The sequence below is a fragment of the Pirellulales bacterium genome, from assembly GCA_036499395.1.
In the GTDB taxonomy this organism is placed as follows: Bacteria; Planctomycetota; Planctomycetia; order Pirellulales; family JACPPG01; genus JACPPG01.
On the sequence record DASYDW010000063.1, the window covers coordinates 403,701 to 461,371 of the forward strand.

Below are 57,671 nucleotides of genomic sequence, written 5' to 3' on the forward strand. Positions count from 1 at the left end.
TAACGCCCAGGATGAATTGATCGAATGGGTGCGCGGCTTCGGCATCACCACGGTTCACACCGGCCACGCGCCTGGCGAGCTGATGTCGGGTCAGACCTTGATCGTGAAGACCGTCGGGAACACGGTGGGCGATTCGCTGCTACGCGATGCTTACGCCGTGGCGGCGACGCTGGCCACAAACGCCGAAAAGCCAGAGGGCAAGTCTCCCGGCACGCGCGGCAAAATGATGGCCCTACTTCGCGGTGAGTTGATCAAGGCCCGAGAATATCGCGACAAGGTTCGCAAAGCCGCCAAGCTCGTACCTGCCGAACCGGCCAAGCCGGGCGAGCCCGCCAAAGAAGCCAAGCCGGCCGAGCCGCCGCCGCGCGATCTCCGTCTAGAAACATTAATGCAGGTGCTCGACGGCAAGTTGAAACTGCTCATCACGGCCGATCGATTGCAGGACATTCAAAGCGCCCTGCGGCTGGCGAAAGAATTCGACATCAAGATCATTCTCGACAGCGGGGCCGAAGCCTATCTGGCGATTGACGATCTGAAGGCCGCCGGCGTTCCCGTGATCGTGCATCCTTCGATGGCCCGGGCGACGGACGACAAAGAGAACCTCAGCTTCGAGACGGCAGCCAGGCTCGTAAACGCCGGCATCCCGGTCGCGCTGCAAAGCGGTTACGAAGCATACGTGCCGAAAACTCGCGTGGTCCTGTTCGAAGCCGCACTGACCGCCGCCAACGGCCTTTCGCGCGAGCAAGCGCTATCGACGATCACGATCGACGCGGCCAAGATCCTGGGCATTGCCGACCGCGTCGGCTCGCTTGAAGTCGGCAAAGACGGGGACCTGGCACTCTACGACGGCGATCCCTTCGAATACACCACGCACTGCATCGGCACAGTGATCGACGGCAAGGTCGTCAGCGACAAGCCGCGATAAGTGCATGCTGTAAGGATGCACTGTATGCACCATGCAACCAAGCTGGACGCGACGGTGCCCATAAGGCACCTTACGGGATCGCCAATCGCAGACGCAACACCGCAGCGTGGTGCTACGGCTGCAACCCGTCCGGCACGCCGTTCGGAAATTCCTTCTGGATCACGGTCTTGATGTACTGGATCCGGTTGGCCGGCTTCGGGTGCGTGCTGAGAATCTCTGGCGGACCGCCCTCGCCTGAAGCTTTGTCCAAAATCTGCATCACGCCGATCATGGCGCGTGGGTCGTAGCCTGCCTCGGCCGCCAGCTTCACACCCCATTGGTCGGCTTCGGTTTCAGCGCCGCGACCGTACTTCATGTTTACAAGCGCCCCGACCTGGGCCGCGATTTGCGCTGTGTTCTGATCCCCGCCCGCCATACCGGCTGCGCCGGCCAGCCCTTGGGTCAACTGCTGCTTGGCAAGCTGTTGGGCGCCGTGCCTCGACAGTACGTGGCCGATCTCGTGTCCCAGCACGCCGGCCAACTGCCCCTCGGTCTCGAGCAGCTTGTACAAACCGCTCGTGATAAACACCTGCCCGCCCGGCAGCGCAAAGGCATTAATCGTCTTCGGATCGTTCAGCAGATGAAACTTAAACGGGTAAGGATTCTTCCGCCCGTGCTTAGCAAGGTCGTCGTCGAACGATCGTAACAGTCGCTCACCGACTCGATCCACCGTTTGGCGTGCCTGTGGGCTGGCGCTCAAACCGCCGTGCTCGGCTTCCATCTGCGGCGCGGCCTGCAGTCCCATGGCGATTTCCTGGTCCTCGCTCATGCCGACGCGTTGATGTTCGCCCGTGATCGGGTTTTCGGTCGTCATGCCATAGAACGAGATAATCGAAACGAGCGCGATCAGCGCGGCCAGCATGAGCCGCACCTTCCAGCCCGAATTGCCACGCCCCGGCCCATAAGCCATTTGACTGGATTCGTAGTCGTCTCGTTGTCCGTATGACACGGCCGTGTACTCCGAAAGGTATTGACTGATCGCACGCCAGACCGGCGCGCTGGGGAACAGTGATGCTGTGGAATGGTCGCTGAGAGATGTATAACTGCCGCCAGCGTCCCCCTAATCCTAGCCGCGCCCCACGGCGAAGCCAGTCGCGGGGAGCGAACCTGCCCGACTCCCGGCATGTCCCCCAGCCAGCTTGTAACGATCGCTCCAGCCCTCTCAGCAAAAACCATGTACATTCCGAATTATTTTCAGGGGCCCGACCAACCGGCCGTCTTCGATTTTGTCGAGGCGCACAGTTTTGGCCTGGTCGTCTCGGCCTGCGACGGCGAACTTTGCGGGACCCACCTGCCGCTGCTTTTGCGGCGCGACGTCGGGCCGCATGGCCAACTAGTCGGACACATGTCCCGCGCGAATCCGCATTCACGGGACATGGCCGGCGCCGAGGTGCTCGCTATTTTCAACGGGCCGCACGCCTACATCTCGCCCACCTGGTACGAAGCCGACGACGTCGTGCCAACCTGGAACTATCTGGCGGTTCACGCGACCGGCCGGTGCGAAATGATCGACGACGAGGAAGTGGCGATGCAAGTCGTGGCGGACTACGTCGCTTTCTACGAACAATCGATGCCCCGGCCTTGGCGGCTCGACACCACGACGACCTACAACCGGCGGCTCGTCAAACAGATCGTCGCGTTTAAGATCGATATCATCCGGCTCGAGGCGAAATGGAAGCTCGGCCAAAACCATTCTGCCGATCGGCGCGAAAAAGTCAGTCGTCACCTGGCAGAGAGCACAAATGCGGAAGCACAAGAAATCGGCCGCCTGATGCGCGGCACGCAAGGAACCTAGCCTTTCGCCACTCGATGCCCTGTGCCGAACGTTTCCGGCAACTCCCCGTGCCATGCTTTTTCCGGCAAGGCTGGAATAAGCATGGCGAACATAGCCAGTGCATATCCTCGTAAAACATCGCCAGCCTTCCCTCTTCCCGCACGACATCGGCCGGACCAGAATAACGACGCCATCTCTATCGCAAATCTTCCGCCGAAATGTCGCCGCGCATGCATGCCCCGTCATCGCCGCAGGTCTTTCTCATCACCGGCTGCGCGAGCGGCATCGGCCGGCACCTCGCCGAGCGCGCCGTAGCGGCCGGACACAGCCTGCTGGCGACGGATCTCAATGCCGACGCACTTGCCCGCGAGGCGCAGCGCCTAACGTGGCGTTCGCCCCAGGTCGAAACAGCGACGCTCGACGTGCGCGACCCGGCCGCCTGGCGAACCACCGTCGACCGCACAATAAACACATTCGGGCGTCTCGACGTCCTGATCAACGTCGCTGGTATCATTCAGCCGGGCTACGTGTATGACATCTCGCCCGAGGAGATGCTGTTGCATATCGACGTCAATGCCCGTGGCGTGATGCTCGGCACGCAAACGGCCGCCCGGCAGATGGTCCGCCAAGGGCATGGGCATATCATCAATATCGCCTCGATGGCCGGCATCGCGCCGATCCCAGGCATCGCCTCGTACACGGCGTCGAAGTTCGCCGTCCGCGGCTTCACGCTGGCCGTGGCACACGAGCTGCGCGAGCATGGCGTCAGCGTTTCGTGCGTCTGTCCCGACGCGGTCGAGACCCCCATGCTCGATCTGCAAATGTCGCACGCGGCCGCAGCGCTGACGTTTAGCTCGAAGCGATTCTTGACCGTCGAAGACGTCGGAAGTGCGATTTTCGACCACGTGTTGCTGCGACGACCGCTCGAGGTAACGCTTCCCCGCAGCCGTGGTTGGCTGGCAAAGTTAACGTCACTATGGCCGGCAACCACGGGGTGGCTCTTGCCGTCGCTCACCAAAGACAGCCTGAAGCGGCAAGCCGAATATCGCCGCCAAAAAGAATCGTAGATTTCGTACGGTGAATTGATTGCACGATGCAATCACGTGCGACGCCGCGGTGCCCACAGGGCACTCTACCAGAACAGACGCTATCCGCGCCCCGGTTTGCGCCGCAGCCACAGCTCGACCAACGCTCGCGTGTTCGAACGAAAAGTGTCCGTCACGGCCTGCTCGAAGTCGCGTTCTTCGACCAGCGCCGCGATCAGCGATTGAAACGCCGGCAGCTTCTGAGTCAGGCTGCGGACAAAGGCGTAGCTGCGCGCGGACAGTTCCGCATCGAACACCGTGGCCGATAGGAAAGCGTCCGGCGTATCAGTCGCCGGCAGGTTTTGCACGTCGGCCTCCCATTGCTTCACTAACGGGTTGCGCGGCTCGACGCGTGCTGCGATCGCGCGGGCTGCTCCGGCCGCGAACCAGGGGGGCAGATTGTTGAAACTCAACAAAAACCCGCCAGCGATTTGCTCGGCAATCAGGGCCGGTAAGATCGCGTCGTTGTCCGTGCTGGCGGTGACGCACGCGTACAGGTCCGAACCTTTGACGTTCGCATGCCCTGCAGCGCCGCGCGGTGCTTCGCGCCCCTCGACCATGCGAACGAACTCGCTGTAGTCGAACTGCCGTTTCAGCACGAAAACGGCCAGGGTCCCCTTCACGAGTGGTGTCTCGGGGTCGAGCTTCAACAGCTTCACGATCTTGACGCGTTCGGCCTCGGCCAGTTCCGAGATCTCGTTCAATCGCGCCGACGAGACGTTGCCCATCAGAATAAAATTCGAGGTCTGTACCTCCTGCGCAGCTTCGTCCGGCGCTGCCAGAGCCCACAACTTGTGCGCCTGGGCCACTCGCTTGGTGGTTAATTCTTCATGCGTCATCCGACCGGCGAGCGATTCTTCGACCGCCACGCGCAGCGGCGCCGCCGCATCCGAGCCGTCGAACTTGGCTCCTTCTTTCAACCAGGTCTCGAACTGTGCGATCTCTTGATCCGAAAGCGGCGGCTTATCGAGCGGCATCCGGTCACCATCAATGCCGCGAATTCGCTTCAGCAGTAAACTCTCGGTCGGCTTGTCCGCTTCGATGGCCTTGCCCGTCGTGCCTCCTTGCAGCAGTCCGGCGAAGGTTTCGAGCCGCAACTGTCCGCCCGGGTTGTCGCCACCGTGGCAGCCGACGCAATGCTTCACGAGCACCGGAGCCAGATCGCGGGCGAACTGCACGCTCTCTTTGCCGGTCGCTTTGACGAGCCCGTCCATTTCCGTCTCGGACGGCTTCTGGCCCAATGGAGCTGTGCGATCGGTGCCGTCGAAAAGTGCTCCGGCATTGATCCAGCGCGAAATCAGGTCCAACTCCTCGGGCGTGACTTTGGTGCCGGTCTTGGGCATCGCACCCGAAAGCATCAGATTCGCCATCCGGCTGTCTTGAGCGCTACCGGGGGTGAGGATCGGACCGTTACGCGTCCCTTTCTCGAGTGCCGCGAACGTTGCCATGCTCAGCCCGCCGCGCGAGCCGCGCACATGGCAATTGCCACACTTGGCGATCAAGATCGGTGCGACATCGGATGTGAAACTTGGTCCTGTCGGCAAGGCCTTGGCGGTCTTACGCGGCTTAGCTGGCTTCTTGGCCTTGGCAGTTGCTGCTGCGGGGGTTGATCCGGCCGGCTTCTTTTTACTCTCGGTCGCCTTATCTGCCGGAGCACCGGTTTTTGACTCTGCGGGGGCAGTGGTCGCCGGTGCCTTGAGCTTCGTGAGCGCCCGATCCCCGGCGGCGATGCGCTCCTCGAGTGCATCGACCTTGGTGCGCATGGCAGGCGAGAGGTCGCCGTCGCTCACACTCTTAAGCGTTGTTTTGGCTTCGGCCAGCGCCGCAGCGGCCTTATCGAGCTGCTTTTCGCGGAATGCCTTGCCCGCCGTGGCCAGCGACTGATCGACAGACTTGATCGCGTCGTCCGTCTCGTCGGCGATGGCGGGGTCAGCCAACCCGATCGTCAGGGACCATCCAGCGACGGCCACGAGAAGAATTGCCGTGCGCATGCGCAAAGCCTGTGCCTCGTTCCCAGAAATCCCGTCAGTACGCCGTGACAAGAGATTTGTACGGCAGCCAGTTCCGTGGCATTCATTATAGAAGTGCGCAAGCGCCGCCGTCCAACGGTTTTCGGTCACTCGTGTCCATTCGCGGACGGCACAGCATAATGGCGGCAGCGCTCAGCGAATGCGCGCGATCAGTGCTGGCCATGATGCCGACGGCGGACCGGCTTCTTCAGGCTGCGGCTGCGCTCAGCGTTGGTGGGCTGATAACCGTGCCGCACAGCGAACCACTCGGCGAACCGCTCGCGGTCGATCGCGCGCGAGTTCCGATCGTCCAACAGGTGCCCAAGCTCGTGAATCAGGATGTTGTTGAGATAGAAGTCCTTGATCGCGGCCTCGGTCCAAACCAGCTTCCAGCCACCACCCGGATTGCGCAACCACCGGCCGCCATACATGTTGGCCTCGTTGCGCTGATTCGGCTTAGGGGGCTGGTCGTAGTATTCGACCAAGCCCAGTTCGATCGGGTACAGGTACAGTGTCGTTCCCCACTGCATGCCGTAGCAGGGGAAACTCTGCTTCTTGCGCGTGATGCGGCTGAATTGCACCACCTCGAGCGACTTCAGAAACGACGGGGGCAACTGGGCCAAGCGGTCGCGCACCTCTTGGGGGGTCACGACGTGCTGATATCCGACACCTGGATCCTGGATGACGAAACGGTAGTTCGCGCCGTCTTCGCGCGGTTCGTACCAGTTCTCGGGCGGGGCAAAGGGGAGCCGCTCGTTACGGTGCCCGAAACGAGCACGATTACTCAATGGGACCCCCTGCCGCGCAGGACGAGCCACCGGCGCCGTACTCCGTTCGTGGGGGATCGGACCTCGTTTATACGATTTTCTGACGGCACGCATCGCGGACCACACCAGGAAAAAAGACCAGGGATGAGGAAGCAGTAGCGGTTCAAAAACCAATCCCTGGCGGGTCTGCGTTTGAGGATCGCAAACCGGTCGGTCCATCATGGAAACTGGACGCTAAAGGCCCCACCCGGCCTCCCCAGTGGGGAAGCCCCGGACAGGGCCCTCAGTCTCATCCTAGCGGGCCGTTGGATCAGAAAGCAAGCGACCTACGTAAGTGGCATTACTTCAATGCCTTACGACTTCCATTTTACCGCCCTTGACATTCCAAAATGACCCCCGTAGTCCCTCCGCCCGAGAAGCTGCAGGAGACCCCAAAAACCTGAATGCGCGCCTCGAAATCGGCGCGCGAACTTTCGCGCACATGAGCGCGCTGAAAGCACCTCGCAGCACTCATCACGAAAGCGCGAACGTTGCGAAAACAAAAGTAGCGAAGTTGCCGATCCGAGATTCGTCTCTCGGCAACGCGCGATCACGTCCTAGAATGATGTCGAGCGACAGCTCGTCGCGCCTGAAAACGCTACCGACGAAGGACTCGATCCGCGTGAAGGTCGTTCTCTATACCCGCCAGGGCTGCCACCTGTGCGACGACGCACTAGCACTCCTGCGCCGGCACGGTCTGGAACCTGGCGAGGTCGACATCGACCAGTACCCTGACCTTCGCGATCGCTACAATTTGTGCGTGCCTGTGGTCGAAATCGATGGTCGCGAGCGCTTTCGCGGGCGCATCGACTTGCGGCTGCTGCGGCGCCTGATTGCAGGCCGTTCGGCCGATTAGCCGTGCAATCTCTTGCGGCTTCGCGACAGCGTGCCCCAAGGGGCGAGAGCGGTTGCATTGCGACCATGTCCTGGCCCTCGACGCCCCCTCGGCACGCTCTAGAATGGCCGCTGGGACGGGCAACATCGCCGTCCGACGATTGAAAAACGGAGCGGAACGTGGCGGAAGACTGCCTGATTCTCGGCGGGGGCGTAATCGGCCTCTCGCTAGCCTATGAGCTGGCGGGCGCAGGCGCGTCGGTCCACGTCGTCGAGCGCGGCACCACCGGACGCGAGGCATCCTGGGCTGGCGCCGGCATTTTGCCCCCCGGCAATATCACAGACCCGCAAACGGCCGACGAGCGTCTGATCCGCCTTTGCCACGACCTGCACCCACGCTGGTCGGCTCAGTTACGCGAAGAAACCGGCATCGATAACGAATATCGCCGCACCGGAGGGCTGTATCTCGCTCGGACGGCCGAGGAAGCAACGGCCGTCCGGCAGCAGGGACACAAATGGCGCGATCTCGGCATCTCGGTCGAGTTCCCCACGGCTTCGCAGCTACGAGATATCGAACCAGCACTTGCCTGGGCCAAGACCGATTCTGAGAACGCAGAATCAGAGAACGACGATGCCTTGTTCGCTCCCGACGAAGCTCAACTACGCAACCCCCGCCATCTACGCGCTTTACGAGCAGCTTGTGCCGCGCGAGGTGTCCGTCTGACCGAAGGGGAAAGCGTCGAAGATTTCGAAATCGCGGGCAAACGGGTCACCGGCGTGCGAACCGCTGCGAATCGCCACGTTGCCGGCGCGATTTGTGTCACCGGGGGTGCCTGGAGCAAGGCCGCACTGGCTCGCCTCGGCACGACGATCGCCTTGAAGCCGATTCGCGGACAGATCGCGCTCTTGCAGGCCCCAGCGAAATTACTGCGGCGCGTTATCAACGACGGAAAGCGTTACCTCGTACCCCGCGCCGATGGCCGTGTGCTGGTCGGTTCGACCGAGGAAGACGTTGGATTTCTGAAACGTACGACGGTCGAGGCCATCGGCGAGCTGCTACGATTCGCGGGCGAGCTGGTCCCGGGCCTGCAACAAGCTACGCTGGAAACATCATGGGCCGGATTGCGACCGATGACTCCCGACGAGCGCCCCTATCTGGGGCGCGTGCCGGACTTCGAGAACGCCTTTGTCGCCGCAGGACATTTTCGAGCCGGCCTGCAACTCTCGCCGGGCACGGCCGTCATCATGCGGCAAGCAATGCTCGGCCAGCCGATTGAACTGGAACTGGCCGCGTTTCGTGTCGACCGAGGATGAATGGAGTACGAAAGTTAAATGGCAGTTGATACCCCCGCCACGGTCGCCGTCATCGGCGCAGGCCCCATCGGTCTTGAAGCCGCGCTCTACGCGCGATTCCTGGGCTACGACGTGCGTATCTTCGAACGAAACGTCGCTGCCGGCAATCTGCTCACTACCGACGCCACGTGGCACTGCGCCTGGCGCGAAAGCATTTCGCCGCTGGGTATCGCGGCGTTAGCCGCTCAACAACCCAACTGGCAACCGCCACCGACTGAGACGATCCTGCGAGCGGCCGAGCTGGCCGAGCTGTATTTCGTCCCTCTCGCGCAATCAGACCTGCTAGTGGACAACCTGCTCGTCGGTCGCGAAGTGATCGGCATCGAGCGCGACCTGGCCCCCGGTGAACTTCCCGAAGAGGACGAAGTCACCGGCTTCCGGCTGCGAATCCGCTCGACCGAGGGAGAGGAAGTCGAAACAGCCGATATCGTGATCGACACATCGGGCATCGTCCCCACGGCTGACGCCGAGCGTTTAGTCTTTGGCGCGTTACGCTTCGCCGAGTCCGAAGGCGAGGCTTCGATCCCGAGCGACACATCGCCGCAGCGGCTGCTGACGGCCGAAGCGGACTATTACGTTCTGGGGATGAAAAGTGCGAAAGTCCCCAGCGAATTCCGGTATGTCGACGGGCTGCGGCAGATCCGAGACTTGTTCACGATCATCGCCGACCGTTCCTCGCTCGACCTGTACGCCAACGTCGCCGCGACGAACTGATCGTCACGGTTGGTCGTGCGATTCGTCCCGGATCGGCTCGCAAGTTCCGTCCCTGCGGAACGAACCGGTGTGCAGGTAACGACGTGTCAGTTCTTGGACCGATCGATTGGCCATCAGTGACGAGTGCAGCGCGTCGACCAGGACAAAATCGCTGGCCCCGACCAGGCGGGCCTCGGCCACGCGTACGGTGCCGTCGTCGTCGCCATCCAGCAACGGATTAAACCCGCTCTGATTACCTCGGCCGCCAGCGATGATCCCGAACTCGCAGGGTGGCGTCGACAGGTGTGGCTCCAACTCGCGCCAGCGATGCGCCAATTGCTGGGCGGATTCTCCCAGCGTCGTATCGAAGATCGCATTGCCCCCCAGAGTGTCCGCCACGCGCGAGCCATGGTTGGGCGGACCAAGCATGACAAACCGCCCCAGCCGCGGATCACTACGACCCTCGTGCGCGGCCGCATGGTCTGACAAGTAGTGACGAATCACGAGGTTGCCGAGGCTGTGAGCCACGAAATGGATCTCGCGCGCTCCCTGCAGATTGGCCATGATCGAACGCAGCGCCGCCGCATGGTCAGCTACTGACGCCCTCGTGCTGGGATAAGCGACGCTGATCACGGTCCAAGTGCTGTCCTCTTCCAACGCTTCGACCAAGGGGGCCATCTGTTGCCGGCTTCCCAACAGGCCGTGCAGCACCAACACCACGGTCCCATGTACAGGCTCGACGACGCCGCGCCGTTTCAGGTCGTTCAAATGTGTTTGGCACGAATCCTGGCTTCCCCAAGCTCGCCGCACATCGTCCGGATCGAGCAGGCGACAATGGCCTGTCATGACGTTGCGCTGGATGCGCCAACGTCCGCAGCAGACGACGTCCCCCCACAACTGCGTTCCGCCGCGCGTCGGCGCGACGACATTGGGAGGATCGGCCAGAAAATTCGCGCGAATCACGGGCCAGCGCGAAAGGCCCAACGGCTCGTCAGCCTGCGAAGCATGGCCGGCGAACAACAGAATCAGAATCGATCGCGCGAGTTGAACGCAGACCCAGCGCATCGGCATGGCCTCGTGCTGACGCCAAACGACACATCCCCCACTAAGCAAGGGGGCGGTACGCTAGCAGCCACGATCCACCGGGGCAAGATCAGTCGTACACCGAGAGCACGGCCAAGAGTGCCTCGCCCCCCCACAATGGTGGAAGCGACGCCAAACCCGTCGTCCTAGCAGGACGTGATGGTGACCAGATCCTGCCCCACCGCCTCGATGTGGGCCGGCCCGATCGTGCGATATTCTTCGGCAAAGCCGACCAGCAAAGCCAGGTCGCACAGCCGGTTGATCTGTCGCGGAATACCGTGCGACATTTCATGCACGGCCTCGATCGCGGCGGGCTCGAAGATTGTGCGGTCACTCCCCGCCACGGCCAGCCGATGTTGTACATACGACATGGTCTCTTCGATCGATAGCGACCGGATCAGGCATTTAACGGCCAGCCGCTCTTCTAGCTGAGGCATCCGCGAGAGCATCGGCGCCAGCCCGGTCTGACCGACCAGAAGCAAGGTCAGCGCAGGTCCACTTGCCGCTTCGAAGTTCAACAGCAACCGCAGCGCCTCGAAGGCCCGACCACCGTCGATCAGGTGCGCTTCGTCGATCGCGATGACGGCGTGCCCCCCTTGGGCGGCGATTTCGGCGAGACGGTGTTGAATCCGCCGCACGCTGGTGTCGGTCGACGGCGCCGCGGAATCACGTTCCGAAGTCGCTTGCAGTTCGACGGCCAGATACGCCAGCAGGTCAGCAACTGGCATCTGCGGAAAAACCAGATGCACGAAGGGGCGATAGCTCTCCGGCAGTTGCTCGGCCAACATCCGCACGAGCATCGTCTTGCCGCAGCCCGAGGGGCCAATCAACAAGGCCGCGCCACGCCGGTTCTCGATCGCGTAGCGCAGCTTCAGAAGCGCTCCTTGATGCGTTTCGGTGGGGTAGTAGGCCTTCGCTTCGCACTGTGTGGCGAACGGTTTCTGCTGCAACTGCCAGTAGGCTTCGTACATGATTCGAATCGCCCGATTGAATAGGTGGATCCGCGCTAAGCGACGGCGAAATTCTCGACAAAATTCCATTGCGCAATGCCGCAGCCGTGCAGTCGCCGCTCGATTTCGGCGGCTTCGTCATCACTGGTCGCGCGCAGATCGCGCACTACTAAGGCTCGGTCGACGCGGCAAGGGGCCGCCCAGGAAAGCAACCGCCGCCGATCCCCAGTGTCACCGAAGGGTCCGGCGTCGATCAGCACTACGTCGCAATGGCGGCGCAATTCGTCGAGCGAGCTTTTCAGCCGCGCGATGCTCAAACGCCAATCGGTCGCGGCCGGTTGCCGCAGCGGCAGCACCACGACCCGATCTTCCAAGGATTCGACCAGCGCTTCGATCAATGGTTTGTTTCCGGTCAACGTGTCTTCCAGTCCCACCTGCGCGGCCAGCCCCAGGCTGTCGGCCAGACCGGGCGCGTCGAAATGCGCATCGACCAGGATCACGCGCTGTTGCTGATCGGCCAATGCCTTGGCCAATGCAAGGGCCACGACCGTGCATCCTTCGCCACGGTGCGACGCCGTGACGGTCACCAGCTTGCGATGGCGCCGGCACGCTTCGGCCAGATCGCTGGCCGCAGCGCGGAACTGTGCAGCTGCCGCTTCGAGCAACACGTCCGTCAATTCGGGCCAGGAAAAGCTCGACACCTCGAACACCGGTCGCCATACGGGCGACGGTCCCGAGATCGGCAAGATCACGGGCCGGGGACTGACCGGCGGCGTGTCCAAGGGGGGCGTCGCAAGCGGCGCGCTCGTAGCGGCCGGCGATGCACTGATGGTAGCCGCCGTCGACGGACGCGGCGGATCGGCGAAGTTTGCGTGCGGCGGTCGTACCGTGGCGTGCGCCCGATCCACGACCGTAATCGGAATCGAATCCGCGGCCGGCTCAGGTGCCGGTGCCGCCGGCACTACCGATTTGGTTTTGAGTGGCTGTGGTGTTTCCACAGGCGCAACGACAACCGGCGTCTGCGCGATCGTACGCTCGACCATCGGCGTGACGGTTGGCGTGACGGTTGGCGTGGCAACTGGTACCGCAGCGGCAACATGCTCGGCCGGCGGATTCAGCGAGACCTTGGCTGCCGTTTTCGCAGGCCCAGTCGGTGCGGCGATGAAGTGGGGCCGTGGTCCGGCCGGCTTCGCCTCGACCGCGCTTTTGCGATACGCCTTGATAAACGCTTTGTTGAGACTGCTCATCGTGTATTGAAATTGGGAAGAGGAGCGCGGTCAATTCGTTGTTCGATGTGCGCGATCGGCGCCGACGTCCGGCGTGCTTGCGCATTAGGTCCGGTCGTTGCCTCGGCCGCGATAGGCGAACCTGGCTCGACGCGGGCTGCCTGGTTCGAGCGGCCTTGGTTTTCATCCCCCGGCTTATACGGAGGGGCTTCGTCATACACGCCGGCCGTATTGGCCTGTGGCGGATGATTGTCTGCGAGTGTGCGTTCCGCTTTCACCGGCGGGGCGCTGTTCGACTCCTCGCCCACCGCATGGTGCGTAGGCTTATGACGGTTGGCCGCGACCAGCGCGACAACCAATAACACCAGGCCTACCCCCAGCGTGGTCGCGAATAGAGCCCGGGGGCGCCGCCAACGGCCGTTAAACCCTTCGACAAGTGCGGCGACTTTGCCGAACCAGCCGGACCCGACCTTCGCCGACGTAGCGTCAGCGGCTTCTTTGGCCACCATCCGAGTTGTGCAGTCGGGCACTCGCAACAAAACGTATTGCTCTCTTGCGGCCACCGTGCCGAGTGCTGAAGTTCCATCCGTAATCGCGAGTGACGCCCCTGCCGAGCGCGAACGAAGCGGCTGTTCCATGAAGGGCACCGAAGCGGCTGAAGATTGAACGAGAAATGACCAAGACGACTGGGAAGACCGCGGGCAGTTCGAGAACTCGAACCTCGCGGCCTACTTCGGCCTGGGGGACGCTAGTATCCCGAAGTTTCTATCGGTCCGGGATATAGCGATCTTGAGCCCTGTCGCGATGCTGAGCATTGGGTAAGCTTCGCCAGCGTCGCCGTCACGGCGCCCTATGTAATGACAGCCCCCGTACCCCCAGCCCAGGCACACCGGACCTTTGAAACCCCACAAACCAAGGGCGCCAGAGAAGTAACGGCTTGCTCTGACGCGGCTTACATGGGAAATTTGATCCTGGGCACCGCAACGTTGCGCCCTGGATTTCTACTCGGGGGGGACGCCTCGTCTACGGCCGCCTGTCCCGAGGGAATTGCTGGCGCAAGTCGCATCGCCGAATCGACTATTGCCCTCCTCCCATAAGATTCCCCGAGTTGGCGTCGAAACGCTAACCGCTGCCGCTCGCGGGATCCGTTTGTTTATTTTCGCAGCCCAAATTAGACCGGGGTTTGACAGCATCTATGGCTATCGCCAATCAAGCGCACACCCGCGAACTTCTCGAGCAACTGCTGGACGATCGTATCCTCGTGCTGGACGGCGCGATGGGCACGATGATTCAGGGGTTGAAGTACGAAGAGCAGGACTTCCGCGGCGAGCATTTCGCGGATCATCCCTTCCCCTCGCTGAAAGGGTGCAACGACCTGCTGTCGATTACCCAGCCCGAGGCGATCGAGCAAATCCATCGGCTGTACCTCGAGGCGGGCTCGGACATTATCGAGACCAACACGTTCAACGCGAATTCGCTCTCGATGGCCGACTACGGCCTGGAGCGCTATGTCCGTGATATCAACCTCGCGGCCGTGGCCTGCGCCCGCCGTGCGGTCGAAGAGATGAACGCCCGCACGCCCGACAAGCCGCGCTTCGTGGCCGGCTCGATGGGCCCGACCAAGGCACAGCTTTCCGTGGCCGGCAACGTCGATGATCCGGCCTTTCGCCCCGCGACCTTCGCCCAGATGGTCGACATGTACTACGAGCAGGTCGCGGCGCTGGTCGAAGCGGGCGTCGACATCCTGCTGCCGGAAACCGCGTTCGATACGCTCGTGCTGAAGGCCTGCCTTTTCGCCATCGACAAATACTTCGTCGATCACGACGTGCGTTTGCCCGTGATGGCCTCGATCACGATTTTCCAGGGAGGCCGTACACTGTCGGCCCAAACCATCGAGGCGGCCTGGACGTCGATTTCGCATGCCAACCTGATGAGCGTCGGCATCAACTGCGCACTCGGCCCCGAGCAATTGCGTCCCTACCTGGAAGAACTGTCGCAGATCGCGCCGGTTTACGTCAGCTGCTATCCGAACGCCGGGCTGCCCAACGCCTTTGGCGGCTTCGATGAATCGCCCGACCAAATGGCCCGCACGCTGGCCGACTACGCGTCCAATGGCTGGCTGAACCTGGTGGGCGGTTGCTGCGGCTCGACACCGCCGCACATTCGCGCAATTGCCGAAGCAGTGCGCGGCAAGCCGTCGCGCAAGCGGCCGAAGCTGGTCGCGATGACCCGCTTCAGCGGATTAGAACCGTTCTCGCTGCGTCCCGACAGCAATTTCACCATGATCGGCGAACGTACCAACGTCACCGGCTCGAAGAAGTTTGCGCGCATGGTGCTGGCCGGCCAGTTGGAAGACGCGGTCGTCGTGGCGCGCGGCCAGGTCGAAGGGGGCGCGAACATTCTCGACGTCAACATGGACGAAGCCATGCTTGACGGCGAAGCGGCCATGACGCGCTTCCTGAACCTGATCGCCGCCGATCACGAGGTGTCGCGCATTCCGATCATGGTCGACAGCTCGAAATGGTCTGTCATCGAAGCCGGACTACGCTGCGTGCAGGGCAAAGGGATCGTCAACTCGATCAGCTTGAAAGAAGGCGAAGAGCAGTTCCTGCACCATGCCCGTTTGGCCCATCGCTATGGCGCCGCCGTAGTGGTCATGGCCTTCGACGAGAAAGGGCAGGCCACGACCAAGGAAGACAAAGTTCGCATCTGCCAGCGCGCTTACAAATTGCTGACGGAAAAAGTCGGCTTCTCGCCCACCGATATTATTTTCGATCCGAACATCCTTACCGTGGCAACGGGCATTGAGGAGCACAATCGCTACGCGATCAACTTCATCGAAGCCACGCGCGAAATCAAGCGGGTATGCCCCGGCGCCAAAGTCTCGGGCGGTGTCAGCAACATTTCGTTCTCGTTCCGCGGCAACGAGCCCGTGCGCGAGGCGATGCACGCAGCGTTCTTGTATCACGCGATCCGCGCAGGCATGGACATGGGCATCGTCAATGCCGGACAGTTGGCCGTGTACGAAGATATTCCGGCCGAGTTGCTCACGCGCGTCGAGGATGTCCTCTTCGACCGTCGGCCTGACGCAACCGAGCGTTTGATCGAGACGGCCGAATCGTTCAAGCAAGGGGGCACCAAACGCTCGACGGCCGATCTTTCATGGCGCGAGGCCGACGTGAACGAGCGCCTGTCGCACGCGTTGATCCGCGGTATCGCCGATTTCATCGAAGCCGATGCCGAAGAAGCACGGCAACTCTATCCGGCCTGTCTGGACATCATCGAAGGTCCGTTGATGGCCGGCATGCAGATCGTGGGTGACCTGTTCGGCCAGGGGAAAATGTTCCTGCCGCAGGTCGTCAAAAGTGCTCGCGTGATGAAGCGTGCCGTGGCGTACCTGATGCCCTACATGGAAGAGGAGAAGGCGCGCACCGGACGCACGGGCCAGTCCCGTGGCAAGATCCTGATGGCCACCGTCAAAGGGGACGTGCATGACATCGGCAAGAACATCGTCGGCGTCGTGCTGGGTTGCAATAATTACGAGGTCATCGACCTGGGTGTGATGGTTCCCTGCGAGCAGATTCTCGCAACCGCCGTCAAGGAAGGGGTCGACCTGATCGGCCTCAGCGGACTGATCACGCCCAGCCTGGATGAGATGGTCTATGTCGCGAAGGAGATGCAGCGGCAGAACTTTCAGACTCCCCTATTGATCGGCGGAGCCACGACCAGCGCCAAGCATACGGCCGTCAAGATCGCGCCGTCCTACGAGCGCCCCACGATCCATGTGCTGGACGCCTCGCGCAGCGTGGGTGTGGTCGAAAAACTGTTGAATCCGAAGTCGCGTGAGCAATTCGACCAGCGCAATCGTGCCGAGCAGGCACAACTGGTCGAGTCTTATCAGCAGCGACAGCAGGTCCACCTGGTCTCTTACGATGACGCGCGGCGACAGCCGTTCGCCACCGATTGGACAAAGGTCCGGATCGATGTGCCGTCGTTCCTGGGCGTGCGCATCTTGCAGGACGTGCCACTCGCCGATCTGACGCCATTTATCGATTGGTCTCCATTCTTTCAGGCCTGGGAATTGCGTGGCAAATACCCGAAGATCTTCGACGACGCGACCGTCGGCATGGCCGCGCGGGAGCTATTCGACGACGCGCAGCGGCTTTTGCATCGCATCGTCGACGAACATTTGCTGGTGGCCCGGGGCGTTTATGGTTTCTGGCCCGCCGCCTCGCAAGGGGACGATATCGTCGTGTACGCCAGCGAGCAGCGCGATCGCGAGATCGCCCGCTTTCACACGCTGCGCCAGCAATGGGAACGCAAAGGGCAAAAGACGTTCTACGCCTTGTCCGATTTCGTCGCGCCCCTGGAAAGCGGACGCAAGGATTACATCGGCGCCTTCGCCGTCACCACAGGGCTCGGAACGGATGAACTCGTGCAACGATTCGAGGCCGAGCATGACGATCATGGATCGATCCTGGTCAAGTCGCTGGCCGATCGTTTGGCCGAGGCCTTCGCCGAGATGCTGCATCAGCGAGCGCGGCGCGACTGGGGCTATGGCGGCGAAGAAAAACTCTCGAACGACGAGCTGATCGATGAGAAGTATCGCGGCATCCGCCCCGCCCCCGGTTACCCGGCCTGCCCCGACCACACCGAGAAGCGGATCCTGTTCGATCTGCTCTCGGCCGAGCGCAACGCGCAGGTCACGCTGACCGAGAACTTCGCGATGTACCCGGCGGCCAGTGTTAGCGGTCTGTACTTCGGCCACCCGGAGGCGCGCTATTTCGCCGTCGATCGTATCACGCGCGATCAGGCCGAAGATTATGCACGCCGCAAAGGCATGCCGCTCACCGAAGTCGAACGCTGGCTGGCACCAAACCTGGGATACGACCCGGGCTGAGTCGAAAACACTCTGTACCAGGATGCCAGCTCACACGCCGTATGAGCGTACGCTTGACGTCTCTGCCGATGGTCTCACCCGGCGACCGTGATCAACGTCGCCGGCCGGCCACAATGAGAATGCCGGCCAGTGCCATGCCGGAAAGCGCGAAACTCGAAGGCTCGGGCACCGGCGTGAGAAGAACGCTATCGATTTCGACGCCGAATCTTGCGTCGGCCAGGATTTGCCCACCGTTGTTTATGGCTCTGGCATCCTGCAGCACCCATCCGGACGACGGGTCGATCAGTGAGTTCAGGTCGATCATCGTTCCACCTGCATACAGGAACGCGTGCTGCGCACCATTCCCGGTAATGGCCGACATGCCCACCACTTGACCGTTGTCGTTGATGCTGGCAGCCGAGCTGGATGTTCCACCGAGCGTCCCTAGGTCGTGCATCATGCCGCCCGAATAAAGGAAGGCATGCTGCACACTGCTGGTCGTGAGTGAGTAGCCTACGACCTGGCCACTATTGTTGACGTCGTAGCCTTCGCTATTTGTGCCGCCAAGCGTTCCAAGATCATGCAGCGATCCGCCCGAGTAGAGGAACGCGTGATCGGCGGTATCACCGGTGATGTTCGACGATCCCGCGATCTGACCATTGTTGCTGATCGCATTACCGTGACCCTCGGTCCCTCCCAGCGTGCCTAAGTCATGCATCGCGCCGCCGGAGTACAGGAACACATGGCCATTCGAATCCCCCGTCACCTCGCCACTGTCGTTGACGTCATAGCCTTTGCTAAACATCGCCCCGTCGAGCGAGCCGAGGTCGTGCATTGTGCCACCGGAATAGAGAAAGGCGTGGCTGCCGGGGCCGCTGTCGACGGCCGAGTAGCCCGCCACATCACCGGCATTGTTAATGCCTTCGGCGAAACTGAATGACCCACCGAGCGTGCCGAGATCGGTCAAAGACCCGTTCGAATAAAATACGGCGTGATTGCTTCCAAAGCCCGCCATTTGGCCGGCATTGTTGAGGCTCGTGAAACTTGCGGCGCTACCCAGGTCCAGAATGCTGTAAGCGACTGTTGCCCTGGCGCAGTTCGGCGCCAGTATGCCGGCGACCGTAACGGCAACGATGATCAAGTTGCGAATCAAGCTCATTCAGAATTTTCCTCGATCGGAGTTTCAAGAGGATCGGCGATATCGGTACATCAAAAGCAAAAGACCGCCTAACAGTCCAAGAGCTACAGACGCTGACCCTGGGGTATGCCGAAGTGCAGCTGTGAGCCGCACGCGTCGCGGCCGAAGCCGTTCACATGATTCGGGAAGCAGGGCGCTGGAACGAAATGCAAACGGTAAGAGTTACGTTTGGCCAGCGTGCCCCTTGGATCGAGAGAGGTAGCAAAGGCGAGATTACATGCCAGCAATGGCCCGTGCAAGTGCTGGCAAGATATTCGCCTTGAGACGATATCGTGCAGTTTAAGTGCCCGAACTTACACGACTTCACTCGGCCAGTTCGAAGTATGTTATGTGCCCGTTATTGCTTTTGAAGTATGAAGGAAACGCGAAATCGTCAAAACCCGCGAGATTTGTGTGTAGCAAATGCTTGACGGCGGTGATATTCCTCCCCAAACTGGCGGTCGCGTTTCCTAGGGCAGGAGGGGCGTTCTCAAATGGTTCTCACGGTGGGGCTACTTCCGCGGTACCTGCGGAGCGGTAATCGCCGCACCGTTTCTTCGAACTGCGTCACGCTGAGTCGCTAATGCGCAAGCTCTCGTAAATCGAGCGCTCACAAATCTCGACTGGCGGGAAAAACCTTCGCTCCCCGCGATTGATGATTCGTTCCGCGCTCGCACTCGCGCGCCATCTTTTCCCGCCCTCGATATGACGCGATAGCTGGCGCGCGATCCCCCGATTTAATCGGACCATCGCCAAGAACGAGCGTGCCTGCGACCTCGTGCCACAGCAACTCGCGACCGTTTGCCAATTCACCGATTGCCCCGCAGCAAGAACAACTATCGAACACCACACAGAGAACGAGCCATGTTGAACTCGATGAACCATCGTATCCCAATGCCCGAGCCTCGCGCGGCCGCATCGAATCCGCCGCGTTTCTTCGGCTCTGCTGCTCTGCTCACACTCGCCGCGATTGCTCTATGCGCCGCGCCCACTCGCGCTGCGCAGATCTTCGTCACCAACTTCGACGACGGCACGATCGAAACCTACACCACCGCAGGGGCGAGTGTGAATCGCCCTTTGGTGTCGAATCTGATCCGCCCGACGGGCATCGCGGTCGCTGGGTCGAACGTGTTTGTCGCTAAATACTTTGACAACACGGGAACCGGCAGCATTGCGGAATACACGACCGACGGGCAACTCGTGAACGCCGCTCTGGTCCCGGTTCTGTATCACCCCACTAGCATTGCCGTCTCGGGAAATAATCTGTACGTGACGAACAACGGAATCACCGCAAACAGCGGGACCGTGAGTGTGTACACCACGGCGGGAAAGCTCGTGGGCTCGGGCTTGGCGCGCGCGTTGTCGAATCCCGTCGGCATCGCCGTCTCGGATACCAAAGTCTTTGTCGTCAGCGCCGGTAGTGGCGGGAATGGCAAGGGAGTGGTCGGCGAATACACGACCGCGGGCGTAACGGTGAACAAGAACCTGATCACAGGATTGAACAATCCCGGGGGCATCACCGTTGCCGGAGGGAATCTGTACGTGACGAACATCGCCTCGGGAACGGTGGGCGAATACACCGTCGACGGACAACCGATCAACAGCTCGCTGATTACGGGACTGGATAGCCCAGGCCCGATCACGGCCTTGGGATCGCATCTCTATATCACCAACGAATACCTGGGAACGATCAGCGAATACACGACCTCGGGCGCGCCGGTGAACACGACGCTCGTCACCGGCCTGTCCTACCCGCGCGGCATTGCGATCGTGCCCGAGCCGGCCGCCTGGATCCTGCTGGCCGCTGGCATCGGGATGTTGTTTGTCCGTGGATTACGCAAGAGCGTCGCAGCATCGATCAGAAATAAATGCCAGGCTAAACCCGCATTTCGCGCGCAGTTGGTGGCAATGCTCGTCGGGGCCGCGATCACCACGTTCGCCGGGAATGCGCGTGCCACGGATCTCAGCAACTCACTGGCGCTGACCTATTCGGATGGCCAGGGCCACACGATGGCCTATCGATTGTTTCTGCCCGACGGCTTTGGCACGCCGGGAGAGGAGTTTCCGCTGGTCCTGTTTCTGCATGGATCGGGCGAGAGCGGCACCGACAACACCGATCAAGTGACGAACCATATCGACGGTTTGATTTCCGCCACGCGCAGCGGCCCTTACTCGGCCTTCTTGCTCGCTCCGCAACTGCCGACCTCGTCAGGATTCGGTTCGTACAACCCTCAGGATTTGACGATGCAAATCCTCCAGCAAGTCGAGGCCGCTTATCCCGTGGAGACCAACCGGATGTACATTACGGGGCTTTCGATGGGAGGATTTGGAACGTTCGAATACATCAGCGAGTTTCCCAACATGTTCGCGGCCGCTGTTCCCCTGTCAGGCGGCGGAAACGACAGCCCGCAGAATGCCGCGGCGATCAAGAACGTGCCGACCTGGATTTTCCACGGCGACGCCGATCAAACCGTGCCGGTCGGAGATTCGGTCGATATGTATCAGGCGCTTGCCAATGCGGGGGGCCATCCAAAGATGACCATCATTCCCGGCGGCCCGCATGATATTTGGGAGCAAGTCTACGGCGACTCGACCGTGAACCAATACGGCGTTTATCCGTGGATGTTCTCCCAGCAATTGAGCACGTCGATACCTGAGCCATCGACATTCGCGCTGGTCGCGGCGGGCGTGATTGCGATTGCGGTCAGCAAAAAAAGATGGCGGCGGGCGACGTAAGCGCAGCGCCGCGACATGTCTCGGCATGAACCGTCTTCACGGTGCCGCCACATTTTCTCCGCCGGCGCGCGTGGAGAGCGCCTGGTAGACGCCGACCGGCCCGCTCTCGATCCAATTAGCGGGCGTGCCCCGCGTGAGGATCGTTCTGTCGCGCGACGACCCTTGCGGCACGTAGTTCACCGCATCGATCGCCTGATCGACGAAGCGGACGCTGCCATCAGCAAAGAGAAAGTTCGCACCGCCGGGATGCGACGAGCGAAAGCCGCTCATGCGATGATTGGCCGGAAACTCATGCGCGCTACTGTTGCAGGCGCCGGGCGCTTGCGCCAGAAAAACGTGTGCGCGGTTCGCCAATGTCTGCAGGACCGGATACTGGTTGAGCGGCATGATCGTCGTACCGAAAGGCCCGCCCGAGATGTAACCGTCGAACCAGGAAACGTCGGCAAAGATCCAGCCCCAGAACGGCAGTTGTTCACCACTTTGAAGCCCGTCAAGCTGTTCGCCGATGGCAGGCGCGCTGTCGGTAAGATTTCGCCGGGCGGGCCAGCGTTTGCCCTGCGCTCCTTCGCCCATCAGGAACGTGTGGCTCAGCCCATCGCCGATCGCGGCGGCGGTCGTTCGAAGGTTGATCGCAAATATCCCGCGCTCCCAAGCGGGTACGACCTCGCCATGATCACACAGCGCGTCGTTCACGCCGGCCGAAAAAATGTAATCTTGTGCACCGAACATAAACGTCCGGACCGGCGCCTCCGCCAGGCCGGTGCGGATCGTGGCCTGGATCGGATTCTCTTTGTCGTCCGAAGGGCAAATGAATGTGCTGATCGAACATGCGACCAGGCTGGGTGATTGGGCAAACCAATCTGCGGCGTTCTTGCTCGTGTCATAGAGAGACGCGATCGCGGCCTGCTGCAGGTGAGGCAATAACAGTGTGCAGGCGCTCGGCCCGAAGTCCGCTGTGGTCGCATCGTGCGGATTCGCCTGCAACAGGCAACCCGAGACGAATACTCCGTGCGTCCCGAGATAAGCGTGATGGGCGAGCCCTAACTGCCGCAAGTTATTTTGGCACTGCGCGCGACGCGCGGCTTCGCGCGCCGCATGCACGGTGGGGAGTAACAAGGCGACAAGAATCCCGACGATCGCGGCGACGATCAGAACTTCAATCAGCGTGAAGCCGGCGCGCAACGTGGATTGCATCGCGATATTCCCTCTCTGCAAAGCCGAAGAGAACCTGCGGCAAGAAAGGAAACGCTCAATGGGCCGATCGAACGAGCGGCCCAACAAAAAGACTAAGGCTTTTTCCAGCCGCTTGCTACAAGTTTTTGGCGGTTCGCAGGACCCGTTTCCCGAGAACGCTGGCACCTGGAAATGCCTCGGTTCGGCAGCCCCGGTCGAAATAACCGGCCGGTCTGGCCCTTTCCCAGCCTGCCCGAATTGCCTTTCAACAGGCGCTAGCTCTGCTATACTCAAGCCTCGTGGTCGAAATTCCGCGTTCAGGCCGGTTTCGCACGCCTGGCCACTGACGCGAGTCGGCAGCCCATGCCGATATCCATTCCGGCCACTTCGCATCGCCCGCCCGAGCTAGCTGCTTGGAGATGTGCTACTGCGCCCTAGACTTGTGCGTAGCGGCCTTCCGTACCAGGGGCGGCTCCTGGGTTCATGGAATGAGATCGATGTCCTTGCGCGGCTATGATATGGGCGCGCCTGGAAATCCGATCGCGGCTTGAAAGACCGGAGGAATTCCGCAGATGCGTTTCGAAGCATACGAGACCGGCACGTTTTACGACGAGATGTTCGACCACGGCGGCCAGCCCCGAGCAGGCGCCGCAATGCTCGTCCGAAAGATCGAGGCTCTCAGCCTCAACGAAATCAAGAAATGCCAGCAGGCGGCCGAACTGGCCCTGCTGAACATGGGCATCACCTTCAACGTCTACGGTCACGAGGCCGGCACCGAAAAGGTGTGGCCCTTCGACATCGTGCCGCGCATCATCGAATCGCACGAATGGGAGCAAATCGAACGCGGCCTGCGCCAGCGCATCACGGCGATGAACTTGTTCATCGACGACGTCTATCACGATCAAAAGATCGTCCGCGATCGCATCATCCCCGAAGAGCTACTGCACTCGGGCAAGTGCTACCTGTCTCCCTGCGCCGGACTGAATCCGCCGCGCGGGGTGTGGTGCCACATCTCGGGCATCGACCTGGTGCGCGACGCCGACGGACGCTTCTATGTCCTCGAAGACAACATGCGCTGCCCGTCGGGCGTGTCGTATGTGCTGGAAAACCGCGAAGTGATGAAGCGGACTTTTCCACAAGTGTTCGAGGGGCTGTGCGTGCGGCCGGTTGACGATTATCCCGACCGCTTGCTCGAGACCTTGCAGTATGTCGCCCCGCCGGGAGTGCTGGAGCCGGTCGTGGTGCTGCTGACGCCGGGCGTCTACAACTCGGCCTACTTCGAACATTCGTTCCTGGCCCAGCAAATGGGGATCGAGCTGGTCACCGGCTCGGACCTGGTGGTCAGCGAAGGGTACGTCTACATGCGGACGACCAATGGTCTGCGCCGCGTGGACGTGATTTATCGCCGCATCGACGACGATTTCCTCGACCCTCTCGAATTGCGTTCAGATTCACTGCTGGGCGTGCCCGGCTTGTTGGACGCCTATCGTAACGGACGCGTAGCTCTGGCCAACGCTCCCGGAACGGGCATCGCCGACGACAAGGCAGTCTACGCCTATGTGCCCGAGATCATTCGTTATTACCTCGGCGAGGACCCGCTGTTGTCGAATGTGCCGACGTTCGTCTGCTCGGACGAAAAGCACCGTCAACACGTGCTGTCGAATCTCGACAAGTTCGTCGTTAAAGAAGCGAACGGCTCGGGCGGCTACGGCATGTTGATGGGACCGATGGCTTCGAAGAGCGAGCGGGACAAGTTTCACGATCTCATCTCGCACGATCCGCGCAAATACATCGCTCAGCCGATGCTGTCGATCAGTCGAGTACCGACGATCGTGGACGAATCGTTCGAGGGACGCCACGTCGATCTGCGTCCTTACATCTTGTACGGCAAGGAAATCTACGTGCTGCCGGGCGGTTTGACGCGGGTGGCGCTCGAGAAAGGTTCGATGGTCGTGAACAGCTCGCAAGGCGGCGGCAGCAAGGACACCTGGGTCCTGGGCGCCCGCGTCGAAGATAGCTTTACGATAAATGGAGAGCCAACCGTGGCCGCGCCGGTGGAGGCCACTTCATGCTGAGCAGGGTTGCTGATTCGATCTTTTGGATGAACCGCTATATCGAGCGGGCTGAGAATGTCGCGCGTTTCATCGAGGTGAATTTGCACCTCACGCTCGGTCTGAACAACGGCTTCGGTAACCAGTGGGAGCCACTGGTGATCACGACCGGCGATCACGAGAATTTCATCGAGCGCTACGGCGTCGCCACGCAGAAAAACGTGATCGACTTCCTGACGTTCGACAAGGACAATCCCAACTCGATCGTCTCGTGCCTGCGCTCGGCACGTGAAAACGCCCGCAGCGTGCGCGAGATCATCTCGTCGGCGATGTGGCTGGAACTGAACAAGTTCTATTTGACGGTACGTGGCGCCTCGCACGGCTGGTCGATGACCCGCGCACACGACTTTTTCGACCAGATCATCACCTCCAGCCACCTGCTGGCAGGCATTACCGACGCCACGATGTCGCACGGCGAGGCCTGGCATTTTGCCCGCATGGGCCTGTTGCTCGAACGCGCCGACAAGACGTCGCGCATCTTGGACGTGAAATACTTCATCCTGCTGCCGGCCATCCGGGACGTGGGAACGCCACTCGACACGATCCAATGGGCGGCACTCTTGAAGTCGGCCAGCGCCCTGGAAATGTACCGCAAGAGCCGGGGCCGTATCACGCCCAGCTCGGTGGTCGACTTCTTGATTCTGGACCGGCACTTTCCGCGGTCGATCCGTTTCTGCTTGCTTGCCGCCGAAGATTCGTTGCACCGCATCACCGGCAGCGACCACGGCACGTTTGCCAACGCGGCCGAGCAGCGGTTGGGCCGGCTGCGCGCCGAGCTCGATTACACGCAGGTCAACGATATCATCAGCCAGGGCCTGCACGAGTATCTCGATCAGTTTCAGACCAAGCTGAACCTGGCCGGGGAAGGAATCTCGGAAACATTCTTCGCGCCGCGCCCGGTGGGCGCCCCCACGTTGGTGATGCAACGGCAGTATCAGTAGAATTGCCGTTTGACGTCGATCGGTTTTCCATCGACGCCGACGCAGTTCCATGTCGCTCGCAGCGGCGGTCTCTGCCGTTTGGGTAGTGCTTCTTCGCTGCGAACCGGCGCGACAACAGCGCAAACAAGGACGTTATGAAATCGGAAGTCATTGTCCTATCCGATGGCGACCAGCTCGCCGCCGCGGCTGCCCAGCGGATTGTGGACGCCGCCACGAGCGCGATCGCCGCGCGCGGTCAATTCACACTCGCCCTGGCCGGCGGGCATACGCCGGAAAAAACGTATGGGCTGCTGACGCAGGCCCCGCTATTGGGCAAGATCGACGGGACCAAGACGTGGCTCTTCTTCGGCGACGAGCGTTTCGTGCCGCTCGACGACCCGCGCAGCAATTACGCAATGGCGCAGCGCGTGCTATTGAAAGCGGCGCCCATCCCTGCGGATCACGTCTTCCCAGCGCCGGTCGAACAAAGCTCGCCCGCCGCCGCGGCCGCGGAATACGAGCGGCAATTGTCCGGTTTCTTCAAGCTGCCTGCAGGTTCGCCGCCGCCAATTCTTGACCTAATCTTGCTAGGGCTCGGGGATGACGGTCATACGGCTTCACTGTTCCCTGGTGCCCCCGCCTTACAAGAAACCAGGTCCTGGGTCACGTCCAGCCCGCCCGGCGTATTGCCACCGCCGGTCGATCGCGTGACGTTTACGTTTCCGACGCTCAACGCAGCGCGCCAGGTATTGTTCTTGGTCGCTGGCGCCAATAAGGCCGAAGCCGTGCGCGATGTCATCGAGCGCCATGCGTCCGTCGCAACACGCCCCGCGGCGGGCGTGCATCCCGAATATGGTACGCTTACCTGGCTCTTAGACACCGCAGCCGCGAAGCTGCTAGAAAACAAATAGGCGCCGCTATCGGCTACCCCTTCGCGACTAGCTACCAGCAACTGACCACCAACTACTGCCTTCTGCCCACTAAATAAGGAGATACCCATGCAATTAGGAATGATTGGACTTGGCCGCATGGGGGCGAACATGGTCCGCCGGCTGATCAAAGGGGGGCATCAATGCGTCGTCTACGATCGCAATGCCGAAGCGGTGCAGGAGTTGGCGAAGGAAGGAGCTACCGGCGCGTCGTCGATTGAAGATTTCATTGCAAAACTGAAGGGACCGCGCGCCGTGTGGTTGATGGTGCCCGCCGCGGTCGTTGAAAGCTCGGTCAAGGATCTGGCCGGCCGACTGGCGAAGGATGACATCCTGATCGACGGCGGTAACTCGTATTACATCGACGATATTCGCCGGGCCGCCGATCTCGCCCCCAAAGGCATTCACTACGTCGATGTGGGCACTTCGGGCGGCGTGTGGGGGCTCGAACGCGGCTACTGCATGATGATCGGCGGCGATGAAACGGCCGTGAAGCGGCTCGACCCCATCTTCAAAACGCTTGCTCCCGGCGTCGGCTCGATCGATCGTACGCCGGGCCGCGAAAAACTCGGCGGCAGCGCCGAGCAAGGCTATCTGCACTGCGGCCCATCGGGCGCCGGGCACTTCGTGAAGATGGTGCATAACGGCATCGAGTACGGCATCATGGCCGCCTACGCCGAAGGGCTGAACATTCTGAAGCATGCCAACGTCGGCAAACATACGCGCGAAATCGACGCCGAGACCACTCCGCTGCGCAACCCGGAACATTATCAGTTCGATTTGAATCTGGCCGACGTGGCCGAGGTGTGGCGTCGCGGCAGCGTGATCGCCTCGTGGCTATTGGACCTGACCGCTGCGGCACTGGCCAAGGATCCGCAACTGGATACCTTTACGGGCCGGGTCTCGGATTCTGGCGAAGGACGCTGGACGATCCTGGCCGCGATCGAAGAGGGCGCTCCGGCGCCGGTCCTGAGCACGGCCCTCTACCAACGCTTCACTTCCCGCGGCGAAGAAGAATTCGCCGACAAACTACTCTCGGCGATGCGCTTCGAATTCGGCGGGCACATCGAGAAGAAATAATCGATCGCCTGCTCTGCAGCCTTATAGACCTGCCACCGAGGGCACCGAGATCAAAGAGGATATTCCCATTCGTTTAATTCGCGGTTGAATTCCTTCTTCTGTAAGCCACGAAACGCACAAACCACGAATGACACGAGTCGCACGAATAAGAAATCTGTGGTAAGCAGCATCAACTGCTGACTTCTGGAAAATCTCTGTGGCCTCGGTGTGCTCCGTGGCTAATCTTCTTTATTCAGATTTGCCACAGAGGACACCGAGATCACTGAGGGTTGGGCAGGGTGGTGGCTGCTGTCGCACTGCTTCGACGAATTCTGTCACATCCTCCTCTAGCTACCGGCTACCGACTACTTCCCCGCATCTTCCTGGAACCGAAACGGCTCGCCCCCGAATAGGTCACTGCTCGCGATCGTCGGGCACCACGAACGTTCGACGTGCTCGACCATCAGATCGTTGCCGCGGAAGTGGTTCACAAACGGCCGCATCCGCGAGTTGTACATCGTGTCGGTCAGGTCGCGGACCAGCATCACATTCTTGCCAAGTTGCACCATCTGACGGATGGCAAACGACCGCCCGAGCACGCACATGTTCAGATGCACGCCGCAAATCAGGATGTTGTCGATGCCGCGCTTCTGGAGCAGGTTATAAACCTCCTGGCCATCGTCGCTGATGGCGTCGGCCGGCTCGATATCGATCAGGCTGATCTCGCGCTTCCAAGGGGAGTGGATTTCGCAGGTGGGCGTACAATCGCAGCCCATGTCCGAATCATCGATCGGCAACTCTGCTTCACGGCGCGGGTCGGGCCAGCACCACTTTGTTCCCCACCGCGTCGCCTGGGAAAGGGGTTGGGGCGCCTTCGCCGCGGGGGCATCCAGCGCGCGCTTGCGCTGCGGTGTGTCCTTATAAAAGTCGACGCACGTGCTGGGGCAGTGAATGACAAAGACACCCCGATCTCGCGCGGCATGCGCAAACTTATTGACGGATGGCGCCAATTCCGTCACCCGCCGCGCGGCGCCGCGGCACCAATGGTCGTCCCACATGTCGCAGATGATGAGGGCCGTTTTTTGCGGATCCCAGGTGACCGCCTTCTCGGTCGCGACGGGCTGGCTTTTTCCTGACGTGTCTTTGCTGACCGTACGGCTGCGAGCATGCAATTCGAGCGATTCGCCCCGATCGGCCGCGCCAAGATACGCCGTGCCGAGCAGCACACTGGTAATCATCGTCAGCAGAGTATTCCTTGCGCGGCAGTTCATGCGTGAAACCTTCAAAGACTCGGTACTCGGACGGAAAATCGGCATCACGATCAACGCGATTCTTCGACTGGTGCGGTCACGTGAATCCGCCCTCAGATTCGCCGCCCCCGTTCGGCCTGTCAACTGAACGGCGACCGACCCGGGACCGCCTGCTCGAAAGGGTTGTCGACCGTGGTACGTCGAAAAACTTGTGACCGGCGCGGGTCGTGTTAGACTGGGACGCAGGCTTCTAACGACCAGTCCTGCACTCCCACCTGCCGGCACGCTCTGCCTGCCTTGAGCCGGCTTCGACCTGCGATAATTCTGCATGATTGCCTGCATTACTGATGTCCGGCGTGGCGCCTGCATTCTCGCCCTCGTGTGGACCTGCTCGCACGCGGCGGTAAGTGTGGCGGCCGACGATGCGACGATCAAATTCAATCGCGATATCCGGCCGATCCTGGCCGAGAACTGTTTCACTTGCCACGGACCTGACAAGAACAAGCGCGAAGCTGACCTGCGTCTCGACACGCAGGCCGGTGCAATGGCCACGATCGGCGATCATCACCCGATCGTGCCGGGCAAGCCCGAAGAAAGCGAACTGATTGCGCGTGTCACGACCGACGACGAATCGCTGCGCATGCCCCCGCCGGCAACCGGCAAGCAACTCACGGCGCGACAAATCGAGCTGCTGCGGGCGTGGATCGCCGCGGGCGCCCCCTGGCAAGAGCATTGGTCGTACACACCGATCGAACGGCCGAAACTTTCGACCAACTCAAACGCCACCCATCCGATCGATGCGTTTCTCGCGTCGCGGCAGATCGAGGCGGGACTTTCGCCGGCTGCCGAAGCGGATCGCGTGACCTTGGCCCGGCGCTTGTCGTTCGATCTCGTCGGGCTACCGCCGGCGCCCGAAACGGTCGACGCGTTTGTGCATGACGAGCGCGAAGATGCCTACGAGCGATACGTCGATTCGCTGCTGGCGTCGCCGCACTATGGCGAGCGGATGGCCATGTACTGGCTCGACCTGGTGCGCTACGCCGACACCACCGGTATTCACGGCGATAATCATCGTGATGTTGCCCCGTACAGGGATTACGTGATCGGCGCATTCAACGCCAACATGCCGCTCGATCGGTTCATCGTCGAACAATTGGCCGGCGACCTGTTTCCGACGCCGACACTGGCTCAAAAGGTCGCGTCGGGCTACAACCGGATGAACATGACGACGACTGAAGGGGGCGCGCAGGCGAAAGAGTATATCGCCAAGTACGCCGCGGATCGGGTGCGTAACGCCTCGACGGTCTACCTCGGTGCGACGCTCGGATGCGCCGAATGCCACGATCACAAGTACGATCCCTTTACGACGAAGGACTTCTACAGCTTCGCGGCATTCTTCGCCGACGTGCAAGAGCAGCCGGTGGCGCTACCCGGCCCGGCGTTTCCTGTGCCCAGTTCGGATCAAGAGAAAAAGCTGGCCGAACTTGATGCAGCGCTACTAAAAGTGCGTGCCACACTCGATACGCAGACGCCCGAGTTGGACGCCGCGCAAGTCGCCTGGGAAGCGATAGCCCGCGAGCGATTAACAAATCCGCCGCAGCTCGCAACCTGGCAAGCGGTCGGGCCGTTCAAGGCCGACAGCTTCGAAGCGGCGTTTGATACGGCTTATGGTCCGGAAAAGGACATCGATCTAACGGCCACGTTCACGGATGCGCAGCTCGCTTGGTTGCCACATGCGGACTGGGCCGATGGCGCCGCGCACGAGTTACCCGCCGAGCGCGGAGCCATGTATCTGTACCGCACGATCGAATCGCCACGCGCCACGCCGCTCGTGATTTCGCTGGGCAGCGATGATGGGCTGCGAGTTTGGCACGATGGCAAGGAGGTGCATACGCAGCGCAAGAAGCGACCCGTCAAGCCGGACGAGGATCAGGTCACGCTGCAACTGCACCCGGGCACGAATCAGTTGCTATTAAAAGTGGTAAATGCCGAGGCCGGCGCCGGTTTTTATTTCCGCGTCGTCGAGGCCGATGTGCCAGCAGCGATGGCACCGCTGGTCGTGAAGCCCGCCTTAGAGCGTAACGAAGAAGGACGCAATGCAATCGCCAAATTCCATCGGGGCGTGGCTACGCTCTTAAATCCCGCGCGCGATCAACTGGCGGCGCTGGAAAAAGAGCGCAAAGAAGTCGACGCCGGCGTGCTGCGAACCCTGGTGGCAATGGCCGGCGAGCCGCGCATGACCCGTGTGCTGCCGCGCGGCAATTGGTTGAACGAATCGGGCGAGGTGGTCACACCAACCACGCCAGGTTTTCTGAAGCCGATCGCGGTCGAAGGACGCCGCCCCTCGCGGCTCGACCTGGCGCAGTGGATGGTGTCGCGCGATAACCCGCTCGTCGCACGGGTCTTCGTGAATCGGCTGTGGAAGCTGGCCTTCGGTCGTGGTCTGACAGCACCGCTCGACGATTTAGGAGCCCAGGGTTCGTGGCCCGTACACCTGGAGCTGATCGATTGGCTGGCCGCCGAACTCATCGACAGCGGCTGGGATATAAAGCATGTACTTCGGCTGATCGTCAGTTCCCATGCGTATCGGCGCAGCTCGCATACTTCGCCCGAGGCATTGCATGTCGACCCCTACAATCTATTGGTGGCGCGACAGGGTCGATTCCGACTCGAAGCGGAAATGGTGCGCGACAATGCGTTGGCCGTCAGCGGGTTATTGGTCCCCACGATCGGCGGGCGCAGCGTGAAGCCCTATCAGCCGCGCGGCTATTGGGCCCATTTGAATTTTCCAGTGCGCGAATACGAAGCCGACCATGGTCCGGATCTGTATCGCCGGGGGCTGTACACCTACTGGTGCCGCACGTTCCTGCACCCCAGCCTGCTGGCGTTTGATGCGCCCACGCGAGAGGAATGCACGGCTGAGAGAAATCGTTCGAACACGCCGACGCAGGCGCTCGTTTTACTAAACGACCCGATCTACGTCGAGGCGGCCCGCGTCTTCGCTGAGCATATTTTGCGACAGACGACGTTGCCGACAAACGATCGCATCAATTGGGCATTTCATCACGCCGTGTCACGTCCGGCGACGAACGACGAGTTGCAAATTCTCAACACGCTCTTGGAAAAGCATCGGCAGTACTATGCCGGCAATGCCGACGAGGCGCGCAAACTGGTGGCGGTGGGAGAAACCCCGGTTCCGGCGGACCTCGATCCGACCGAGCTGGCAGCCTGGACGTCGGTCGCGCGCACGATTCTCAATTTGCACGAAACGATTTCGCGGTATTAAGCGATCAAGACCATGAACGATCCACGTATTCTGAGTTCCGCGGACCGTGACGCGCTCGCTCGCGAGATTTGCCGCCGCACGTTTCTGGCCCGTGCCGGTGCGAATGTCGGCGCCTTGGCTCTGGCGTCGTTAGGGGCGCCGAACTTGCTGCGTGCCGGAGATTCAACCCCGCCACAAGCGCTACCGGCCGCTGGCCCTTGGCCGGGCGTGGTGCGCCCCTTGCATTTCGCCCCGCGCGTGAAGCGCGTGATTTATCTGTACATGGCGGGCGGCCCTTCGCATTTGGAAACGTTCGACTACAAGCCGAAGCTGGCCGAGATGCAAGGCCAGCCCATGCCCGAGTCGTATACCAAAGGACAGCCGATCGCGCAGTTGCAAAACGCCAAGCTGACCTGCCTGGCGCCGCAGCATCCCTTCGTGCGTTGCGGGCAGTCCGGGCAAGAGATTTCGAGCGTCTTTCCCCGCCTGGCGACCGTGGCCGACGAGATGTGCATCATTCGCTCACTGCACACCGATGCCATCAACCACGATCCGGCCCACACGTTCATGAACACGGGCACCACGATCTCGGGACGCCCGTCGATGGGGGCATGGTTGACCTACGGGCTCGGCAGCGACAGCGATGACCTGCCCGGCTTCGTCGTGATGACTTCGTTGGGGAAGTTTGGCCAGGCGCAGCCCATTGCGGCGCGGATGTGGCACAGCGGTTTTCTGCCCAGCCGTTTTCAGGGAGTCGAGTTTCGCTCGAAAGGGGACGCCGTCCTTTACCTCAGCAATCCGCCGGGCGTGGATCGCCAGCGGCAAGCCGAACTGGTCGACGCCGTGAAGACGTTGAACACGCAAGCAAATCAGACATTGGACGATCCCGAGATCGCGACGCGCGTCACCCAGTACGAAATGGCGTTTCGCATGCAAGCCAGTGTGCCCCACTTGCTCGACGTTTCGGATGAGCCCGCCCACGTCATGGAAATGTACGGTACGCAGGGGGCCGATGGATCATTCGGGGCGAACTGCCTGCTGGCGCGTCGGTTGGCCGAGCGCGGCGTGCGCTTCATTCAGTTGTACCATCGCGACTGGGATCATCACGGCAGCGTTAAGGAACACGTCAAGGGAACGGCGGCCGAAGTCGATCGCGGCGCCACGGCCCTAATCATGGACCTGAAGCAGCGCGGCATGCTGGACGAGACGTTAATCGTTTATGGTGGCGAGTTCGGCCGTACGCCAATGGCGCAGGGCAACGGCCGCGATCATCACATGCAAGGCTTTTCGATGTGGCTGGCCGGCGGCGGCATTCGCCGTGGCATCAGCTACGGGGCCACCGACGAATTAGGTTACAAGGCGGTTGAAAACCCGGTACACGTCAACGATCTGCACGCCACGATGCTGCACCTGTTCGGCATCGATCATGCGCGGCTGACGTACCGCTTCCAGGGACGCGACTTCCGCCTGACCGACGTCGCCGGACGCGTGATTCACGAAATCCTGGCCTGACGACATAAGTCTGCACGCAGCGTCTTCGCACCTGTCGCTGCTAGTTGTGCAGCTTCGCGAGCACGCGCGCTAGCTTGGCGCCGACTGCTTCGACGCGGGCTTGCAGCTTGACGTCCTTCAACGAGCCGTCGTCGGCAAATGCCGTGTGAGCGTTCATGACGGCCACCTGGTCCGGCAGCACCAGAACGTTGATGTTGCCCAGCACAGCACGCAGATGGACCAGTCCGCGCAGGCCGCCAAGCGCTCCGGGCGAGGCACTGATGAGCGCCGCCACCTTGTCGTTGAAGCAGGCCAGTGGGGGCTCGCCTGTCGCCGGGCGCGAGGCCCAATCGATGGCGTTCTTCAGCACGGCCGAAATCGAGCTGTTGTATTCGGGCGAAGAAATCAAAAAACCTTGATGAGCGAGCATCAGCTCCTTGAGCTTCATCGCACTGGCCGGCAGGCCCGAGCTGGCTTCGAGGTCGCCGTCGTACAGAGGCATCGCGAGGTCGCGCAGATCGATCACCGTGACTTCGGCCCCCGCGGCCTGGGCGCCGGCGGCGGCCAGCTTCACTAGCTTCTTGTTGAACGACGCTTCACGCGTGCTGCCGGCCATGGCCAGGATCTTCACAGCAGAACTCATCGGCGGATCTCTCATATGTCAGGTGTCAGTCGCCCCGCAGCGGCTTGACGTGCCAGCGCCTCAACGTGCATGAACGTCAGCCGAGGTCTGGCCGAGCTATTCTGCCTTGCCGGCGGCAATCTTGGCAGATTTTTGGACCGCGTACAAACGACGATCGCTGCGCAGCAACAGTTTATCGCCGGCGATCGCCGGCGTGGCCAGGCACATGTCGTCATCGGCCAAAGAATTGACGCGCACCACTTCGAAGTCCGGGCCTGCCTTGATGACGAACGTCTCGCCATACTCGCTCAGGCAAAAGACCTGTCCGTTGTACGCCCAGGGCGAGGCCGTGACCGCCTTCGCATTAGGAAGTCTTTTCTTTTCGTACAGCGCGGCGCCGGTCTGGGCATCGAAGCACGACGTCAGCCCCAGATCGGTAATCGAGTAGATCAACCCCTTGTAGAGCAGGATCGAGGGATTGTACGGCGCCGCTTTACGCTGGCACCAGGCGACGAAATCGTTGCTCGTCGCATCAGGCGCGAGCGTGATATCGCCGCTCGCGCCGGGACGGACAGCCACGATGGGCTTCTTGTTCCCCATGAAATAGCCCGAGCTGACGTACAGCAAGTTCGGGCCGGCCATCGGCGTCGGGATCGCGTTGCCGGACATGTCCCCCAGTTGCCACAGCATCTTTCCGTCCAGGTCGTAGGATCGCACGGCGCCACTGCCCGAGACAACGATCTCAGTCCGATCGGCGTGATTCCAAACGAACGGAGTCGACCAACTGCTTTTTTCGGGGCGCGGCGTGCGCCACATCTCGGCGCCGGTTTTCGTGTCGAGCGCTGAAAGGAACGATTGGTCCTCGTTGTCGTTCAAAACGTACAAGCGGTCGTTGAAGATCGCCGGCGAACCACCGGTCCCCCAGCCCGACGCGGTCTTGTAAGTGCCCAGGGTGCGCGACCAAAGAGGCTCGCCGTCGAGCGCATAGCAAAACACGCCCAGATTGCCGAAGTAGACATACAGGCGTTCGCCATCGGTGACCGGAGTCTCGGAAGCGTAGCTGTTTTTCAGATGCGACGATTCCGGCGGCAAACCGGTGTGGGCTACTTGTTCCCACAGCACTCGTCCGTCATTCAGGTCGAGGCATAGCACGCGCCACTGGTGCTCGCTTTTCGAAGGCTCGTCTCGATTCCCTCCCAGGTACAGGCCACGCTTGCGGTCCTTGTTCTTGACTTCTTCATCGTTGGTGACGGTGGTGACGAAGACCCGGTCGCCCCAGACAATCGGCGACGACCAACCACGGCCCGGCGTGTCTTGCTTCCAGGCGATGTTATCGGTCGAGCTCCAGGTATCCGGCAGATCAGGGTTGTCGGCAGTCCCCAGCGCCGCCGGCCCGCGAAACTGTGGCCACTGCGTGTCGGCCGCGCGCACGAGGCTCGTCGCGAAGAGAACGAGCACGATGAGAGCTAATTGCGCGGCAATAGGCATCTGCACATTCCTCGGCGGCAATGTAGGGGAGAGGCGCATGGGACGACAGCAACAGAGATAATACGACGGCACGGTCGACGCGAATCGCGTGATCGAACGTCGCGTCACTTAGTCAGGACGCTGGATCATGCGCCAGACCACCACGAAGCGCGATCAAGGTTCTCGCAGATTGCCAAAATAGTAAGTACGGGAAAGTTCGCCAGGAGATTGCTGTCATCACATTATTGGCTCAGGCGAACCTGCGATCGAATTCTACTTATACTATTCGCCCCGTTAGACGCTTCTGCATTCCCAGACTATCAGTGTTGACGTTGGGCACGGCAGTCTTCGATGAATAGGGGCCTTTTGGGTGGTGCGTACATGTCAGATTATTTGGTAATTTACGCAATCTGGGTTATTTTTCGAGATTGATTCCAACAACAAAGAGTCTTCTCGGGATGCACGAGCTTCTTTTTTTTCCACGGCGACCGTGTGGCGACTGGGTTTACGCGTCGATTAGGGACGAAAGTTGTTTGAATCCCCATGACCAACGTGGTACTCTTTTTCTGACGGTTGGCTAGTTGAAATTTCCGCGACCCCGCCAATGCGCGGGACCTCAACGGGGGGTCGCGGTCAGTTGCTAGCGAGGTTCGGAGCGAATGCTAAGAACGGATAACTTCTTGGCGTACTACCTACCTGCATCGCTCCAGAACAACGTCCCTCACTCGAATGCTCCCAACTTTCATGGATCGAGAGTGCGCGTTCCTGCTGCGCCAGCAGGTGGTCGCTCGCGATCCTATGAGACGCGGGGCAAGCTTAGTGTGGGCCAGGATCGTAGGTCCTGTCCGACACGGGCAGCGAGTAAGCGTACAAACTGCCTGATCCCTCCGACGGGAAATACCTAGGGCCGCCGTTGCCTAAACGTTATTCGTTTAATGCGGGAGTCGAAAAGCTGTGTCAGATCAAACTCGAGGCTTGTTCTTTGGGCCCCCGAACCTGGTCGATCTTCTCCGGCATCTGGCCGCCCATCGCGGGGATGACCTCGCGTTCGTTTACCTGGTCGATGGGGAAAACGAAGAGATTTCGATCACCTATGCCGAGTTGGACCGGCAAGCTCGCGGCGTCGCTGCTTGGCTGCAAGCGCACGGCCTGCAAGGCCAACGGGCCATGCTGCTGTATCCGCCCGGCCTTGATTTCATCGTGAGCTTCTTCGGCTGCCTCTATGCCGGCGTCGTGGCTGTCCCGGCTTATCCGCCGCGGATGAACCGTTCGATGGGACGGATTCAGGCCATTGCCGGGGATTGCGACGCGCGTGTCGCGCTAACCACCGGCGCCGTGCTGGAACGCGTACAGCCTCTGCTGGGCGCCAGCCGCGACCTGATGAAAGTTCGCTGGCGCGCCACCGACCAATCGCACGCCAGTATCGAAGCGGCCTGGGAATACCCGGATGTCGGGCCGGGCACGCTCGCATTTTTGCAATACACGTCTGGTTCGACCGGACGCCCCAAGGGGGTCATGCTCACACATGGCAACCTGGTCCAGAACTCCGGGTTGATTAAGTATCTGTTCGACCAGAGCCAGCGTACCGGTCGCGGCGTCTTTTGGTTGCCCAGCTATCACGATATGGGCTTGATCGGCGGCATTTTGCAGCCGATGTTCATCTCGTGCCCGAACGTGCTGATGTCTCCGGTGGCCTTCCTGCAGCGGCCGATTCGCTGGCTGCAAGCGATTTCGAAGCATCGCGGCACGATCAGCGGCGGACCGAATTTTGCCTACGACCTATGCGTGCGAAAAACCACGCCGGAACAGCGCGCGGAACTGGACCTGAGTAGTTGGTCGCTCGCCTTCAACGGTGCCGAGCCAGTACGGGCCGATACGATTGATCGGTTCTGCGAAGCTTTCGAGCCCTGCGGATTCCGTCGCGAGGCGTTTTATCCTTGCTACGGCCTGGCCGAAGCTACGCTCATCGTGTCCGGCGGCTACAAAGATGCTGCCCCCGTGATTCGCGATTTTTTGCCGGACCACCTCGAAATGGGGCATGCCGCGGAGGGGAATGGCGAGGGACGCCAAATGGTTGGCTCTGGCGAAAGCGGTCCCGGCCATCAGGTCGTGATTACCGACCCTGAGAACATGCGAGCTTGTCCTGACGGCACGATCGGCGAAGTGTGGGTCAAAGGCCCCAGTGTCGCGCAGGGGTATTGGAACCGTCCCGAAGAAACGGGCCATGTGTTTCGTGCTCTCCTTGCCGATACGGGCGAAGGTCCGTTCCTGCGCACAGGCGATCTTGGCTTTCTCGATCGCGGCGAGTTGTTTATCACCGGCCGCTTGAAAGACCTGATCATCATCCGCGGGTTGAATCACTACCCGCAAGATATTGAGCAAACCATCGAAAAGGCTCACGAGGCGATCCGCCCAAGTTGTGCAGCGACGTTTACTGTCGAAGACGACGAGTCGACGCGATTGGTTGTCGTCGCCGAGATCGAGCGCAGCGGGCGGGCGCAGTCAGAAGAGATCTTCGAGGCGATTCGTCGCGAGATCTCACGCGAACACGAGTTGATCGTCGACGCGATCGTACTGCTCAAGTCCGGAGGGGTACCCAAGACCTCGAGCGGCAAGATTCAACGTCACGCCTGTCGCGCGGCATTCTTGACCGAGGGGCTTGATTCCGTGGCACGTTGGGACTCGCCGGTGCGCGACGCGGTCGAAGAGCCGAGCCTACTGCTTACGAATCGCAACAGCAGTCGCTCGACCGTCAAACAGCGCCGCAACGCCAACAGTTCTTTTGACCAAGAAATTCGTCAGAACGCAACGACACCGGCTGCCCAGCAAAAGTCTGGCACAAGCAGTTCACGGACAAACGGGCATCATGGCAATGGGCATGGGTCGAACGGTAACGGTTCGCATGGCGTGGCCAAAAATGGCAGCGCGGCCAGCGGACAACCCGCGATCTCGAAAGTCGAGAAGGGCGCAGCCGTTCTCGAGGAAGTACGCCGCATCGCCAAGGATCGTGCCCGCGAGTTGACGCTCGACACCACGATCGGTGACATGGGGCTCGACTCGCTCGAGCGAATGGAGATTCTCGCCTCGCTGGAAGAACGCTTCGGCGGGCGGTTTCCTGAGGACGTCATGCCCGAATTGGAAACTTGCCGCCAAGTGCTGGAAGCGGTTGAGTTGTACCTGGGGGGCGGGCAGAAGAAGGCCCTGCGTGTCGAGACGCAGGATATTCCCGCCGAAAACTATAGCTTCGACAAGTTCCCCGAAATCGTGCAGCTGAAGGAAGCCCTCGGCGCATTGAACGAATCGGGATTGCAGAATCCCTTCTTCCATTTGCACGAGCAAGTGGCAACTGACACCACCGTGGTCGGCGGTCGTGAGTTGATCAATTTCTCGAGTTTCAATTACATCGGTATGTCAGGCGACCCAGCCGTGGCCAAGGCCGCAAAGGACGCCATCGATCTTTACGGCACGTCGGTATCGGCCAGTCGACTGGTCTCGGGCAACAAGGTCGTGCATCGCGATTTGGAATTGGCCATCGCGGACCTCATCGGTAGCGAAGACGCCATCATCTTCGTCGGCGGCCATGGCACGAACGAGACGGTCATCGGGCACATGTTCGGCCCTGGTGATCTGATTTTGCACGATGCCTTGGCTCATAACAGCATCGTGCAAGGTTCGATTCTCTCGGGCGCACGTCGCCGTCCCTTCCCGCACAACGATTGGCGTGCGCTGGATCGGTTGTTGAGCGAGTTGCGCGGCGATTACCGCCGTGTGTTGATCGCGACCGAGGGCGTGTACAGCATGGACGGTGACATTCCCGACATGCCACGCTTGATCGAAGTCAAAAAGCGTCATAAGGCGTTCTTGTTGATCGACGAAGCTCATTCGGTGGGCGTCCTGGGACGTCGCGGGCGGGGCATCGGCGAGCATTTTGATATCCATCCGGCCGACGTTGACTTTTGGATGGGCACGCTCAGCAAGGCGCTGGGGAGTTGTGGGGGTTACATCGCCGGCAGCCAGGCGATGGTCGAGTACTTGAAATACACCGCGCCCGGCTTTGTGTTCAGTTGCGGTATCCCGGCGAGTAATACGGCCGCGGCCTTGGCTGCCATCCATCTGCTCGAAGAGGAACCGGAACGCGTGTCGCGGCTTCGCGATAACTCGCGTCTCTTCCTCAGCCTGGCGAAATCGTGGGGCATGAATACGGGCAACAGCAAAGATACGCCCGTCGTGCCTGTGATCCTGGGGAATTCGCTGCACTGCCTCGAGATGTCGCAATTGATGGAACGGCGTGGCGTGAACGTGCAGCCGATCTTGCATCCGGCTGTCGAGGAAAAAGCCGCGAGGTTACGGTTCTTCATCACCTCGAACCATACCGAGGAGCAAATTCGCTACACGGTGCAGGCCCTGGCCGAAGAACTTGCCAAGATCGACCCAAGCTACGTGCAGCGGTCGTCGAATCCCACTGAAAAAATGTCGATCGAGAACGCATCGCCCGTCACGACGTGATAGCAGTTTCTCCTTCTCGGGCGTCGATAATCCGCCGCTCGGGTGGGCCAGTCATTTGCCGGTTGGGTTGGATAGTCTGTGGCGTGACATGACGTAGTCAGGCAAAGGTGAATTGTCTTTGCTTGCTGCCCAGGGCGAGAAGAGCGCGCTTGTTTACTATCGCGCGTCGTAGTAGGATAAACTCACGATCCGCGGCGACGTTGAGCGGCGGCGCACGATCAGAACCAGTTTGAATCTTGATTCAGGAAGGGTGGTTGGCGTGCTAACCGAGCAAGAAGTTGTCCGCAGTTGGCGAAAGCTGTTCAAAGCGGGCGAGTACGACGATTCGGCATTCGCTCGGGCCGAGGCATTGCTGGACGAGCTGCGTGGCGAAAGCCCCTTACGGCACCGCCTCATGACCGAGCTGGATGAGCTTCGCAAACTGCGTAGTGCCGACGTTTAAGCCCTCGTGCTTGGCCATCGGGATTTAGCCGGCAGGACGTAGTAGTTGGCAAGTCGCCTCAGTCGGCGAGCAAGTTTGACGGCAGAACTGTACCCGGTGATAGCCGGCCTTTTGTTGCCAGATTCGCAGATCCTCGACCGATCAGATTGCGGTCTGTGCGATTCTTTAACTCACTGCGACTCTTCAAGACCGTGTGGTTTTTCACGGCAGTGGTCTTCACGAAGGTGGCACCGCTCAAGGCTCGCGTTACTATCGAAGAGAGCGACACCCTCTGGCATCGCGTCGCAGGTGCTGCATGAGCGGTGCCTGGCCATCTCCGACGCAAGGCCGTCTGAGTGAGCAAGCGTGATAAGGCTCTCGCTGCACCCCCTCGGCAATTTCTGCCAGACGACATTCAGCCTTTGGTATCGTCGGCGCACCTCGCTATCGCGGGCATTCTTTCCTGTACCACTGACCGTGGTCTCGGTCTCTCAGAATTGCGCCACGATCGTTGGGTGATGCTGATTCGTATCGCTCCACGAATTTCACGTCACCCCGACGGCCGGCCTATGGCGTTTAGCGGTTGAAAATCAGGCCCACCGTCAGACCTTGCATGAACACGGTCTGCTTGTTGTTCCCGTGGACCAGGATGCCCATGTTCGGCAACTGGTAGTTGATCATGTCGGCCGGCCGGGCGACGTTGCCGACCAGGATGCCAGTCCAGCCGACGTTGAACGAGGCCTTGTTGAAGACCTGGTATTGCAGGTTGAACCGCAATTCACCCAAGGGGGAGAATTCCGTCTTCTGCACCGCAGTGTTCCAGCCGGTAGGGAGCAGGTTCAGCGATCGGCCTTGGACGGTCGAGACGCCGCCCGCTACGGTGTTCGAGGCGATCTCGCCCTGTTGCAGGTTGTTCTGCCAGTTGGCCATCGCGGCGAAGCGACCTTCGCTGGTGAACATCAAGCGATTGCGCTTGTGGGCGAATCGCAAGCCGATCTGACCACCACCCATGTTATTGATCGAACGGGTGTTCCAGTAGCTCGAATCGAGCACGCCACCGGTGCCGATGACGGCAAAGCTTTCGTCAAAGCGGAAGTAACGTACGCCGCCCAGGACTTCCCAGGTGACCGGGTGGAACGCCGGTCGCAGGCGCCATACGTAGTCTGCTTCCGCACCCCACAGGCTACGGTGATCGTAGGCGATGAGCGAGGTGAAGTTGACCGGCAACGTCGCCAGGTCCCCGAAGTCCGGAGCTCCGGCGTTCGAGGGGACTGAACCGCTGCTGGGGTTCGGTCCATAGCGTCCGAAAATACCGTTGCCGTTTAAGTCCGCGTCATGCCCGGTACCGTTGGGATCGACGAAGCCTTGCAGCAGCGAGATTCCTTGCGGTCCTTGAGGTGGTGCGTAGAACGGCACTCCGACGTTGTTGGCAAAGGCGTTCTGGTCGTTATCGTACAGCCGGAACGCGCTGAGCAAGAAGCCGTGATTCTTGTCCATCCAGCCACCTTCCCAGCGGTAGCCGTTCGACGGTCCTTGTCCGATCCAGCCGGTGTCCATCGGCGCGAGCTGCGGGCCCGCAATGCTACCTCCGGTCGTGCCGTCCGAGCTTGGGACCGTCCGGGCACCGTAGAAGACACTCGAACCCGTCGAATAGCCGGTCGCGATGTCGGGATTGCCGATCAACGTGCGATGCGGAGCAGTGACCGTGTACCGCAGGTAATCCCACGAGGCCCACCAGCCGGTGTTGGGCGCGATGCCCGCCCCGTAGGTGCTGATGTCGGCCGGGGCGAAGACCTCCATGTCCGCGATATTGACGAACTCGGGCCCCGAGGCGTCAATGCCGCTCGGCGGCTCATCGCCAACGGTCGGACCTGGGCCGGGACGATCGCGAGCCGGCTGTGGAGGTCCACTCGGTTGTTGGGGCACGGGCGGATGCACATTCGAGTAGCGGTCGACCCCGGGTTCAATACCCAGGGCCAACGACGCGCTCAATAGTTGCACGGCCAATGCTAGCAGCAGGGATGCTTTCAAACGGCTTATCGACATCGTCGGAGTCCACATAAGGTCCACGACCGTTTCCGCGCACTCGCACAACGGAGAACTCCGCTGTAGGCGTTCGTGCCGGTAGTATCGGCCATGCCTGTCGCGTGAGTTGAGTAAGAAAGGTAAACCTTGCCGGAAAAAGAACCCTTTCCGATTCCGAAGAGATTGCCGCCACTCGACTGCGTATTATGAGTCGACTGCGATGAGTTTGACGGCGCAAGCAACCCACGCCTTGAAAAGACAGGATGTCTGCGGGAACCCTCCTGACGGTCTAGAGCGATCGTTTTTCGCTCTCGCGAGGGCGCGATTTCACAGACAATTTTCTACCGGCTGTGCAAGCCGTAGCTGGATCAGCGGTTCCTGTTACTCCAGGGGCAGCAGATAGCACCCAAGCGAAATCGGCTGGCGACAGATTTCTGCCTGCACTAAGCAATCGAAAGCCGCGCCGAGACTTACGGCTGCTTCGCATCGAGCGTGTAGACCGGCTTCGCGTCCAGGGCGTTCCAGGCCCGCAAAACGCTGTCCTGGCCCCCGGCGACCAGGAACTTGCCGTCGGGCGTGATCGCGGCGGCATACATATAGTCCGCGCCGCCGCCGAAGTCGCGTACGCGCTTGCCGCTATCAACCTGGTGTAGGTGGACCAGCTTATCTCCCGCGCAAGAGATCGCTTCATCGCCGGGGCCGACGAACGCCACGGCCGTCACTTCCTTCGTAAAGCCGGCGATCGTTCGCTGCTGCTCGCCGGTTTCGAAGTTCCACACCTTGATCACGTTGTCGGCGCCACCGCTTGCTAGCACGCGCCCCTGCGCTTGCCAGGTGACTGATAGCACATGGTGCGTATGCCCCTCGAACGATTTAACGAGCTTGCCGGAGTTGATGTCGAAGACCTTCACGAACTTGTCGGCGCCGCAACTGGCGAGGTACTTGCCCTCGGGCGAGAAGTCGACGCCGAAGATGGTATCGCTGTGGGCGTCCGAGATCTCACGGGCCAGGGTGCCGTCGGCGACGTTCCAGATCTTCAACTCGCCGCTGCGTGACGGCTCGCCACTACCGCTTGCGAGCAGCTTGCTATCGGGACTGAAATCGAGCGCCGTGACGCGATCAGCCAAGAGCGGACTCTCCGCCCCGCCGATCGTTCGTTGCCAGACCCAGGCCGGATGCAATTCCCAGGCGGCGGCGGTTTTGTCCGCGCCACCGGAAACGACTCGCCCGGCACTGGCGAAGCCGAGATTGAGAATCGGCGCGGCGTGCCCGGCGTATGTTTCGAACGGGGCGCCGGTCTCGGCGCTCCACAAATGCACCAGGCGATCGTCGCCCCCGGTGGCCAATTGCAGATTGTCAGGCGCGAAGGCGACCGTGCGGATTGGCTGTTCGCTGGCCACGGCCGTTTGCTTCGCGGTTTCGAGTTCGGCCTGCGATTGCTTGAGCGAGGCTTCCGCGGCCTCTTGAGCGGACTTGGCGACGGGCACCGCATCCGTGGCCCGTTTCGTAGCCGCATTCGCCGCCACGAGCGCCTGATCGGCCGCGGTCTTCGAAGTCTCGGCTTGCTTCCGAGCTGCCTCGGCGTCGGTCGCCGCCTTGGCTTTTGCCGCCACGGCGTCGGTGGCGGCCTTGAGCTTGGCCGGCGATTCGGCCACGGCTTTTTCTGCCGCGACCTTGGCTTCCTTCGTCGCGGTGATTTTAGCAACGGCTTCGGCCGAGGCTTTCTCGCCAGCGACCTTGGCATCGGCCAAGAACTTATTCGCCGGCAGGGCGTCCGCCGCAGCCTTGGCCTGGGCGGCCATTTCCGCGATCGACTTCGCCGCGGCTTCGGCGTCGGCAATTACTTTGTCGGCGCCAGCCTTGGCGTCTTCCGCGGCTTTGGCCGCAGCCGCGGCCTCGGTCGATGCTTTGTCGGCGGCCACTTTTTCTTCTTCGGCTTTCTTCGCGGCCTCAATCTTTTCCGCGACCGCTTTCTCGGCCGCGGTGATCGCTTCCATGCTCTTCTTCACACCCTCGGCTTCCGAGGCCGCGGCTTTCTCGGCCGTACCAACCGCCGCCGTCAGGTAGGCGACATCGCGCTGTCGACCCGCGATCGTGCGTTCGACGTTCGCCACATTTAGCTGCGTCGTCACATCACCACGCATCTCGGCCAGCATCTTGCCGTCGGCGGCGTTCCACAGCCGGGCAATGCCATTGACTCCGGCCGTCGCAAACCGGGCAGCATCCGGGCGCACAGCCACGGCCGTGACCGCGCTGCAGTGATCCAGCTTGTGCAGCACTTTGCCGTCGGCCAGATTCCACAGCCGTGCGGAGCCATCAACGCTGCCCGAGAAAACTCGCGCCGGCATGCCAGTCACGCTGGCCAGCGCCGTTACGGGTTGCTCGTGACCGGTAAGTGTGATGAGGGGCGCGGCGTCGGCGATCTGTTGGGCCGTGGCCGCGGCGATATCCCATACGCGGATCAAATTGTCAGCGCCGCCGGCCGCAATTTGTGCTCCATCGCTGACCAGGGCCACAGCGCTCACGGCCGCGGGCGTATTGACGCCTCCGAGCGCCGCGCCGTCAGTGACTTGCCAGGCGCGGATCGTCTTGTCAGTCGAACTGGAAAACAGCCGGCTGCCGTCGGCTGAAAACACCAGGCCAGTGATCGGCGCAGCATGCGCCGCGATGGTGCGTGCCGGCGCGCCGGTAGCCGCGTCCCAAAGCTTCACTTGCCCATCGTTTCCGCCGGTGGCCAGAAGCTTGCCGTCGGCACTCGTGGTCAGCACGGTGACCGATTCTGGCGCGACAGCTTCCAGCGTGTAGGAACGAACATTGCGCGGCCGGCTCCACAGCTTGATGGTGCGATAACCGCCCGAGGCCAGCGTGCCGCCGTCGGGACTGATGGCTAGCGACTGAACTATGTCGAGGTCCGCGGCTCCTGGCTTCTGATAGATGCCGGTCCGCAGCAGTTCAGGATCCGTCAGTCGGCCAACCAGGCGCCCCGTCGGCGCGTGATAGACGAAAATCTGATTCGCGCGGCCGCAGGCGGTGTATTGCCCATCAGGCGTAATCGCCACGGCATAAATCGGATTCACCCCCGGCGGCAAGGGTTGCCAGTCAATCGATTCGGCGACTGACGTCGCGCCGGTGGCCCCCTGGTCGATCCACAATTTGACGAGCCCCAGCGCTTCGCTCGACAGCGGCGCTGCGTTGGCCTTGTTTCCCTCAGGCGGCATCAGCGGCTCGGCCTTGCCTGTGGCGCGATCCAAAAGTAGGCTTTCGCCTCCCTTGCCCGCGACGGCGGCCGGGCCCGAATCGCCCCCCTTGAGCATCGTTTGCGGGCTTTCGAGGTTTAGCCCTCCTTCGTGCGTCGTCGAGTTATGGCAGGCCAGGCAGTGCTTCTTCAAAAGTGGCTGCACGTCCTTCGCGAAATCAACGGGCGCGTCGCGCTTGATTTCAGCGATGGGAATTGTCTTCACGGCATCGTCAGCTTGCGCGGCAGCGACGACCACCGTCAGGCAAAGTGCAAGCGGGATGACCGTATATCGGACGAGGCTGATAGGCATGGCTTTACCGATAGTCTGCTTAAACAATCTTGAAGGGCGTCATTATTTCGCCGTCTCGATTTCCACAGCGAGCGGAGCGTCGACCTGGAAATCGGCGCCGCCGAATTTGAATTTGGTGCGGGCCGTGAGGGCGTGCTTGCCGGGCGCGGCGTCGGCGGCTGCGACCAGCGCGAACTTACTGGCCGCCTGATCGCCCGGGATCGCAAGCTTCGCGGCCGACAGTCCCTTGGCCGTTTCAGGCACGATCAGTTCGACCTCGATCGGTTCGGCAAAGGCATACAGCCGGCCGAGCGTCACGGGGACCTCGGTCGTGGTGCCTGGCTTCACGGCCGCGGCCAATGGCGTGACAGCGAGCGACAACGGTCCGTCGGTGATCTTCACCTGCGTCGATGTCGAGGTCTCGAAGATGTTCACGTTCTTGGGCTCGGCAGCTTTCGCCAGGTCGGCAGCCCGTTTATCTGCAGCGGTCTTGGCATCGGCGGCGGACTTGGCCTTAGCGGCCGCGTCGGCGGCGGCCTTGTCACGTGCGGATTTTTCAGCGGCAGCCGCTTGCGATTTCGCCGTGGCCTCGGCGGCTGCCTTTTGCGCGGCGTCATTTGTCGCCGTAACGGCCTGCAACTGCGTTTGCGCCTCGCCTGCCGCTTTCTCCGCGGTATCCTTGGCTTGCACCAGGTCCTGATTCGTCGAGTCTTTGTCCGCGGCCTCACGCGCTTGCGCGAGCTTAGCCTGCGCGGCCTTCATGGCATCGGTCGCCGCGACGAGTTTTTGTGATTCGGCCTGGGCCAGTTCGATGGTCTGTTTCGCTGCGGCAGCGGAATCGGTTGCTGACTTCTCGGCGGCCTGACGCGCTTGTTCCGCGGCTTGCGATGCGGCTGTGATCTCGCCGGCCAGCCGGTCAATCTCTTTTTGCATTGTCGCCGCGGCTTCGGCGCTTTGAGGATCGCGCCGGTAAGGAACGCTGGCACCGACCTGCAATCGCAGGTCGTAAAGGCCGGGCCGGGCCTTGTCGGCGATCTCGAGCACGAGCTTACCGTCGCTCGCTTCGGGAGCGATGGTGATCGGCGCCGCTTTCACGTTCGCCGGCAGCGCGATCGCGGTCAACGTGACCGGCTGCTTCATGTCCCCGCGGCGCGTGACCTTGACGGGAATTTCCAGCTTGCCGGCGCGCGACATTTCCCATGTCTTGTCCTCGCCCAACTCGACCAGCACGGGGGCCGTGTCGCGATCGATCACCGATAGCCACAGATCGCGTGCCACGCGCGAGTCGGGCGATTGCGTTGCCGCGACCGACCATTGGGTCGACGCCGGGCGTGCGACACGGGGCACTTCTTTGCCCTCGATTTGCGCCTTGCCGACAACATGAATCGCGCCCGTCCAGGCGGCTTGTTCGTCGCTGGCTCGCAGCACCAAGGTCGTCGTATTCTGGCCGGCCGGAATGAGCGATTTACTGACCGTAACGCCCGCCGGCAGGCCTTCGACCGCGAGCGGAATTTCACCGTCGAAGCCATCGCGGCGCAGGGCAACGACGTTGATCATTTCCGTTCCGCCACGCCGTAGCAGCGGGTTGCCCGGCTGAGATTCGGCCGGAGCCGTGAGGTTCGCATGGTAGGCAGGCACAGCGACCAATCGATAGTCGGGCGCGGCTTTGCGAATCGCCAAGGCGTACACCAGCCGCGGGTCGCCGCGCGATCCGGCGTACAAATCCCGAATCAGAATGCGATACGTACCATCCTCGGGAGCCGTGAAGCGATAGGCCGGATCGTCGCTGTCGGGCTTGAACGTGGCGATGCCGATGCCCTTGGCTGTGTCGTCGAGCTCTTGCACGTCAGTGGCCTGGACCTCGCCTTTGTCGTTGCGCGTGACGCGTTGAATGAGCAGGTAAGGATCGGTCGGCAAGCCCAGCCGCTGCGAGATCGCCTCGATCCAATACGCCTCCCCTTTCTTGGCGTCGAACGAGATCCAGTCGTAATCACCGCGCGGCGTGAACTGACCAACGTAAGTGCAAGGCGCGGTCACTGCTTGCGGCTTGTCGGGATCGTTGTTCGGCTCCTGCTCGGCCACGACCGCGGCCGAGGTAAAGCCGATCAGAAGCGGATTCGAGCTGCCGGTGGGCGTCGTCAAACGATATTCGAAACCGTCCAGGTTCACGTCCTGCGCTCGGGCCAGGCTGCTGATGGCCAGTTCTTCGGTGGCGGAGCCCGTCGGAGCCTCGATTTCCACGGTGAGCTTCTCGAGCGGCCGGCCGCGCGACGTCAGCCCCGCAACCTTCTCACCACCGGGCAGATGACTGCCGTACAAGGTGAACGAGGCTTTCGTGCCGGGCACGGCTACAGGCGGAAAGACGAAATCGACATACGGCCCGGTCGAAACGAGTAAGCGGTAAAAGTGATCATTGCCGCCGCGATACAAAAAATCGAAGAGCTTGATGACATACTCGCCATCGGCCGGCGCCGTGAAGGCCAGCAATGGATCGCGCCGATTGGTGTCGCGATCCGTGGCCAACTCGCGGCCCGTCGCGTCGTAAATCGCCAGCGTCGCGTCCATCCGCGAATCGATGCGCTCGGCCCAGACGTCAATGATGACCTGCTCGTCCTTCTTAAGCGCGATCTTGAAAAAGTCATTGGCCGTGGCGTCGGCCGTGCCATTGATGATCGTGTTCAACGGGATCGCCGCGGCCTTGTCGACCGTATGGTTATCCGCCGGTTCGCTCTGCTCGGGCAGGCTGCCTACGACGAAAGCGCGCGGATTCGAAACGCCAAAGCGCCCCGCGAAGCGCGCTTCGTACACGCCCGGCGGGACATCCGGATGAATGGCGACCGTAAACTCATTGGGGATCGGTTGCTGCCCCTTTTCGAAAAGGCCCGCGGGCCTGGACTTTTGCACAGCCGTGATATGGGGGTGCGAGAAAACCAGCCGATCGGCCCCCTCGATATCGACGCCGGCCGCGAGCTTCACGTCGACGATCGTGCCTTGCCGACCGCCCGCCGGCGAGAGGGCATGCAGTTGTGCCGCGGGGAGCTGCGCAAAAATCGGTGCAGCGACGACCGTCGTCCAGGCGGCAAAGAGCACGCAGCGAAGCACTCGCACCGAGGCGCGCGTGCGCCTGTGAAATGAAACACGGGTTCGAACATTCTCCATCGTGGAGTCCTCGCCGGAGGCTGGTCAGCAGACCGGCCTCGGCTTCGAGGCAGGCCTGTATTTTTCGGGCAGGTATCTTGGAGGGACTATTCATCGGGACGAAACCGTCACGCGCCGGGCTTTCAATCTGCTCGGGCACGTTCGGCAGGTCCGCGCTATCAGCATCCGCCGCGAGGAGCGACGGATGCCGCCATTGCCAATCAACACTCGTCTGAGGACGAGCATGCGTCGCGATGCACGGCCGGGGCCGCCGCGACCCTTACAGTCTGACCCACGAGTGGCCAGAAATCCACTGCCGAGCCAAGGTTGCACGGCGATCCGCAGCGTCCGACCGGTCAAGTTCCAGCGAACCGCCGGCCGGGCAAGCGCCGTGCGGTTCTAGTGGTTGAACAGGAATTCCTTGGTATTAACCAAAGCCCACAGGATGTCCTCATAGGCTTGCTGCTTGTTCTGATTCTTGGCGACGTGCCCCGTGGCGATGGCCAGTTCGTCCGAAGCGGGCTCGCGTGCGTAAACGCACAGATACAGCTCGCGCACTTTCTCTTCGTCGCTGCGCCCGGCGTCGGCCGCCAGCCGTGCCGCCCGGCCGGTGCCATTGGCCAGTTTGCCCTGCACTTCGGCCGAGTTGAGCAGATGCAGGCTTTGCGCCAGGTTCGCCTCTTGCGAGCGCTCGCATTCGCAGGCGCTGGCCGCCTCGGGCTTGCCGAAGACGGTGAGGAAGTACGAGTTCACGCCCGTATCCGGAATCTGCACCGCACGGGTGCCGGCCGGCAGGCCCGAGAAACTACTCGGCGCCGCGGTCACACCGTCCAAGGCATCCAGCAGCACTTCGGCCGTCAGACGCTTCGGATAGTAGCGCGAGAAATTCTGCTTGTCGTTCAGGTTGTAATCGTTCGGCAGAGCGCTGAGCTGGTAAACATTCGACCGGCAGATCGTGCGAACCAGATCCTTCAGGTCGAAATGCGAACTGATGAAATGGCTGGCCAGCGCGTCGAGCAGCGCCGGGTTCGACGCCGGGTTCGTGACCCGCATGTCATCCTCGGGGTCGACGATGCCGCGGCTGAAGAAGTGCTTCCAGTAGCGATTGACCAGCGACTTGGCGAAGAACGGGTTTTGCGGGTCAGCCATCCAATCCACCAGCGCCTCGCGCGGGTCACGCTCGGCCGAGATGTCGCTCGGCTTCGCCCCCAGGCCCGTGGGCGCCAGGCTTTCGTTCGTCTTGGGATTTGTCGCGCGAGCCAAGCCGCGCTTGCTGTAAACGCGCAGCTCTTCGGGCAGGTCCCCCGGCTTGCGCGCTACTTGCGAGAAGAAGGCCGAGAAACCGTAGTAGTCGCGTTGGCTCCAGGCCTCGAACGGATGATGGTGGCAGCGGGCACATTGAATTCGCAAGCCAAGGAACAACTGGGCGCTGTCCTCGACCTGCTGATTCGCATCTTTCACTTCGCGATACCAGGCAACCGGCGGATTTTCGCCGACATCGCCCGACGCGGTCAGAATGTCGCGCACGAACTGGTCGTACGGCTTGTTGATGTACAGGCTCTCGCGAATCCAATCGTGGAACGCGTACGTGCCACGCATGTAATTGGGATTTTGCCGGCGGTTTCGCAGCACCGCGGTCCATTTATTAGCGAAGTAGTCAGCATATTCCGCGCTATCGAGCAAACGGTCGATCGCCCGATCGCGTTTGGCCGGATCCTGGTCAGCCAGAAAGGCGCGGGACTCTTCCAACGTCGGCAGCCGGCCGGCAATATCGACCGAAACGCGACGCAGGAACGTGGCGTCATCGCAAACCGGCGACGGCGGTACGCCCAGAGTTTTCAGCTTGGCGAAGACGGCATCGTCGACGAAGTTCTTCGAAGGAGGCAGACTGTCGACGCTGGCCCCCAATGGAACGTTCGCGCGAAATACACCAACGTGCCCCTGATAGCGGGCCATCACGGCTACGTCGCCCGTCAGGTCGAGGGTCTTCACCAAACCCAGCGGCGAAACCTCGGCCATTTCCGTGTCGTTCGGGTCGAACTGTGCGAGGCGTGTTACATCCTCGACCGTGCCGTCGGTGTAATGCGCTACGACCGCGATCTGTTGCTCACCCTGACGCGATAGCACGGCGTGACTGGGCAGTACCTCGATGCTGGCCACCTTCGGGTCGGTGTCCTTCCCGTAGGGCATGCCTTGCGAGATCCACCGCTTAAGCAGCCGGTACTCGAGCGAGTCGCGGTCCAGACGCTGACCACCGCCGTGCGGAATCGCATTGATCGGCTTGGTCAACAGCAGGCTACGATCGGGCGCGGCCGGAAAGAGACGCCGGCCGCGAGCCTCCATCACCAGGTGCTCGTAATCTTCACCTGGCTCGAAACCGAGCAGCGACAGCTTGAAGCCATTCTGACCGCTGGCCTTACCGTGGCAGCCGCCACTATTGCAGCCGAGCTTGGTAAATATCGGCACGACCTGATTCGGAAAATTGATTTGCGGATCGTCGACAAAATGATCGACCGTCACGTCGGCCGTCGATTGCAGTCCATTGGGCCCGACGGCCGTGATCTTTGCTTGACCATCGGCCAAGGGAGTGGCCAGTCCGGTGCTGTCGACACTGACAATGCCGGCCGGATTGGACTGGTACGTGATCTGCCGCGTGACGTCGCGGGTTCCGCCGCCGGCGTACTTGGCCGTGATAGCGAGTTGGCGCTGCGCATCCCGTCCGCGCAACAATAGATTATTGCCGGTCGAGAACGATAGCTCAGTCGCGGCGCCCAGGTCCGCCGCGGGAATCGGCGTAGCGGCCGGCTTCGCGGGAGTGGCCGTGGCGATTTCTTCACCACATGCCGACGGGACGGACCATCCGAAGGCGAAAACGCCGACACAGAAAAACACTACAGCGCGGGAAAACACGGTCGCTGGAGTCATATGGCTCCTCCCGTGAGCTTTTAATCGAGGCGGGGTGCGGGCAGGTAACTAGCGGGAGCCCGGATTATCGCATTCCCCCCGGATGATTGCAATGATTTTTGAAAGCGCGTTTATGTGTTGATGCGTGGGAGGAAGGCCTGGCGGGGGGATCGTGGGATGCCGAGGCGGCTGCAAGGGAGCCGGGAAGGCCTCCGCAGAGAGCGCGGCGCTAAGATACACCGGCCCCACAACTGGTTCGTACGCCTGGCGCTACGATCGTTTTGTGACCGCGCCCCGGTTCAGGGCGTCGATCAGTTGTCGCAAGCGGCCCAAGCTGCGCCGATTAAAGCGGAAGATCAGTCGCGGGAGGGGAGATAGCTGTGGTTCGTCCTTTTCATCCGGCAGGGCAGCGCCAACGGTGAATTGCCCATCGACCAGGATATCGCTGAACTCGGCGTTGATATTGTCCAACAGTTCAGCCGTGGGGGTCTGGCTCAGACGCACCACGAGCTTGTTTTTCACGTACCGCATGCTGTGATAGACGCGGTAGAACTGGTCGATTTCGCGGACGGCGGCGTCGACGCTGTCGGTCATCATGTACAACGACAGGTCCTCGGGCGAAATCATGCCGTGCCCCAGCAGGCGGCGCTTGATGTACTCGTCGAAGTCGGACCAGAAGTTGCCCCCCTTCTCGTCCAGGAAGACGACGGGGACGATGTCGCGCTTGCCGGTTTGCAGCAACGTGAGGACTTCGAATCCCTCGTCGAGCGTGCCGAATCCACCTGGCAGCAGGCAGACGGCGTCGCACTCTTTCACGAACATCAACTTGCGCGTGAAGAAATACTTCATATAAACGAGCTTCGGATCGCCGGCAATGACGGGATTCGAGTATTGCTCGAAGGGGAGCATGATGTTCAGCCCCATCGAGTTTTCGCGCCCCGCGCCCTGATGCCCAGCCTCCATGATGCCGCTGGCGGCACCGGTGACGACCAGCCAACTGCGGGCGGCCATTTCGCGGCCGAAGTCGACCGCCTGCTGGAACGTGGCTTCGTGGGGACGGGTACGCGCCGAGCCGAAGACTGTAACCTTGCGGCGCGAGCGGTAGGGAGAAAAAACCTTGAAGGCCCAGCGCAGCTCGCGCAAGGCGCGGCTGAGGATCTTCAAATCGCCACGGCTCGTGCGATCCGCAGCGAGCTTGTCGGCCGACTCCTTGATCATGGCGATCAAGTCGCTGGCCCGATCGGCGTTCCAAGTATCCGTGATGCCCCCCACAGTATCGAGCGCGGGAGGTTCGCGCTGCGGTGCCGTATCGCTCAAGACAATGCCTGCTTCGGGACGTGGCTGCGACAGAACCTGCGGATGCGGCGGGGGGCGGGCGGCAGCCATCGTTGAACGCCTGCGCACCTTCCGGCGATTACACCTCTGATTATACACACCGCCGATGCGCGGCGCGTAGCCGATCGGCCACCGCCCGTCCCCGAGCGCCGCGGCGCACCAGCAGATCTGCACTGACTGTAGCCGGGGGTCTGCGACCCCCGGAGCGACACTGTGTGAGGTCCCGTCCTCGAAGAGGCCAGCTTCAGAAGACGCCGCGCAGATGCTCGACTTTGCCGTTCGCCTGCACGGCGCGGCGGTGCTACTTGTGGCTCGCTCGGGGGCGGCATAGACTCAGTCGATCAGGGGGCCGTGCAAAGCTCGAAGGCCGAAGTCTCGGCCGAGCAGTAACACGGAATCTTCCAGTGATTTCGTTGCCTCATGGATATCGCGCGCCACCAAAACGTATCGGTGATCGCGCTGGATACCGCTTACGAGGCGCTCGATCAGGCCAAATTCGACGCGGCGCAGAGCATGCTGCTCGAGCACGCGGAAACCGTCGAGCCGGCGCTCGTGGTACTGGATTTGTCGAAGACAGCCTACCTGGGCTCGGCATTCATCGAGGTGATCTTTCGCGCGTGGAAGCGGGTCAAAGCTCGCGAGGGGAAACTAGTGCTGTGCGGTGTGCAGCCGCTGTGCGCCGAAGTACTGCGAACGACGCGGCTGGATTCCGTGGTCGCATGCTTTGCCGATGTCGAAGCGGCGGTGCGGGGCGTGCAAATTGCCTAAAGTTGCGACTGAGCGTGGGCGCAATAAAAAACCGAACGCCGGAGGCGCTCGGTGGTGAGTCGTGATTGCTGCGTCGACGGCGATTAGGCGCTCGGACGACGGCAATGCTGGTAAGCCAGGATGACTTCGTAAAGGTCGGTCGAGATCGTTATCTCGTCATCCTCGAAATCTCGCAGCCAGGTGCGCTCGCTGCGAACGGCGTCCGCCAGCAGCGGAAAGATTTCGCCCAACCGGACTTGGATCGAGTGTTCCTGAGACCTCTGAGCCGTGGCGGTCGAGGAATCAGGGCCGAAATAGACGCGCAATTGGCTACGTGGCATGAAGACGCTTCCTTACGTCGCGGATCCTGGGGACGAGCGTCGAGAGGCACCGCTATCGCCCGACGTCGAGCGCGTGGAATACCCACACGCGCTGGTTTGCGCCCACCCTGGAACGTTGATGAGTATCGGCCACGAGTGTTCTGTGGGTTTGCTCTATTTGGCGGAAAATTCGTTTTTTTCCCAGCAACCTGCTGGCGACGGTCGTTAGACCGACGATGAGAATGCAGCGAGTGCGCTGTGTAGCGGCGGCGGGCAGGCAGGTTAGGCGAATTTGTAAAGGCTGCGCGGCTTGACACCGATCGCAGCCGTTCCTAGATTGCGAAACGAGTAAGGTCTTATCCGCAGGAGCCTTGCGTTGCAGTTCATGCCAACGCGAGGGACACGCACAGCTCATGATCTCTACGATCGATCTCGATATCGGCCAAGTCGCCGAGACTCTCAAGCTCCGCATTGATAGCGTTGCCGCCGTCGTCGATTTGCTCGACAGTGGCAACACAATCCCGTTCATCACCCGCTATCGAAAAGATCAGACGGGCGGGATGGATGAGGAGCAAGTTCGCGCGATTCAGGAGCGCGTCGTCAAGCTGCGGCAATTGGCCGACCGCAAACAAACGATCTTGCGTTCGATCGAATCGCAGGGAAAAACCACGCCCGAGTTAACCGCGCTGGTTGAAGCGGCCGACACGATGAAGCGTTTGGAAGATTTATATCTTCCGTACAAGCCCAAGAAGCAAACGCTGGCCACTGCGGCGCGCGGCCGGGGGCTGGAGCCGCTCGCGAATGAGATCCTCGCCAATGATCCAGCGTGCCAAAATCTCGACGCCCGCGCGGCCGACTTCGTAAACCCCGATCGTCAGTTGCAGAATATCGGCGATGTGCTGTTGGGCGTGGGACACATTCTGGCCGAGATGATCAGCGAGCGCGCGGACCTGCGCGGACGGCTGCGAACGATTCTCGAAGAGACGGGCCGGCTTGTCAGCAGCAGCGTCGAACCGGAGTCGAAGGAAGCGCCACCTGCCCCGGCCGTGACCGAGCCGACGGCCGACGCGGCAAAGCCCGAGACCCCGACACCGGCCGCGGCGAAAAACAAGAAGAATAAAGGAAATCGTGACGGTCACGCGTTTCGCGATTTCTTCGACTACAGCGAAGCGCTATCGAAAATTCCGCCGCATCGGGTGTTGGCGTTAAACCGGGGCGAGCGCGCAAAATTCCTGCGCATTAAAGTCGATGTTGATATCGAGGCGATGCATCGCGTCCTGGACGAGTTAGTTCTCGACACAGCCACGCCGCATGCCGATTTCTTGCGCGGCGTCGCCCGCGACGCACTGGCACGATTGATCCTGCCCAGCCTGGAGCGCGAGGTGCGGCGCGAGCTGACCGATCGAGCCGAAACACACGCCGTCGAGGTGTTCGCTCGCAACTTGCGGAAGCTGCTGTTACAGCCGCCGATTCGTGAATGTCGCGTGTTGGCGCTCGACCCAGGCTTCAAAAGCGGTTGCAAGCTGGCGGCGCTCGACGAGTTCGGCAACCTGCTGGACCACGGTGTCGTTCACCTGGTGGGCAGCGAAGAGCGCCGCACCGAGGCCAAGAACCGAGTCGTCGCGATCGCGCGCGAGCATCACTTGACGGCCATCGCCATCGGCAACGGCACCGGCTGTCGCGAGACCGAGCAATGGGTCAGCGAACTTTTGGCCGGCGAACTGGCCGCGGAAAATATCTCGTACGCCATCGTCAACGAGGCGGGGGCCAGCGTCTATTCCACGAGCCAGATCGGGCGCGAGGAATTTCCGTCATACGACGCGACGCTGCGCGGCGCGATCAGTATCGGCCGCCGGCTGCAGGACCCGCTGTCGGAACTGGTGAAAATCGATCCGGCCAATATCGGCGTCGGGATGTATCAACACGACGTCAAGGTGAAGCACCTGCGCGATTCGCTGGACGGCGTGGTCGAGTCGTGCGTCAATTTCGTCGGCGTTGACTTGAATACGGCCAGCTCGGCGCTGTTGCGATACGTTTCGGGACTGAATCAGTTGACGGCCCAGCGATTAGTGACGTATCGCGTGACGAACGGGCCCTTTACGAGCCGGGCACAGCTTCGCTCGGTATTGGGGTTCGGCGAAGCGGCCTTCGTACAGGCGGCCGGCTTCTTGAAGATTACCGGCGGTGACAATTCTCTCGATGCGACGTGGATTCATCCCGAAAGCTATCCCGCGGCCAGCCAACTGCTCGAGAAGCTCGGCTATCAGCCTGCCGACCTCGCTGACAAAACGAAAGACGCGGAGTTAGCCGAACGATTTGCCGGCGCGAATTTCGCCGAGCTGGCGAAAAGCGTCCACGTCGGCGCGCTGACGCTAGCGGACATGGTCGGCCAATTGACCAGACCCGGTCGCGACCCGCGCGAATCGTTGCCCAAGCCGATTTTCAAAAAAGGCATTTTGAAGCTGGACGACCTCGCTCCCGGCATGGAGCTGATGGGAACGGTGCTGAACGTCGTTGATTTCGGCGCGTTCGTCGACATCGGGCTGAAGGATACCGGCCTGGTACACGTCAGCCAATTGGCGGCGAAGTTCATCCAGGATCCGCATGATTGCGTCAGCGTCGGTGACATCGTCACCGTGTGGGTCATGGCGGTCGATAAAGAGCGTCGCCGCGTATCGCTGACGCTGATCGATCCGGCCTCGCGGCGCGTCGAAGAGCGCCGCGCACCGCGTCCCGAGCGGCGCCGGCCCGAGGGTGCCGCCGCCGGCGCACCGGCCCAGCGATCCGGCGGTCAGCAACAGCAGCGCAGTGGCGGTGGCGGACGTCCCGGTGGTCAACGTTCGGCGCGCCCGGATCGTGGCTCGGACCGGCAGCAGAAGCCGCATACGCCGC

The 57,671-nt window shown here is 61.4% G+C and carries 36 protein-coding genes (2 of these 36 cut by a window edge); 18 read left to right on the forward strand and 18 right to left on the reverse strand.

All coding sequences use genetic code 11. The features are described 5' to 3' along the window. A protein-coding gene (locus VGN12_10935; protein HEY4309957.1) for an amidohydrolase family protein crosses the window boundary here: on the forward strand, nt 1-925 show its 3' portion. 356 nt of this gene lie to the left of the window's left edge; 925 of the gene's 1,281 nt are visible here — the last part of the coding sequence; its start codon lies beyond the left edge, outside the window; it ends in the stop codon at nt 923-925. Nucleotides 926-1,037: 112 nt separating this feature from the next. Here the strand turns inward: VGN12_10935 and VGN12_10940 are convergent, their stop codons facing one another. After that, nucleotides 1,038-1,913 (reverse strand): M48 family metallopeptidase, encoded by an 876-nt coding sequence (locus VGN12_10940; GenBank protein HEY4309958.1) that lies wholly within the window; start codon nt 1,911-1,913, stop codon nt 1,038-1,040. A 174-nt stretch (nt 1,914-2,087) separates the two neighbouring features. Here VGN12_10940 and VGN12_10945 point away from each other — a divergent pair, with 174 nt between their 5' ends. Both VGN12_10945 and VGN12_10950 read left to right on the forward strand, forming a co-directional pair. Continuing rightward, nucleotides 2,088-2,759 (forward strand): FMN-binding negative transcriptional regulator, encoded by a 672-nt coding sequence (locus VGN12_10945; protein ID HEY4309959.1) that lies wholly within the window; start codon nt 2,088-2,090, stop codon nt 2,757-2,759. A 209-nt stretch (nt 2,760-2,968) separates the two neighbouring features. After that, a complete protein-coding gene (locus tag VGN12_10950; protein HEY4309960.1) occupies nt 2,969-3,805 on the forward strand; it encodes an SDR family oxidoreductase in 837 nt (278 codons plus the stop codon). Between the two features lie 80 nt (nt 3,806-3,885). Here VGN12_10950 and VGN12_10955 read toward each other — a convergent pair whose 3' ends face one another. Then, a complete protein-coding gene (locus VGN12_10955) occupies nt 3,886-5,814 on the reverse strand; it encodes a c-type cytochrome domain-containing protein (GenBank protein HEY4309961.1) in 1,929 nt (642 codons plus the stop codon). A gap of 188 nt (nt 5,815-6,002) precedes the next feature. After that, nucleotides 6,003-6,620: a hypothetical protein gene (locus tag VGN12_10960; protein HEY4309962.1), complete on the reverse strand. Its 618-nt coding sequence runs from the start codon at nt 6,618-6,620 to the stop codon at nt 6,003-6,005. Nucleotides 6,621-7,200: 580 nt separating this feature from the next. Here VGN12_10960 and VGN12_10965 point away from each other — a divergent pair. The 3 genes from VGN12_10965 (at nt 7,201) to VGN12_10975 (ending at nt 9,539) form a co-directional block, all read left to right on the forward strand. After that, nucleotides 7,201-7,494: a glutaredoxin family protein gene (locus VGN12_10965; protein HEY4309963.1), complete on the forward strand. Its 294-nt coding sequence runs from the start codon at nt 7,201-7,203 to the stop codon at nt 7,492-7,494. 158 nt (nt 7,495-7,652) lie between these two features. After that, nucleotides 7,653-8,786: a glycine oxidase ThiO gene (gene thiO / locus VGN12_10970; GenBank protein HEY4309964.1), complete on the forward strand. Its 1,134-nt coding sequence runs from the start codon at nt 7,653-7,655 to the stop codon at nt 8,784-8,786. 18 nt (nt 8,787-8,804) lie between these two features. Next, a complete protein-coding gene (locus VGN12_10975; GenBank protein ID HEY4309965.1) occupies nt 8,805-9,539 on the forward strand; it encodes an NAD-binding protein in 735 nt (244 codons plus the stop codon). 3 nt (nt 9,540-9,542) lie between these two features. Here the strand turns inward: VGN12_10975 and VGN12_10980 are convergent, their stop codons facing one another. From VGN12_10980 to VGN12_10995, 4 genes are all read right to left on the reverse strand, one after another. Next, complete coding sequence (locus VGN12_10980; protein HEY4309966.1) at nt 9,543-10,583, reverse strand: lipase; 1,041 nt, start codon at nt 10,581-10,583, stop codon at nt 9,543-9,545. Between the two features lie 164 nt (nt 10,584-10,747). After that, nucleotides 10,748-11,572, reverse strand: coding sequence for an AAA family ATPase (locus VGN12_10985; protein HEY4309967.1), 825 nt, complete (start codon nt 11,570-11,572; stop codon nt 10,748-10,750). A 35-nt stretch (nt 11,573-11,607) separates the two neighbouring features. Continuing rightward, complete coding sequence (locus tag VGN12_10990) at nt 11,608-12,798, reverse strand: hypothetical protein (protein HEY4309968.1); 1,191 nt, start codon at nt 12,796-12,798, stop codon at nt 11,608-11,610. Then, a complete protein-coding gene (locus tag VGN12_10995) occupies nt 12,795-13,415 on the reverse strand; it encodes a hypothetical protein (GenBank protein ID HEY4309969.1) in 621 nt (206 codons plus the stop codon). Before VGN12_10995 ends, VGN12_10990 begins: the two co-directional genes overlap by 4 nt. 557 nt (nt 13,416-13,972) lie before the next feature. On the opposite strand from VGN12_10995, the gene metH reads away from it, so the two are divergent. Next, nucleotides 13,973-17,677: a methionine synthase gene (gene metH / locus VGN12_11000; GenBank protein HEY4309970.1), complete on the forward strand. Its 3,705-nt coding sequence runs from the start codon at nt 13,973-13,975 to the stop codon at nt 17,675-17,677. A gap of 91 nt (nt 17,678-17,768) precedes the next feature. Here the strand turns inward: metH and VGN12_11005 are convergent, their stop codons facing one another. Beyond that, the gene (locus VGN12_11005; GenBank protein ID HEY4309971.1) at nt 17,769-18,815 is read right to left on the reverse strand and encodes a PEP-CTERM sorting domain-containing protein; all 1,047 of its coding nucleotides are present in this window, start codon (nt 18,813-18,815) and stop codon (nt 17,769-17,771) included. An 894-nt stretch (nt 18,816-19,709) separates the two neighbouring features. On the opposite strand from VGN12_11005, the gene VGN12_11010 reads away from it, so the two are divergent. Then, nucleotides 19,710-21,569: an alpha/beta hydrolase-fold protein gene (locus VGN12_11010; GenBank protein HEY4309972.1), complete on the forward strand. Its 1,860-nt coding sequence runs from the start codon at nt 19,710-19,712 to the stop codon at nt 21,567-21,569. Nucleotides 21,570-21,605: 36 nt separating this feature from the next. Here VGN12_11010 and VGN12_11015 read toward each other — a convergent pair whose 3' ends face one another. Continuing rightward, nucleotides 21,606-22,763 carry a DUF1559 domain-containing protein gene (locus VGN12_11015; GenBank protein ID HEY4309973.1) on the reverse strand — a complete coding sequence of 386 codons (1,158 nt, stop codon included), beginning with the start codon at nt 22,761-22,763 and terminating at the stop codon, nt 21,606-21,608. A gap of 551 nt (nt 22,764-23,314) precedes the next feature. On the opposite strand from VGN12_11015, the gene VGN12_11020 reads away from it, so the two are divergent. The 4 genes from VGN12_11020 (at nt 23,315) to gnd (ending at nt 27,782) form a co-directional block, all read left to right on the forward strand. Continuing rightward, nucleotides 23,315-24,817: a circularly permuted type 2 ATP-grasp protein gene (locus VGN12_11020; GenBank protein HEY4309974.1), complete on the forward strand. Its 1,503-nt coding sequence runs from the start codon at nt 23,315-23,317 to the stop codon at nt 24,815-24,817. Continuing rightward, the gene (locus VGN12_11025) at nt 24,811-25,794 is read left to right on the forward strand and encodes an alpha-E domain-containing protein (protein HEY4309975.1); all 984 of its coding nucleotides are present in this window, start codon (nt 24,811-24,813) and stop codon (nt 25,792-25,794) included. Before VGN12_11020 ends, VGN12_11025 begins: the two co-directional genes overlap by 7 nt. Nucleotides 25,795-25,928: 134 nt before the next feature. Next, complete coding sequence (pgl, locus tag VGN12_11030; protein ID HEY4309976.1) at nt 25,929-26,684, forward strand: 6-phosphogluconolactonase; 756 nt, start codon at nt 25,929-25,931, stop codon at nt 26,682-26,684. Between the two features lie 87 nt (nt 26,685-26,771). Continuing rightward, a complete protein-coding gene (gene gnd, locus VGN12_11035; GenBank protein ID HEY4309977.1) occupies nt 26,772-27,782 on the forward strand; it encodes a decarboxylating 6-phosphogluconate dehydrogenase in 1,011 nt (336 codons plus the stop codon). Nucleotides 27,783-28,126: 344 nt separating this feature from the next. Here gnd and VGN12_11040 read toward each other — a convergent pair whose 3' ends face one another. Beyond that, complete coding sequence (locus VGN12_11040) at nt 28,127-29,032, reverse strand: cysteine hydrolase family protein (protein HEY4309978.1); 906 nt, start codon at nt 29,030-29,032, stop codon at nt 28,127-28,129. Nucleotides 29,033-29,339: 307 nt separating this feature from the next. On the opposite strand from VGN12_11040, the gene VGN12_11045 reads away from it, so the two are divergent. Both VGN12_11045 and VGN12_11050 read left to right on the forward strand, forming a co-directional pair. Beyond that, entirely contained in the window at nt 29,340-32,297 is a 2,958-nt protein-coding gene (locus tag VGN12_11045; protein HEY4309979.1) for a PSD1 and planctomycete cytochrome C domain-containing protein, read from the forward strand. 12 nt (nt 32,298-32,309) lie between these two features. Continuing rightward, nucleotides 32,310-33,788, forward strand: a complete 1,479-nt coding sequence (locus tag VGN12_11050; GenBank protein HEY4309980.1) for a DUF1501 domain-containing protein — start codon at nt 32,310-32,312, stop codon at nt 33,786-33,788. 40 nt (nt 33,789-33,828) lie between these two features. On the opposite strand, the gene VGN12_11055 is transcribed toward VGN12_11050, so the two are convergent. Then, nucleotides 33,829-34,410 (reverse strand): NAD(P)H-dependent oxidoreductase, encoded by a 582-nt coding sequence (locus VGN12_11055; protein ID HEY4309981.1) that lies wholly within the window; start codon nt 34,408-34,410, stop codon nt 33,829-33,831. 96 nt (nt 34,411-34,506) lie between these two features. Beyond that, nucleotides 34,507-35,877, reverse strand: coding sequence for a PQQ-binding-like beta-propeller repeat protein (locus VGN12_11060; GenBank protein ID HEY4309982.1), 1,371 nt, complete (start codon nt 35,875-35,877; stop codon nt 34,507-34,509). A gap of 933 nt (nt 35,878-36,810) precedes the next feature. On the opposite strand from VGN12_11060, the gene VGN12_11065 reads away from it, so the two are divergent. Both VGN12_11065 and VGN12_11070 read left to right on the forward strand, forming a co-directional pair. Beyond that, nucleotides 36,811-40,362, forward strand: coding sequence for an aminotransferase class I/II-fold pyridoxal phosphate-dependent enzyme (locus VGN12_11065; protein HEY4309983.1), 3,552 nt, complete (start codon nt 36,811-36,813; stop codon nt 40,360-40,362). Between the two features lie 259 nt (nt 40,363-40,621). Beyond that, a complete protein-coding gene (locus VGN12_11070) occupies nt 40,622-40,804 on the forward strand; it encodes a hypothetical protein (protein HEY4309984.1) in 183 nt (60 codons plus the stop codon). A 555-nt stretch (nt 40,805-41,359) separates the two neighbouring features. Here VGN12_11070 and VGN12_11075 read toward each other — a convergent pair. The 5 genes from VGN12_11075 to VGN12_11095 all read right to left on the reverse strand — a co-directional run bounded on the left by VGN12_11075 (nt 41,360) and on the right by VGN12_11095 (nt 53,763). After that, a complete protein-coding gene (locus tag VGN12_11075) occupies nt 41,360-42,829 on the reverse strand; it encodes a BBP7 family outer membrane beta-barrel protein (GenBank protein HEY4309985.1) in 1,470 nt (489 codons plus the stop codon). Nucleotides 42,830-43,278: 449 nt separating this feature from the next. Beyond that, the gene (locus VGN12_11080; protein HEY4309986.1) at nt 43,279-46,356 is read right to left on the reverse strand and encodes a c-type cytochrome domain-containing protein; all 3,078 of its coding nucleotides are present in this window, start codon (nt 46,354-46,356) and stop codon (nt 43,279-43,281) included. A 42-nt stretch (nt 46,357-46,398) separates the two neighbouring features. Continuing rightward, the gene (locus tag VGN12_11085; GenBank protein ID HEY4309987.1) at nt 46,399-49,443 is read right to left on the reverse strand and encodes a hypothetical protein; all 3,045 of its coding nucleotides are present in this window, start codon (nt 49,441-49,443) and stop codon (nt 46,399-46,401) included. A gap of 429 nt (nt 49,444-49,872) precedes the next feature. Then, nucleotides 49,873-52,398 (reverse strand): DUF1549 domain-containing protein, encoded by a 2,526-nt coding sequence (locus VGN12_11090; GenBank protein ID HEY4309988.1) that lies wholly within the window; start codon nt 52,396-52,398, stop codon nt 49,873-49,875. Between the two features lie 249 nt (nt 52,399-52,647). Continuing rightward, complete coding sequence (locus tag VGN12_11095; GenBank protein ID HEY4309989.1) at nt 52,648-53,763, reverse strand: TIGR00730 family Rossman fold protein; 1,116 nt, start codon at nt 53,761-53,763, stop codon at nt 52,648-52,650. Nucleotides 53,764-54,132: 369 nt separating this feature from the next. Between VGN12_11095 and VGN12_11100 the strand changes: the two genes are divergently transcribed. Continuing rightward, nucleotides 54,133-54,480 carry an STAS domain-containing protein gene (locus VGN12_11100; GenBank protein ID HEY4309990.1) on the forward strand — a complete coding sequence of 116 codons (348 nt, stop codon included), beginning with the start codon at nt 54,133-54,135 and terminating at the stop codon, nt 54,478-54,480. A gap of 83 nt (nt 54,481-54,563) precedes the next feature. On the opposite strand, the gene VGN12_11105 is transcribed toward VGN12_11100, so the two are convergent. Beyond that, nucleotides 54,564-54,800, reverse strand: coding sequence for a hypothetical protein (locus tag VGN12_11105; protein ID HEY4309991.1), 237 nt, complete (start codon nt 54,798-54,800; stop codon nt 54,564-54,566). 392 nt (nt 54,801-55,192) lie between these two features. Here VGN12_11105 and VGN12_11110 point away from each other — a divergent pair, with 392 nt between their 5' ends. Then, nucleotides 55,193-57,671 carry the 5' portion of a Tex family protein gene (locus VGN12_11110; protein HEY4309992.1) on the forward strand. Its footprint extends 152 nt past the window's final position, so 2,479 of the gene's 2,631 nt are visible here — the first part of the coding sequence; it begins with the start codon at nt 55,193-55,195; its stop codon lies off the right edge, out of view.

Coding starts and splice junctions, on each gene's coding strand:
- VGN12_10945 (HEY4309959.1), top strand. CDS start 2,088: ATGTCCCCCAGCCAGCTTGTAACGATCGCTCCAGCCCTCTCAGCAAAA.
- VGN12_10950 (HEY4309960.1), top strand. CDS start 2,969: ATGCATGCCCCGTCATCGCCGCAGGTCTTTCTCATCACCGGCTGCGCG.
- VGN12_10955 (HEY4309961.1), bottom strand. CDS start 5,814: ATGCGCACGGCAATTCTTCTCGTGGCCGTCGCTGGATGGTCCCTGACG.
- VGN12_10965 (HEY4309963.1), top strand. CDS start 7,201: ATGATGTCGAGCGACAGCTCGTCGCGCCTGAAAACGCTACCGACGAAG.
- VGN12_10975 (HEY4309965.1), top strand. CDS start 8,805: ATGGCAGTTGATACCCCCGCCACGGTCGCCGTCATCGGCGCAGGCCCC.
- VGN12_10980 (HEY4309966.1), bottom strand. CDS start 10,583: ATGCGCTGGGTCTGCGTTCAACTCGCGCGATCGATTCTGATTCTGTTG.
- VGN12_10985 (HEY4309967.1), bottom strand. CDS start 11,572: ATGTACGAAGCCTACTGGCAGTTGCAGCAGAAACCGTTCGCCACACAG.
- VGN12_10990 (HEY4309968.1), bottom strand. CDS start 12,798: ATGAGCAGTCTCAACAAAGCGTTTATCAAGGCGTATCGCAAAAGCGCG.
- VGN12_10995 (HEY4309969.1), bottom strand. CDS start 13,415: ATGGAACAGCCGCTTCGTTCGCGCTCGGCAGGGGCGTCACTCGCGATT.
- metH (HEY4309970.1), top strand. CDS start 13,973: ATGGCTATCGCCAATCAAGCGCACACCCGCGAACTTCTCGAGCAACTG.
- VGN12_11005 (HEY4309971.1), bottom strand. CDS start 18,815: ATGAGCTTGATTCGCAACTTGATCATCGTTGCCGTTACGGTCGCCGGC.
- VGN12_11010 (HEY4309972.1), top strand. CDS start 19,710: ATGAACCATCGTATCCCAATGCCCGAGCCTCGCGCGGCCGCATCGAAT.
- VGN12_11015 (HEY4309973.1), bottom strand. CDS start 22,763: ATGCAATCCACGTTGCGCGCCGGCTTCACGCTGATTGAAGTTCTGATC.
- VGN12_11020 (HEY4309974.1), top strand. CDS start 23,315: ATGCGTTTCGAAGCATACGAGACCGGCACGTTTTACGACGAGATGTTC.
- VGN12_11025 (HEY4309975.1), top strand. CDS start 24,811: ATGCTGAGCAGGGTTGCTGATTCGATCTTTTGGATGAACCGCTATATC.
- pgl (HEY4309976.1), top strand. CDS start 25,929: ATGAAATCGGAAGTCATTGTCCTATCCGATGGCGACCAGCTCGCCGCC.
- gnd (HEY4309977.1), top strand. CDS start 26,772: ATGCAATTAGGAATGATTGGACTTGGCCGCATGGGGGCGAACATGGTC.
- VGN12_11040 (HEY4309978.1), bottom strand. CDS start 29,032: ATGAACTGCCGCGCAAGGAATACTCTGCTGACGATGATTACCAGTGTG.
- VGN12_11045 (HEY4309979.1), top strand. CDS start 29,340: ATGATTGCCTGCATTACTGATGTCCGGCGTGGCGCCTGCATTCTCGCC.
- VGN12_11050 (HEY4309980.1), top strand. CDS start 32,310: ATGAACGATCCACGTATTCTGAGTTCCGCGGACCGTGACGCGCTCGCT.
- VGN12_11055 (HEY4309981.1), bottom strand. CDS start 34,410: ATGAGTTCTGCTGTGAAGATCCTGGCCATGGCCGGCAGCACGCGTGAA.
- VGN12_11060 (HEY4309982.1), bottom strand. CDS start 35,877: ATGCCTATTGCCGCGCAATTAGCTCTCATCGTGCTCGTTCTCTTCGCG.
- VGN12_11075 (HEY4309985.1), bottom strand. CDS start 42,829: ATGTCGATAAGCCGTTTGAAAGCATCCCTGCTGCTAGCATTGGCCGTG.
- VGN12_11080 (HEY4309986.1), bottom strand. CDS start 46,356: ATGCCTATCAGCCTCGTCCGATATACGGTCATCCCGCTTGCACTTTGC.
- VGN12_11090 (HEY4309988.1), bottom strand. CDS start 52,398: ATGACTCCAGCGACCGTGTTTTCCCGCGCTGTAGTGTTTTTCTGTGTC.
- VGN12_11095 (HEY4309989.1), bottom strand. CDS start 53,763: ATGGCTGCCGCCCGCCCCCCGCCGCATCCGCAGGTTCTGTCGCAGCCA.
- VGN12_11100 (HEY4309990.1), top strand. CDS start 54,133: ATGGATATCGCGCGCCACCAAAACGTATCGGTGATCGCGCTGGATACC.
- VGN12_11105 (HEY4309991.1), bottom strand. CDS start 54,800: ATGCCACGTAGCCAATTGCGCGTCTATTTCGGCCCTGATTCCTCGACC.